Annotated in this window: 48 protein-coding genes and 3 pseudogenes (2 of these 51 only partly in view); 30 read left to right on the top strand and 21 right to left on the bottom strand. The window is 75.2% G+C overall.

Annotation, left to right across the window (positions count from 1 at the left end; translation table 11 throughout):
- From D7294_RS09575 to D7294_RS09590, 4 genes are all read left to right on the top strand, one after another.
- Positions 1-661: the 3' portion of an aldose 1-epimerase family protein gene (locus tag D7294_RS09575; protein ID WP_120677603.1), read on the top strand. Its footprint begins 404 nt before the window's first position; 661 of the gene's 1,065 nt are visible here — the last part of the coding sequence; the start codon falls outside the window, past its left edge; its stop codon occupies positions 659-661.
- A 280-nt stretch (positions 662-941) separates the two neighbouring features.
- Positions 942-2,105: a type 2 periplasmic-binding domain-containing protein gene (locus D7294_RS09580; RefSeq protein ID WP_120677605.1), complete on the top strand. Its 1,164-nt coding sequence runs from the start codon at positions 942-944 to the stop codon at positions 2,103-2,105.
- Positions 2,106-2,154: 49 nt separating this feature from the next.
- Positions 2,155-2,934: an enoyl-CoA hydratase/isomerase family protein gene (locus tag D7294_RS09585; protein WP_120677607.1), complete on the top strand. Its 780-nt coding sequence runs from the start codon at positions 2,155-2,157 to the stop codon at positions 2,932-2,934.
- Between the two features lie 59 nt (positions 2,935-2,993).
- Positions 2,994-4,220: a fumarylacetoacetate hydrolase family protein gene (locus tag D7294_RS09590; protein WP_120677609.1), complete on the top strand. Its 1,227-nt coding sequence runs from the start codon at positions 2,994-2,996 to the stop codon at positions 4,218-4,220.
- A 19-nt stretch (positions 4,221-4,239) separates the two neighbouring features.
- Here the strand turns inward: D7294_RS09590 and D7294_RS09595 are convergent, their stop codons facing one another.
- Positions 4,240-4,911 carry an NAD(P)-dependent oxidoreductase gene (locus D7294_RS09595; RefSeq protein WP_120677611.1) on the bottom strand — a complete coding sequence of 224 codons (672 nt, stop codon included), beginning with the start codon at positions 4,909-4,911 and terminating at the stop codon, positions 4,240-4,242.
- A 561-nt stretch (positions 4,912-5,472) separates the two neighbouring features.
- Between D7294_RS09595 and D7294_RS09600 the strand changes: the two genes are divergently transcribed.
- Positions 5,473-6,669 (top strand): IS110 family RNA-guided transposase, encoded by a 1,197-nt coding sequence (locus D7294_RS09600; RefSeq protein ID WP_120677613.1) that lies wholly within the window; start codon positions 5,473-5,475, stop codon positions 6,667-6,669.
- An 8-nt stretch (positions 6,670-6,677) separates the two neighbouring features.
- On the opposite strand, the gene D7294_RS09605 is transcribed toward D7294_RS09600, so the two are convergent.
- Positions 6,678-7,757, bottom strand: a complete 1,080-nt coding sequence (locus D7294_RS09605) for a patatin-like phospholipase family protein (protein WP_120677616.1) — start codon at positions 7,755-7,757, stop codon at positions 6,678-6,680.
- Between the two features lie 197 nt (positions 7,758-7,954).
- A complete protein-coding gene (locus D7294_RS09610; protein WP_120677618.1) occupies positions 7,955-9,016 on the bottom strand; it encodes a LacI family DNA-binding transcriptional regulator in 1,062 nt (353 codons plus the stop codon).
- Positions 9,017-9,334: 318 nt separating this feature from the next.
- Here D7294_RS09610 and D7294_RS09615 point away from each other — a divergent pair, with 318 nt between their 5' ends.
- From D7294_RS09615 to D7294_RS09645, 7 genes and pseudogenes are all read left to right on the top strand, one after another.
- Entirely contained in the window at positions 9,335-10,534 is a 1,200-nt protein-coding gene (locus D7294_RS09615) for a CaiB/BaiF CoA transferase family protein (protein WP_120677620.1), read from the top strand.
- A 118-nt stretch (positions 10,535-10,652) separates the two neighbouring features.
- Positions 10,653-10,985, top strand: a complete 333-nt coding sequence (locus tag D7294_RS09620) for an L-rhamnose mutarotase (protein ID WP_120677621.1) — start codon at positions 10,653-10,655, stop codon at positions 10,983-10,985.
- Positions 10,986-11,222: 237 nt separating this feature from the next.
- Positions 11,223-12,074: a fumarylacetoacetate hydrolase family protein gene (locus D7294_RS09625; RefSeq protein ID WP_120677623.1), complete on the top strand. Its 852-nt coding sequence runs from the start codon at positions 11,223-11,225 to the stop codon at positions 12,072-12,074.
- Between the two features lie 99 nt (positions 12,075-12,173).
- Positions 12,174-12,977: an SDR family NAD(P)-dependent oxidoreductase gene (locus D7294_RS09630; protein WP_120677625.1), complete on the top strand. Its 804-nt coding sequence runs from the start codon at positions 12,174-12,176 to the stop codon at positions 12,975-12,977.
- Positions 12,974-13,864 carry an amidohydrolase family protein gene (locus D7294_RS09635; protein WP_120677627.1) on the top strand — a complete coding sequence of 297 codons (891 nt, stop codon included), beginning with the start codon at positions 12,974-12,976 and terminating at the stop codon, positions 13,862-13,864. The genes D7294_RS09630 and D7294_RS09635 overlap by 4 nt, the downstream gene beginning before the upstream one ends.
- A 231-nt stretch (positions 13,865-14,095) precedes the next feature.
- Positions 14,096-14,701 (top strand): annotated as a pseudogene (locus tag D7294_RS09640) (alpha/beta fold hydrolase); the annotation flags it as partial.
- Between the two features lie 275 nt (positions 14,702-14,976).
- Entirely contained in the window at positions 14,977-15,831 is an 855-nt protein-coding gene (locus tag D7294_RS09645; protein WP_206619487.1) for a FadR/GntR family transcriptional regulator, read from the top strand.
- Positions 15,832-15,885: 54 nt separating this feature from the next.
- Here D7294_RS09645 and D7294_RS09650 read toward each other — a convergent pair whose 3' ends face one another.
- The 13 genes from D7294_RS09650 to D7294_RS09705 form a co-directional block, all read right to left on the bottom strand.
- Positions 15,886-16,581, bottom strand: coding sequence for a hypothetical protein (locus D7294_RS09650; RefSeq protein ID WP_241562228.1), 696 nt, complete (start codon positions 16,579-16,581; stop codon positions 15,886-15,888).
- Positions 16,582-16,711: 130 nt separating this feature from the next.
- Positions 16,712-21,280, bottom strand: coding sequence for a DUF6531 domain-containing protein (locus tag D7294_RS09655; protein ID WP_147450800.1), 4,569 nt, complete (start codon positions 21,278-21,280; stop codon positions 16,712-16,714).
- Between the two features lie 266 nt (positions 21,281-21,546).
- Positions 21,547-24,636 carry an adenylate/guanylate cyclase domain-containing protein gene (locus D7294_RS09660; RefSeq protein WP_147450801.1) on the bottom strand — a complete coding sequence of 1,030 codons (3,090 nt, stop codon included), beginning with the start codon at positions 24,634-24,636 and terminating at the stop codon, positions 21,547-21,549.
- Entirely contained in the window at positions 24,633-24,827 is a 195-nt protein-coding gene (locus D7294_RS09665; RefSeq protein WP_120677635.1) for an aroma-sacti cluster domain-containing protein, read from the bottom strand. The genes D7294_RS09660 and D7294_RS09665 overlap by 4 nt, the downstream gene beginning before the upstream one ends.
- Entirely contained in the window at positions 24,824-25,471 is a 648-nt protein-coding gene (locus tag D7294_RS09670; protein ID WP_147450802.1) for an iron-containing redox enzyme family protein, read from the bottom strand. Before D7294_RS09670 ends, D7294_RS09665 begins: the two co-directional genes overlap by 4 nt.
- Positions 25,468-26,463 (bottom strand): radical SAM protein, encoded by a 996-nt coding sequence (locus tag D7294_RS33680; RefSeq protein ID WP_158674593.1) that lies wholly within the window; start codon positions 26,461-26,463, stop codon positions 25,468-25,470. The genes D7294_RS09670 and D7294_RS33680 overlap by 4 nt, the downstream gene beginning before the upstream one ends.
- On the bottom strand, positions 26,460-27,602 hold the full coding sequence (locus D7294_RS31860) for a radical SAM family protein (protein WP_158674594.1): 1,143 nt from the start codon (positions 27,600-27,602) through the stop codon (positions 26,460-26,462). The genes D7294_RS33680 and D7294_RS31860 overlap by 4 nt, the downstream gene beginning before the upstream one ends.
- The gene (locus D7294_RS09680) at positions 27,599-28,183 is read right to left on the bottom strand and encodes a GAF domain-containing protein (RefSeq protein ID WP_120677641.1); all 585 of its coding nucleotides are present in this window, start codon (positions 28,181-28,183) and stop codon (positions 27,599-27,601) included. The genes D7294_RS31860 and D7294_RS09680 overlap by 4 nt, the downstream gene beginning before the upstream one ends.
- Positions 28,180-29,010, bottom strand: coding sequence for a S8 family serine peptidase (locus D7294_RS09685; RefSeq protein WP_120677643.1), 831 nt, complete (start codon positions 29,008-29,010; stop codon positions 28,180-28,182). The genes D7294_RS09680 and D7294_RS09685 overlap by 4 nt, the downstream gene beginning before the upstream one ends.
- 3 nt (positions 29,011-29,013) lie before the next feature.
- A complete protein-coding gene (locus D7294_RS09690; RefSeq protein ID WP_120677645.1) occupies positions 29,014-30,366 on the bottom strand; it encodes a radical SAM/SPASM domain-containing protein in 1,353 nt (450 codons plus the stop codon).
- Positions 30,363-31,217, bottom strand: a complete 855-nt coding sequence (locus tag D7294_RS09695) for a hypothetical protein (protein WP_120677647.1) — start codon at positions 31,215-31,217, stop codon at positions 30,363-30,365. The genes D7294_RS09690 and D7294_RS09695 overlap by 4 nt, the downstream gene beginning before the upstream one ends.
- A complete protein-coding gene (locus D7294_RS09700; protein WP_158674595.1) occupies positions 31,214-32,623 on the bottom strand; it encodes an MFS transporter in 1,410 nt (469 codons plus the stop codon). Before D7294_RS09700 ends, D7294_RS09695 begins: the two co-directional genes overlap by 4 nt.
- On the bottom strand, positions 32,620-33,606 hold the full coding sequence (locus D7294_RS09705; RefSeq protein ID WP_120677651.1) for a JmjC domain-containing protein: 987 nt from the start codon (positions 33,604-33,606) through the stop codon (positions 32,620-32,622). Before D7294_RS09705 ends, D7294_RS09700 begins: the two co-directional genes overlap by 4 nt.
- 464 nt (positions 33,607-34,070) lie before the next feature.
- Between D7294_RS09705 and D7294_RS31865 the strand changes: the two genes are divergently transcribed.
- The 6 genes from D7294_RS31865 to D7294_RS09730 all read left to right on the top strand — a co-directional run bounded on the left by D7294_RS31865 (position 34,071) and on the right by D7294_RS09730 (position 40,620).
- On the top strand, positions 34,071-34,217 hold the full coding sequence (locus D7294_RS31865) for a hypothetical protein (protein ID WP_158674596.1): 147 nt from the start codon (positions 34,071-34,073) through the stop codon (positions 34,215-34,217).
- A gap of 275 nt (positions 34,218-34,492) precedes the next feature.
- Positions 34,493-35,584, top strand: coding sequence for a hypothetical protein (locus tag D7294_RS09710; RefSeq protein ID WP_147450803.1), 1,092 nt, complete (start codon positions 34,493-34,495; stop codon positions 35,582-35,584).
- Positions 35,585-35,698: 114 nt separating this feature from the next.
- A complete protein-coding gene (locus D7294_RS09715; protein WP_120677657.1) occupies positions 35,699-37,093 on the top strand; it encodes a SagB/ThcOx family dehydrogenase in 1,395 nt (464 codons plus the stop codon).
- Positions 37,094-37,259: 166 nt separating this feature from the next.
- Complete coding sequence (locus tag D7294_RS09720; RefSeq protein ID WP_120677659.1) at positions 37,260-39,086, top strand: PIG-L family deacetylase; 1,827 nt, start codon at positions 37,260-37,262, stop codon at positions 39,084-39,086.
- 136 nt (positions 39,087-39,222) lie between these two features.
- Positions 39,223-39,489, top strand: a complete 267-nt coding sequence (locus D7294_RS09725) for a hypothetical protein (protein WP_120677661.1) — start codon at positions 39,223-39,225, stop codon at positions 39,487-39,489.
- A gap of 168 nt (positions 39,490-39,657) precedes the next feature.
- A complete protein-coding gene (locus tag D7294_RS09730; protein WP_120677663.1) occupies positions 39,658-40,620 on the top strand; it encodes a WGR domain-containing protein in 963 nt (320 codons plus the stop codon).
- Positions 40,621-40,709: 89 nt separating this feature from the next.
- Here D7294_RS09730 and D7294_RS09735 read toward each other — a convergent pair whose 3' ends face one another.
- Entirely contained in the window at positions 40,710-41,555 is an 846-nt protein-coding gene (locus D7294_RS09735) for a GNAT family N-acetyltransferase (RefSeq protein ID WP_120677665.1), read from the bottom strand.
- Positions 41,556-42,029: 474 nt separating this feature from the next.
- Between D7294_RS09735 and D7294_RS09740 the strand changes: the two genes are divergently transcribed.
- Positions 42,030-43,406, top strand: coding sequence for a cellulose binding domain-containing protein (locus D7294_RS09740; protein ID WP_120677667.1), 1,377 nt, complete (start codon positions 42,030-42,032; stop codon positions 43,404-43,406).
- 252 nt (positions 43,407-43,658) lie between these two features.
- On the opposite strand, the gene D7294_RS09745 is transcribed toward D7294_RS09740, so the two are convergent.
- A complete protein-coding gene (locus D7294_RS09745) occupies positions 43,659-44,846 on the bottom strand; it encodes a cellulose-binding domain-containing protein (protein WP_120677669.1) in 1,188 nt (395 codons plus the stop codon).
- Positions 44,847-45,139: 293 nt separating this feature from the next.
- Here D7294_RS09745 and D7294_RS09750 point away from each other — a divergent pair, with 293 nt between their 5' ends.
- Positions 45,140-45,559 (top strand): tautomerase family protein, encoded by a 420-nt coding sequence (locus D7294_RS09750; RefSeq protein ID WP_120677671.1) that lies wholly within the window; start codon positions 45,140-45,142, stop codon positions 45,557-45,559.
- Positions 45,560-45,624: 65 nt separating this feature from the next.
- Positions 45,625-46,056 (top strand): cupin domain-containing protein, encoded by a 432-nt coding sequence (locus tag D7294_RS09755; RefSeq protein ID WP_120677673.1) that lies wholly within the window; start codon positions 45,625-45,627, stop codon positions 46,054-46,056.
- A 125-nt stretch (positions 46,057-46,181) separates the two neighbouring features.
- Here the strand turns inward: D7294_RS09755 and D7294_RS09760 are convergent, their stop codons facing one another.
- Positions 46,182-46,376, bottom strand: coding sequence for a DUF2795 domain-containing protein (locus D7294_RS09760; RefSeq protein WP_120677675.1), 195 nt, complete (start codon positions 46,374-46,376; stop codon positions 46,182-46,184).
- Between the two features lie 585 nt (positions 46,377-46,961).
- Between D7294_RS09760 and D7294_RS09765 the strand changes: the two genes are divergently transcribed.
- The 4 genes and pseudogenes from D7294_RS09765 (at position 46,962) to D7294_RS09780 (ending at position 50,305) form a co-directional block, all read left to right on the top strand.
- Positions 46,962-47,420: a MarR family winged helix-turn-helix transcriptional regulator gene (locus tag D7294_RS09765; protein ID WP_120677677.1), complete on the top strand. Its 459-nt coding sequence runs from the start codon at positions 46,962-46,964 to the stop codon at positions 47,418-47,420.
- Between the two features lie 198 nt (positions 47,421-47,618).
- Positions 47,619-48,581: a quinone oxidoreductase family protein gene (locus D7294_RS09770; protein ID WP_120677678.1), complete on the top strand. Its 963-nt coding sequence runs from the start codon at positions 47,619-47,621 to the stop codon at positions 48,579-48,581.
- A gap of 147 nt (positions 48,582-48,728) precedes the next feature.
- Positions 48,729-49,499 (top strand): annotated as a pseudogene (locus D7294_RS09775) (IS481 family transposase); the annotation flags it as partial.
- A gap of 62 nt (positions 49,500-49,561) precedes the next feature.
- Positions 49,562-50,305 carry a VOC family protein gene (locus tag D7294_RS09780; RefSeq protein ID WP_120677680.1) on the top strand — a complete coding sequence of 248 codons (744 nt, stop codon included), beginning with the start codon at positions 49,562-49,564 and terminating at the stop codon, positions 50,303-50,305.
- Positions 50,306-50,501: 196 nt separating this feature from the next.
- Here D7294_RS09780 and D7294_RS33065 read toward each other — a convergent pair.
- Together D7294_RS33065 and D7294_RS09790 are read right to left on the bottom strand one after the other, a co-directional pair.
- Positions 50,502-50,720, bottom strand: a pseudogene (locus D7294_RS33065) (alpha/beta fold hydrolase); the annotation flags it as partial.
- Positions 50,721-50,922: 202 nt separating this feature from the next.
- The gene (locus D7294_RS09790; protein ID WP_158674597.1) at positions 50,923-51,387 is read right to left on the bottom strand and encodes a MarR family winged helix-turn-helix transcriptional regulator; all 465 of its coding nucleotides are present in this window, start codon (positions 51,385-51,387) and stop codon (positions 50,923-50,925) included.
- Positions 51,388-51,981: 594 nt separating this feature from the next.
- Between D7294_RS09790 and D7294_RS09795 the strand changes: the two genes are divergently transcribed.
- From D7294_RS09795 to D7294_RS09815, 5 genes are all read left to right on the top strand, one after another.
- Positions 51,982-52,251: a ferredoxin gene (locus D7294_RS09795; RefSeq protein ID WP_338325632.1), complete on the top strand. Its 270-nt coding sequence runs from the start codon at positions 51,982-51,984 to the stop codon at positions 52,249-52,251.
- 73 nt (positions 52,252-52,324) lie between these two features.
- A complete protein-coding gene (locus tag D7294_RS09800; protein WP_120677684.1) occupies positions 52,325-53,536 on the top strand; it encodes a cytochrome P450 in 1,212 nt (403 codons plus the stop codon).
- 235 nt (positions 53,537-53,771) lie between these two features.
- Positions 53,772-54,332, top strand: coding sequence for a 2Fe-2S iron-sulfur cluster-binding protein (locus tag D7294_RS09805; protein WP_120677686.1), 561 nt, complete (start codon positions 53,772-53,774; stop codon positions 54,330-54,332).
- Complete coding sequence (locus tag D7294_RS09810) at positions 54,329-55,315, top strand: FAD binding domain-containing protein (protein ID WP_120677688.1); 987 nt, start codon at positions 54,329-54,331, stop codon at positions 55,313-55,315. Before D7294_RS09805 ends, D7294_RS09810 begins: the two co-directional genes overlap by 4 nt.
- On the top strand, positions 55,312-56,979 hold the 5' portion of the coding sequence (locus D7294_RS09815) for a xanthine dehydrogenase family protein molybdopterin-binding subunit (protein WP_241562229.1). 453 nt of this gene lie beyond the right edge of the window; 1,668 of the gene's 2,121 nt are visible here — the first part of the coding sequence; the start codon lies at positions 55,312-55,314; its stop codon lies beyond the right edge, outside the window. Before D7294_RS09810 ends, D7294_RS09815 begins: the two co-directional genes overlap by 4 nt.

The following is a 56,979-nucleotide window of genomic DNA, read 5'->3' on the forward strand; positions in this document are numbered from 1 at the left end:
GCACGGCCGGGTGGCCAACATCCCCGCCAGGCTGCTGGGTTACGGCGAGCGGTGGACGGAGGACGGCGGCTGCGTGCTGTGGGCCGAGGGCGAGGTGCGGCAGGCGGCGATCTTCGGCGAGCACCTGCGGCTCACCCGCAGGATCGAGGCCGACCTGGGCGGCGCCGAGATCCGTCTCACGGACACGGTGCGCAACGCGGGCTTCGACCCCACGCCGCACATGTACCTGTACCACATCAACGTCGGCTGGCCCTTCCTCGACGAGGGCGCCCGCTACGAACTGCCCGTGGAACGCACGCTGTGGCAGTCGGACAGCGTCGCCGAACAGGGCGTCTCCCACGTGGAGATGCCGGCGCCGCAGCCCGGCTTCGTGGAGCAGGTCTACGAGCACGTGCCGGTCGCCGACGCGGCGGGCCTGGTGCGGCCACGGCTGGTCAACGAGCGGCTCGGCGTCTACTTCGAGCTGGAGTACGACACCGCGGAGTTCCCCGCGTTCTTCCAGTGGCTGCACCTGCGGGAGGGCGCGTACGCGGTGGGCTTCGAGCCGTCAACCCACCACGTGGCGGGGGAACTCGCGGCCCGCGAGGACGGCTCGATGACCTTCCTGGAGCCGGGGGAGGAACGCAGCTACCACACGGCCTTCCGGGTCGGCACGCTGTGAGCCGCGGGCCGGCCGCCCCGGCGGGGGGACCGGGCGCCGCCACGGCGCCCCGCCCGGCCCGCCGGGGCCGCCGGCCCCGCGGAACCCCGGGGAGCCGGCCCGCCCCCGGCGGCGCCTGGACCCTGGCGCGCGGCGCGGGGCCGCGCTAATGTTAGCGCTAACGGCAGCGCTAACGAATCGGGACCGGCCTGCCGTCACCCCGGCCGCCCTACCCCCGTCCCCCGGCTCTCCCGACCCCTTGACTGCCCCCTTGAACCCCCTCCATCGGAACGGTGCATCGATGACGGCCTACCGCGGACTCACCTGGGACCACCCGAGAGGAACCGAGGCGCTGCGCCGGGCCGCCGCCGAGTTCTCCACGGGGCGCGGGGACCCCGGCGGACCCGGCCGGCACGGCGACACCCTCGTCTGGGACGCCCAGCCCCTGGAGGACTTCGAGGCGCGCCCCATCGGCGAACTCTGCGCCCGCTGGGACCTGGTCGTCCTGGACCACCCGCACCTCGGCGACGCCCTCGCCGAGGACTGCCTCCAGCCCCTCGGCCCCCTCTTCGGGGCGGCACCGCTCGCCGAGTGGCGGGCCTCGGCCGTCGGCGCCTCGGCCGAGTCCTACACCGCCGAGGGCGAACTGTGGGCCCTCCCGATCGACGCCGCCACCCAGGTCGCCGCCGCGAACCGGGCCCGCGTGCCCCACCTGCCCACCACCTGGCGCGAGGTCGAGGCCCTGGCCGCCGCCGAGCCGGTGGCGCTCTCGCTGGCCGGACCCCACGCCCTGCTCACCTTCTTCTCGCTGTGCAACGGCCTGGGCGAGGCCCCCGACCCGGCGCCGGGCTCCGGCCTCGTCTCCCGCGAGACCGGCCTCGCCGCCCTGGACCTGATGCGCGGCCTGGCCGCGCGCGCCGCCCCCCGCACCCACCGGCTCAACCCGATCGCCCTGCTCGAAGGGCTCGCCAGGGGCGAGATCGCCTACTGCCCCCTGGTGTACGGCTACTCCGGCTACGCCGCCCGGAGCGCGGGCTCGCCCGTCAGGTTCGGCGACGTGCCACGCCTGAGCCCGGGCGGCCCGCTCGGCTCCACGCTCGGCGGCACCGGGCTCGCCGTCTCCCGCCGTGCCGCCGTGTCCCCGGCGCTCGCCGCCCACCTGCGCCGGCTGATGTCCGCCGAGACGCAACGCGCCTTCCTGCCCCGCCACCAGGGGCAGCCCGGCCGCCGCGAGGCCTGGCTCGACCCGCTGGTCGACGAGGCCTACGGCGGCTTCTACTCCGGCACGCTGGCCACGACCGAACAGGCGTGGGTGCGCCCGCGCCACCCCGGATACCCGGCCTTCCAGGCCGCCGCCTCCGCGGTGCTGCGGGAGGCCGTCACCGGGGGGCGGCCCGCGGCGGAGGCGCTCGCCGAGACCGTCCGGCTGCACCACGCGGCCACCCGCGAACTGCCCCGCGCCTGAGCCCGGTTCGCGGCCACCCACGTCCCACCCACCCGAGGAGTCGCCCGCCATGGAGAGCACCCTGGAAGAGCTGCGCTGGTCGCTGCGCGACCACGTCGCGCTGATCACGCTGAACCGGCCGGAGAAGCTGAACGCCGTCACCTCCGCCATGTCGGCCGAGCTGACCAGGATGGCCGACTGGTGCAACGAGGCGGACGAGGTCAGGGCCGTGGTGCTCACCGGCAGCGGGGACCGGGCGTTCTGCGCCGGCTCCGACATCCGCGAACTCGACACCTACGCCACCCCCTGGGACTTCCGCAACCGCTCCGACTACTGCGACTCGCTGCGCCGCCTGCGCAAGCCCGTCATCGCCGCCGTCAACGGCCTGGCGCTCGGCGGCGGCCTGGAGACGGCCCTGGCCTGCGACATCAGGATCGCCTCGCGCACCGCCCGGTTCGGCGCGCCCGAGATCAAGCTCGGCTGGATCGGCGGCGGCGGCGTCTCCGCCCTGCTGCGGGCTTCCGTCGGCGCGAGCAACGCCGCCCTGATGCTGCTCACCGGCGACCCGGTGGACGCGGCCACCGCGGAACGCCGGCTGCTGGTCAGCGAGGTGACCGAGCCGGAGGACCTCCTCGACCGGGCGATGGAGATCGCCACCACCATCGCCGCCCGGGCCCCCATCGCCGCGGAGACCGCGAAGACCAACCTCAAGGCGGCGGCGAGCGTGCCGCTCGACCAGGCCCTGGCCTACGAGCGGGACCTGCAGACCGTCTGCTTCGCCACCGAGGACGCCGCCGAGGGGCGCGCGGCCTTCCGCGAGAAGCGCACGCCCACCTTCCACCGCAGGTGAGCCGGCGCCCCGCCGCCGCGCCCCGCCGCCCACCGCACGCCGACGAGGAGACAGCAGCCATGCCCGCCACCACCCCCGCAGCCGCCCTTGCCCCCCACCCGGGCACGGACCGACTGCGCCTGACCGCCCGTGAGACGCTCCCCGAGGACGGCACCGCCGGCACCCTGCTGGCCCGCGTCTGGAACCCGGCCGTGGGCGGCCCCTCCCCGGCCGCCGTCCGGGCCGAAGGCGTCTTCGACGTCTCCGCCTCCTTCCCGACGGTCGCGGAGCTGTGCGAGCAGGAGGACCCGGCCGCCGCGCTGGCCGCCGCGCCCGGCGTCCTGGTGGGCGAGGTCGAGGAACTGCTCGCGACGACCACCCGGCGGCCCGGCGACCCCTCGCGCGCCCACTTCCTGGCCCCCACCGACCTGCAGCCCGTCAAGGCCGCCGGCGTCACCTTCGCGGTCTCCATGGTGGAGCGGCTGATCGAGGAGCGGGCCCTGGGCAACCCGGAGGCCGCCGCCGAGATCAGGGCGAGGATCGGCGAGGCGCTCGGCGGCGACCTGCGCACCCTGCGCCCGGGCTCGCCGCAGGCCGCCGCGGTCAAGCGGCTGCTGGTGGAGCGCGGCGAGTGGAGCCAGTACCTGGAGGTCGGCATAGGCCCCGACGCGGAGATCTTCACCAAGGCGATGCCGCTGTCCGCGGTCGGCACCGGCAGCCGGGCCGGGGTGCTGCGCGAGTCGGAGTGGAACAACCCCGAGCCCGAGGTCGGCCTCGTCGTCTCCTCCCGCGGCACCGCGGTGGGCGCGACGCTCGCCAACGACATCAACCTGCGCGACATCGAGGGCCGTTCCGCGCTGCTGCTGCCCAAGGCGAAGGACAACAACGCCTCCTGCGTGCTGGGCCCCTTCGTCCGGCTCTTCGACGCGACCTTCGGCCTGGACGACGTGCGCTCCACCACCGTGCGGCTTGAGGTCACCGGAACCGAGGGCTACCGCCTCGCCGGGGAGTCCGCCCACAGCGAGATCAGCCGGGACCCGGCCGAGCTCGTGGCCCAGCTGATGGGGGAGCACCACCAGTACCCGGACGGGGTGGTGCTGCTGCTGGGCACGATGTTCGCCCCGGTCGACGACCGCGACGTGCCCGGCGGCGGCTTCACCCACCGCGTGGGCGACATCGTGCGCATCTCCGCCCCCCGGCTCGGCACCCTCGCCCACGAGATCCACCACAGCCAGGACTGCGCCCCCTGGACCTTCGGCACCCGCGCCCTGATGGCCAACCTGGCCCGCCGCGGACTGCTGTCCTGAGCGGCCGCCGCCGGGGGCCTCAGCCGCGTGCGCCCGTCGCCGCGGGCACGTCCCCGGCGGCGACGGTGAACCGGCGGCGGCGGTGCCGCGGCCGCTCCACCTCGTCGAGCAGGGCGACGGCGAAGTCCTCCATCGATATCGCCGAGGTCCCGTCCGGGCCGGTCAGCAACTCCTCGCCGCCCAGGCGGTATCCGCCGGTCCTGGTGCCGGGGTGCAGCAGCGCGGGCGGGCTGAGATACGTCCAGTCGGCGGCCTCCTCCTTGAGGCAGGCCCGCAGCTGCTCGGCGCAGGCCCGGGCGATGGGCCGCAACCCCGCGGGGAAGGAAGGGTCCTCCCACAGCGTCAGCCCGCCCCGGCCCGGGAGGGCCAGGGTGGCGGCCCCGCCGACGAGCACCAGCCGGACGCCGGCCCGCGCGGCCCCGGCGAGGAGGCCGCGGGTGGTGCCGGCCAGCTCGTGCTCCGCCCCGGCGGCCGGCCGCGTGGCCCCGACCAGCACGTCCTGACCCACCGCGAGCAGCGCGACCGCCGCGGGGTCGGCGGCGTCGGCCCGGCGGAAGGTCACGCCCGGCGGGTGCGCGCCGGGCGGGGCGGGGGAGCGGCCCGCCGCGGTGACCCGGTGGCCGCGGGCCGCGGCCTCGGCGACGATCCGGCGGCCGACCTCCCCGGCCGCGCCGATGACGGTGATGCGCATGGTCCCCTCCTGAACGACGGCGGGCGGCGGACCGCCCGGTGCGACGCGAGCCACGCGACAGGACATCGCGCGAGCGCCGCAGCTCTCTCCATCCGGCTCTCTCGGCCTGGCTCTCTCAGCGTTGATTCTCTCAACACCGATTCTCTCAGTGCTGACTTTCTCAAAGCTGAGCTAACTCAGTGCTGAGAACACTAGCGGACGTCATCACGCAGCGTCAAACGGTTCAGCGTTGAGAGACCTCGCGTGCGCCCCTGTTCGCGCCCCACGCTCCCGCCCGCCCGGCGGCTCGCGCGCCCCCGCGCCCCGGCCCCGGGGTGCGCGGGCTCAGGCCGCTCTACCTTCTTGAGCGGGTTGATCGAGCCATTCGTAAGGTTGGGTCGCCCAGGGGTGCTGGGTGTGGCTATCAGGCCGCTGCCGTCTCGTGGCTGCCCTCGCTTCGCCGCCCAGCGCCCCACGACGACTCGGCCGCCGATGAGGAAGTGCGAACAAGTCGCTGTGTAGAGCAATGCCGGCGAGGTCGTCCGTGGCACGAACAGCACGAACAAGCACGTCAGGAGCATGATGAGCCGGATATGGGCGGGGATCGACAGCGGCAAGGGCCACCATCACGGCCTTGTGCTGGACGCCGACGGCAAGACGCTGCTGTCGCGGCGGGTCGCCAACGACGAGCCCGAGCTGCTGAAGCTGATCGGCGATGTCCTCGACCTGGCCGACGGCCGTCAGGTCACCTGGGCCATCGACATGACCGGCGGGGAGCCGGCACTGCTGCTGGCCCTGCTGGTCAACCACGGGCAAGAGGTTCTCTACATGCCCGGACGGCTGGTGAATCGGGCCTCCGACGGCTACCGCGGCGAGGGCAAGACCGACGCCCGCGACGCCTACGTCATCGCCGACCAGGCCAGGATGCGCCGTGACCTGCGGCCCGTCCGCCCCGGCGACGAAGCCGCCGTTGAGCTGAAGCTGCTGACCGGACGCCGGGCCGACCTGGTCGAGGACCGCACCCGCGTGGTGAACCGGCTGCGCGGCACCCTGCTGAGCATGTTCCCCGCACTGGAGAGGGCTTTGGACGTGACCAACGCCGGCCCGCTCAAGCTCCTGACCGGCTACCAGATCCCGGCCGCGATCCGCCGGGCCGGCGTCGCTCGGCTGACCAAGTGGCTGGCCAACCGCAAGGTCCGCAACGCCAGAGCTCTGGCCGAAGCGGCGGTCGACGCCGCCGAGCGCCAGCACACCGCCGTCCCTGGGGAGAAGAACATCGCGAAGCTGGTACACACGCTGGCCGAGGAGGTGATGGCCCTCAACGAGCAGGTCCGCGGGATGGACAAGCTCATTGAGGGCCGGTTTCGCGAGCACGAGCTCGCCGACATCGTCCTGAGCGTCCCCGGCATCGGCACGACTCTGGGCGCCGAGTTCCTGGCCGCCGTCGGCGGCAGCCTGGACGGCTTCGACTCGCCGGACACCCTGGCGGCCTTCGCTGGCGTCGCCCCCGCACCACGTGACTCGGGCAAGGTCAGCGGCAACCTCCACCGGCCGGCCGTCTACCACCGCAGACTCCAGCGCGTCTTCTACACGTCCGCCTTGGTCAGCGTCCAATTCGACCCGAACTCGCGGAAGTTTTATGACCGTGAACGCGCTGAGGGGAAGAAACACGTCCAGGCCGTGCTCGCCCTCGCCCGCCGACGCGTCAACGTTCTGTGGGCGTTGATCCGTGACCGACGGTGCTACCAAGTTGCACCTCCAGTGACTGCGACTGCTTGACAACAGCATTAGGAAGCGGGGGACGCCGGGGACGCGGGGGACGCGGGGGCCGTGCCGCGCAGGGCGGGCGCGTTCTCGTTCACGATGGTGAGGCGGGGCACCGCGCGCAGGCGACCGGCCCGGATGAGGGCCGGGTCGAGCCCCTCGACGGCGCAGTGCATCACCTCGTAGGCGCCGCGCGCGCCGGCCAGGATGCGCCCCGAGTCGATCTCGTGCCGCTTCACCTCGGGCATCCACGGCAGCGGCGCCAGGTCCAGGACGAAGGGCGCCTCGCCCGGCTCCGTCATCCGCCGCTGGAGCACTCTGCGCTCCTGCCGGTAGCGGAGCACGGCCCGCTCGTAGGCCGCTCCCAGGCCGGGGCGGATGCGGTCGAGGTGGCGGACGACGTAGCGCCTGGTGGGCAGCAGCCGCTCGGCCGGCGGGCGGATCGGGCGGGTGCTCAGCGACAGCACGTGGGTGCAGCCGTCCTCCAGCGCCAGCCGGTAGGGGTGCGGGGTGAGCACGCCCCCGTCGAGCGCCCGGCGGCCGCGGAAGTCGGCGGTCCCGCGCAGCGCGATCGGCAGCCAGGCCCCGGCGAGCAGCGCGGCCCGCAGGTCCTCCCGCGAGGAGAAGCCCGAGGCCACCTCGGTGCGCAGCTCGTCCACCAGGGTGACGGCCACGTGCAGCGCGGTGGGGGAGGAGATGACCTTCTCGTAGCCGAGGGGCTTGCCGTTGTCGATGATGTCGAAGACGTAGTCGAGGTCGAGTATGTGCCCGCGCAGGGCCCGCCGGAAGTCCACGAACCTGCGGGTGGTCAGGTCGTCGTAGTAGATGGACAGGGGATACCAGGAGCCGCCGTCCAGGAAGTAGGCGCTGTTGATCGCGCCGGCCGAGGTCGCGTAGACGGCGTCGAACGCCTGGCTGAGCCCCAGGTCCTCCAGGGCGCAGAGCATCGCGGCCGAGACCACCCCGCGTATGCCGCCGCCCTCGACGGCGAGCCCGATCCGCAGGTCGTCCGCCGGGCGCGCCGCCGTGTGCCCCCGGTCGCGGCGGCGCCGCAGCGCCTCCAGGACGGGGTGGCCGGCTGTCCACAGCTGATCGACGGTCATACCGCCATTTTAGGAAGTCCCAGGAAAATCGGGAGCTTTAATCGGACTTCCCCGAACCGGCCCCCGGGCCGCGCGGCCCCGGCCGGGCGGCCCCCCGGCCCCGGCCTGGCCGCCCCGGGAGCGGCCGGTCCGCGAGGCGGCGCGGGCGGCCGTTCGGGCGTTTCCCCGGGCCGGGCCGGGACCCGGCCGGGTGAGCCTCAGGCGCTCTCCCGGCGGCGGATCTCGAAGCCCAGGTCCACCGACCTGGCGGCCGGCTCCTCCCCCCGCATCCGCTGCAGCAGCAGGGTCGCGGCGGCGCGCCCGATCTCCGCGTTCGGCAGGGCCACGGTGGTCAGCCCGGGACGGAGCATGCCGGAGAGCTCGAAGTCGCCGAAGCCGGTCAGCGCCAGCTCCTCCGGCACCCGCAGCCCGCGTTGCGCGGCCGTCAGGAGGGCGCCGCCCGCGTAGACGTCGGTGGAGAAGACCAGCACGTCGGCCTCCGGGTGCGCCGCGCGGGCCAGGTCGAGCAGGCGGGCGCCCGACTCCAGCGTCAGCGGCAGCTCCGGCTCGTCGACCACCCGCGGCGTCCGGCCGGGCCAGAACCGCTCCGCCGCGCGCCGGAAGCCCGCGAGCCGCCGCAGCGCCCGGTGGTCGCCCGCGCGCAGCGAGCCGACGAAACACGGGCTGCGGTAGCCCTTCTCGCGCAGGAAGGACACCATCGCGAACATGGCCTCCTCGTTGGAGAAGCCGACGAGGGTGTCCACCGGGGTCGTCGTCCAGTCCCAGGTCTCGACCACGGGAACGCGCGAGGCCCGCAGCATCGCCACGATGCTCTCCCGGTGCACGGCGCCGGTCAGGCAGATGCCGTCGGGGCGCCTGCCGAGCAGCGAGCGGATCAGCTCCTCCTCGCGCGCGTCGTCGTAGTCGGTGTAGCCGAGCAGCAGTTGGTAGCCCTCGGGGGCGAGGACCGCCGAGAGGCCGGTCAGCGTCTCGGAGAAGATCGAGGCCGAGAGCGAGGGGATCACCGTGGCGACGATCTTGCTCCGGTTGGAGGCCAGGTTGCGGGCGGCCAGGTTCGGCACGTAGCCGCTCTCCCTGATCACCGCCTCGACCCGCGCCCTGGTGTGCGGGGCCACCTCGTCGGGGATGCGCAGCACCCGCGAGACGGTCTGCGAGGACACCCCCGCGAGGGCGGCGACGTCCCGCAGGGTCACCGTCCGCGTCGAGGCGCGCCGCGGCGCCCGCTCCTCCGGCTGCTGTGGCCCAGGACCGCCGACCATCGCGCTCCGCTCTCCCGTGTTCCGCCCCGTTCCCCGCCGATCGGCTCACTCTACGCACCCGCAGGGGACCGCCGTGCCCCCGGCCGCGCGGCCCCGCGGAGGCCCCTTCTGTTAGCGCTGCCGATAGCGCTAACATTCTACCCGTCCCGCCGCCGGAACCCGGCCGTGCGGCCCGAGTGGCCGCCTCGGCCGGGCGGCCGGCGGGGCGCGGGGCGCCGCGAGCCGTCGAGGCGCGTCCCGGCAGCCGGGGGAGTCCGGCTCGTCCGGCCGGTCCAGTGGCCCGGCCGCGTTCAGCCCATCGCAGCAGTCGAGGTGACGATGAAGGTTCTCGAAGGCATCCGGGTCCTCGACCTGTCGATCGCCATGTCCGGCCCGTTCGCGGCGATGAAGCTCGCGGACCTGGGCGCCGACGTCATCAAGGTGGAGCCGCCCGCGGGGGAGTGGCAGCGGCACGCCTCGGCCGGCGGCGCCCGCGGCAAGGAGGTCAACGCCTCCTTCCTGTCGCTGAACCGCAACAAGCGCAGCCTGTCGATCGACCTCAAGTCCGAGGCGGGGCTCGCCGCGCTGCACCGGCTGGTCGGCACCGCCGACGTGTTCCTGCAGAACTACCGCCCCGGCGTGGCCGCCAGGCTCGGCGTCGACTACGAGACGCTCCGGGCGCTCAGGCCCGACCTGGTGTACGTGTCGATCTCCGGTTACGGCGAGAGCGGCCCCTACGCCACCCGCCCGGGGCAGGACCTGCTGCTGCAGGCCATGAGCGGCGCGCTGTTCAGCGCGGGCGCCCCCGGCCGGCCCCCCGCCGCGGCCCCGTACTTCCTCGTGGACGCGTTCGCCGCCTACTCGGCCTTCGAGGGCGCCCTGGCCGCGCTCTTCCACCGGCAGCGCACCGGCGAGGGGCAGCTGGTGCGGGTCAACATGCTGGACGCGATCATCAGCGCCCAGATGCAGGAGATCACGGTGCACACCGTCGGGGGCGTGCCGCAGTCGCGCGCCGCGGGCATCCACGCGCACAGCTACATCCGCGCCCCCTACGGCATCTACCCGACGAGCGACGGCTACCTGGCCCTCTCCTTCGCGGAACCCGCCGTCCTGGCCCGGGTGTTCGAGGAGCCGGGACTCGCCCCCTTCGACGCCGAGCGCGACGGGTTCCGGGCGCGGGAGGAGATCTCCGCCCTGGTCGAGAAGCACCTGCGGCGGCGCCCGACCGGCCACTGGCTCGAGGCGCTCGGCGCGGCCGGGGTGTGGTGCGGCCCCGTCTACTCCTACGAGGACCTCCTCACCGACCCCCAGGTGGCGCACAACGGCTCGTTCGTCACCTACGAGCACCCCACCGAGGGAAGGGTGACCACGCCGGGCTTCCCCTTCGCGCTCAGCGCCGCGCCGCAGACGGTGGAGCGGCCCGCCCCGGTCAACGGCCAGCACAGCAGGGAGATTCTGCGCGAACTGGGCATGACCGAGGAGGCCGTGGCGCGGCTGGAGAAGGACGGGGTGGTGGTCTCCGCCCCGCCGCGGTCCTGAGGAGGCGCGCGCGAACCCCCGTCCGCACCCGCCGCACCACCCCCGCCCGTCCGCACGTCCGGCCCACAGGTCCCGGCCCGCATCCGCGTCCCGCCCGGGCCGCCAGAGGAGGAGAAGCATGTCCAAGCCCCGCCGCGTCGCCTCGGTGATCCACCTCAGGCCGGAGAAGGAGGAGGAGTACCGCCGCCTGCACCGCGAGGTGTGGCCCGAGGTGCTGGCCACCCTCAGCCGGGCCCACATCACGAACTACTCGATCTTCCTGCACGGCGACACGCTGTTCGCCTACTACGAGTACACCGGCACCGACTACGAGGCGGACATGGCCACCATCGCCGCCGACGAGCCGACCCGCCGCTGGTGGGAGCTCACCGACCCGTGCCAGCGTCCGGTCGAGGGCGCGGCCGAGGGCGAGCGCTGGGTCGAGATCGAGGAGGTGTTCCACCTCGACTGAGGCGGCGCCTGACGGCCCCGCGCACAACACCGCGCACAACACCGCGCACGACGCCGTACGCGAGACCGCGAAGCGCCCGCCGCCCCCGCCGGGGCCGCGCCGGACGGGCCGGGAGACCCGGACGTTCGGCCGGAAACCGACCGGGGCGCGAAACGCCCCAACCGCCCCCACGCGCCCCGGCGCACCCACATCGCACACCCGCGCGCTCCGCCGCGCCCCTGCCAGAAAGGCCCGCCCATGAAGTTCCTCCGCATCGGCCCCGCCGGAGCCGAGCGCCCCGTGCTCGCGGACGGCGCCGGAGGTTACGTCGACCTCGGCCCCGTCACCGCCGACATCGACGGCGCGTTCCTCGCCTCGGAAGGACCCGCCAGGGCCGCCGCGGCCCTCGCCGGGGGAAGGCTGCCCCGCATCGACGTCGCCGGCCTGCGCGTCGGCGCCCCGATCGCCCGCCCGGGCAAGATCGTCTGCATCGGGCTCAACTACTCCGACCACGCCGAGGAGACCGGCTCGCCCCACCCCGAGGAGCCCGTGGTCTTCATGAAGGCGCCCGGCACCGTGGTCGGCCCCGACGACACCGTGCTGATCCCGCGCGGCAGCGAGAAGACGGACTACGAGGCGGAACTCGGCGTCGTCATCGGCGCACCGGCCCGTTACCTGGACTCCCCGCGGGAGGCGGCGGCCGTCATCGCCGGCTACGCGCTGTCCAACGACGTCTCCGAGCGCGCCTGGCAGCACGAGCGGGGCGGCACCTGGGACAAGGGCAAGTCCGGCGAGACGTTCAACCCGCTCGGCCCCTGGCTGGTCACCCCGGACGAGCTGGGCGACCCGCAGGCGATCGGCCTGCGCACCCGGGTCAACGGGGAGCCCCGGCAGGACGGGAACACCGCGCGCATGCTCTTCGGCGTCCACCATCTCGTCTGGTACCTCAGCCAGTTCATGGTGCTGGAGCCGGGCGACCTGGTGAACACCGGCACCCCGGCGGGCGTGGCCTTCGGCGCCAACGACTTCCCCTACCTCGCCGAGGGCGACGTCGTCGAGATCGAGGGCGACCGGCTGGGCCGCCAGCGCCAGGTGATCGGGCGCGCCTGAGGAGCCACCGGCGCGGCACCCCTCCGTCCCGGCCGGGGCACCCTCCGGCACATCCGACACAATCGCCTTCGGCCGCAACCGCCTCCGGAAGGAAGCACCATGAACAGCGAAGTTCCCAGCCCAGGCCGCGACCTGGCGGGCCTGACCGCCCTCGTCACCGGCGGCGCCTCCGGGATCGGCCTCGCCACCGCCCGCCTGCTCGCCGCGCGCGGCGCCCGCCTCGCCGTACTCGACCGCGACCCCCGGGTGCTGCCCGAGGCGGAGCGCGCCGAACTCGGGGCGCTGGCCTGCGACGTCACCGACGACGAGGCCGTGCGCGCCTCGGTCGCCGCCGCGGCGGAGCGCCTGGGCGGCCTGGACATCCTCGTGAACAACGCCGGCATCGGCGCCCAGGGCACCGTCGCGGACAACGACGACGAGGAGTGGCGGCGCGTCCTGGACGTGAACGTCCTCGGGATGGTCCGCGTCACCCGGGCCGCCCTGCCGCACCTGCGCCGCTCGAAGGCCGCGGCCGTCGTCAACACCTGCTCGATCGCGGCCACCGCGGGACTGCCGCAGCGCGCCCTGTACTCCGCCTCGAAGGGGGCGGTCCTCGCGCTGACCCTGGCCATGGCCGCCGACCACATCCGCGAGGGCATCCGCGTCAACTGCGTCAACCCGGGCACCGCGGCCACGCCCTGGGTGGACCGGCTGCTCCAGGCGGCCGAGGACCCCGAGGCGGAGCGGGCCGCGCTGAACGCCAGGCAGCCCCTGGGACGGCTGGTCACGGCGCAGGAGGTCGCCGCCGCGATCGTCTACCTCGCCTCGCCCGCCTCCGGCTCCACCACCGGCACCGCGCTGCCGGTGGACGGCGGCATGGCGGGCCTCAGGCTCCGGCCGCCCGCCCCCGAGGCGGCGGGGTGAGCGCCGGGGCCTGGCGGGTGGACGCCCACCACCACCTGTGGGACCTGGCCCTCAGGCCGCAGGAGTGGATCGACCCCGAGGCCATGGCGCCCCTCGCCCGCACGTTCACCATGGCGGACCTGCGCCCCGAACTCGCCGCCGCGGGCGTCGGGGCGACGGTGTGGGTGCAGGCCTCGGCCTCGCAGGAGGAGACGGCCGAGTACCTGGCCCTGGCCGCGGAGGAGCCCCTGATCGCGGGGGTGGTCGGCTGGGTCGACCTCACCGCCCCCGACGTGGCCGACCGGATCGCCGCGCTCCGCGCCGGGAAGGGCGGCGAGCGCCTGGTGGGCATCAGGCACCTGGTGCAGAGCGAGCCCGACCCCGGCTGGCTCGACCGGCCCGAGGTGCGGCGGGGCCTGCGGGCGGTGGCTGCGGCCGGGCTGGCCTACGACCTGCTGACCAGGCCGCCCCAGCTCCCGGCCGCGGTGCGGGCCGCCAGGGAGCTGCCGCAGCTGCGGTTCGTCCTCGACCACCTCTCCAAGCCGCCGGTGGCCACCGGCGACGCGGGGGAGTGGGAGGCCGCCCTCCGCGGGCTTGCCGCCTCGCCCAACACCTTCTGCAAGCTCTCGGGACTGGTCACCGAGGCGGGCGAGGGCCCCTGGCGGGAGGCGGACTTCGCCCGGTACGCGGACGCCGCGCTCGACGCCTTCGGGCCGGGACGGGTGATGTTCGGCTCCGACTGGCCGGTGTGCCTGCTCGCCGCCTCCTACGCCGAGGTCGCCGGGCTGGCCGGCCGGCTGACCGGGCACCTCGCGCCGGCGGAGCGGGAGGCGGTGTGGGCCGGGACGGCCCGCCGCGCCTACGGCCTCCACCTCCCCGCCGGGGCGGGCGAGTTCCCCGCCTCGTGAACCGGGCGCGGCCCGGGACAGGCGGCGCGCGCCGCCTGTCCCGGGCCGCGCCCCGGCGCCATGACCCGTGACGTCATCGACGCCCGCACCTTCCCGCGCCAGTCTGGTGCCACCACGCAAGGGAGGGAACGGATGTTCTTCGAGACGCACGACGGCACGCGCCTGGCCTACGAGGACTACGGCGAGGGCGAGCCGATCGTCTTCGTCGCCAGCGCGATGCTCAATGCGGACATGTGGGAATACCAGATTCCCTCCTTCGCCGAGCGCGGCCACCGCTGCATCGCCTTCGACCGCAGGGGCCACGGCAGGTCGGACCGCCCGTCCACCGGCTACGACATGGATTCCACCGCCGACGACCTGGCCGCGCTGCTCGACCACCTCGACCTGACCGGGGTCACCCTCGTCGGGCACTCGCTCGGCGGCGCGGAGATCGTCCGCTGCCTCGCCCGCCACGGCTCGCGGCGGGTGGCGAGGGCCGTGCTGATCTCCGCGATGCTGCCCTTCCTCAAGCAGACCGAGGACAATCCGCTCGGCGTGCCCGAGGCCGCCTTCGAGGCGCAGCAGGCGGCGATCCGGGCGGACCGGCCCCGGTGGATGCGCCGGCAGGCGCAGGCGTTCTTCGCCACGCACCTGGGCACCCCGGTCGGCGAGGGGCAGATCGCGCTCACGGTCGCCCAGTGCCTGAGCACCTCGATCTGGGCGACCCTCGCCTGCCAGCGCGCCGTGTTCCACACCGACAACCGGGAGGCCGTGCGCGGCGTGGACGTGCCGGCGCTCGTGGTGCACGGGGCCGCGGACTTCTCGGCGCCCGTGGCGGCGACCGGGCGGCGGACGGCCGAACTGCTGCCGGGCTGCGTGTACAAGGAGTACCCGACGGGCGGGCACGGCATCTACGCCAGCCACACGAGGAGCTCAACGCGGACATCCTCGCGTTCCTCAAGGGCTGAGCCCGGCCCGGCGGCGGGCAGCCCCCGCGCCCGCCAGCATACGTATGTCATCATACGAATGCTGTCAGTTCCTCCGACTGGCTACAGTTCTCGCACAGGGGAACGCTCAGCGGAGGCCCCCGCGGGCACGCCGAGGGCCACACAGCCGACGCCGGAGGGGATGCGATGGGACGGTCAGACACCGGGGCCGCAGGAGAGGCACAGGACGCGCCGGCCACGGGCGCCGCCGGGATGCCGGGGGCCGCCGGCGGGAAGCGGCCCGCGGCGGCGCTGCCCACCTTTCCCAGGCGACCGGCGCGGCTGGCCCACGCCGTGGTCGAGGTGCTGGTGGACCGCATCGCCGGCGGCGATTTCCCGCCCGGCTCCTCGCTCCCCACCGAGCCGGAGCTGTGCGAGCGCTTCGGCGTCAGCCGCACCACCATCCGCGAGGCGGTCAAGAGCCTGGAGGCCAAGGGGCTGGCCAGGGCGCGCCAGGGCTCCGGCACCACGGTGACCGCCACGGACAGCTGGAACCTGCTCGATCCCGTGGTGCTCGCCGCCGCCGTCCGGCACGACGACGAGCTGGTCATCCTCGACCAGCTCGTCGGGGTCCGCTCCGCCCTGGAGTCGCAGATGGCCGGCCAGGCCGCGGCCCACGCCACCGAGGAGGAGCTGCGCGGCTTCGAGGAGACCCTGGCGCTGCTGGAGCGGCAGACCGCGACGCCGGAGCTGTTCACCGAGACCGACGTGGAACTGCACGAGCGGATCATGACCGCCTCGGGCAACACCCTGGGCCGTTCCATCGTCAGGATCGTGCACGCCCAGGCGCGCAAGACGACCCTCTACACCGGGATGCCGGACGAGGCGGGCTGCCGGGCCGCCAACGAGGAGCACCGGCGCGTGGTGGAACTCCTGCGCGCCCGCGACGCCGAGGGCGCCGCCCGGGCGATGACCTCGCACATCGAGGAGGCGTGGGGCCGCCGTCGCGCCCCGGCCGCCGCCGGCCGCGGAACGCCGAAGCCCCCGCCGCCCGGCGCCTGAACCCACGGGCCCCGGCGGGCGATCGGGCCCGCGCGCCACCCGGCCGTGGCGCCCTCACACGCCCCAGAGGTTCGGGTGCGGCCGGGCGGCCGGGTCCTGCGACCAGGCCAGCCGGGCCTCCACCTGCGGGCCGAGCAGGGCGCGCAACCGGTCCACGGCCCAGGCGTTCCAGTAGACCGCGACCGGGAACTGGGGCAGCCGGAAGGCCGGCAGCTCCACGGGAAGGGCGTCGGGGCGGAACACCGCGCGCTCGATCTCGCCCGTGGGCGGCCGGGGCGCGGAGGAACGCGCCGGGTCCAGGCAGTCGACGACCTTCTCGACCACGTACACCACGTGATCGAGCTCCGCGGCGTCCCCGGGCTTCCGTGGGCCCGCGCCCCGCACCCGGCGCACGGGAACGAGGCGGCCGGCCGAGAGCAGCTCCTCCCGCAGCAGCCCGGCGACGCGGGCGCTGAGCACGGGGGCGTCGGGGTAGCTGCTGGCGAACTCGGAGGCGGGCCAGTGCTCTTCCCCCACCCACTCGGCGCCGAAGACCTCGGGGATCTCGCCGGCGCCGGTGAACTCCCAGCGTTTGAGCCGGACGAGCGAGTCGTCCAGGCGCAGGGTCCTGAAGTCGCCGAGCGAGGCCAGCAGCCGGTAGGTGGCGAGCGGGGCGCGCGGTGCGCCTGGCGGCGGGGCGGCGGCCCCATCGGTGCCGGTACGGGTGACGGTGGGGGCGTGTGGGCTGTCGCCGTGGGGGTCGCGGGTCATGTCCTTCTGGTCCGTGTTCCTGTCGGTCGGTGCGGGCGCTGCCGCCCGGCGGTTCGGGTGGGTGGCCGGCGCGGTGCATTCCGGGGGGTGGCGGGGGAGCGGGCCCGTGGCGGGCCAGGACCCGCCGGGGTCAGGGCCCGGTCCAGAACGCGTTCGCCCGGGGGCGGCCGGTACGCAATTCTTGCTGGATCTGGCGCCCGATGCGGCGCAGTTCGCTCCGCAGGTCCTGCCGGATGGCGGCGTTGGTGTAGTTGAGGGCGACCCGGTTGGCGACGAAGTTCTGCAGATGCTGGTCCAGGCGGTTGAGGTAGGCGGTGCGGTGGGTGAAGTTGTGCGGGCGCGGGTGGCGCAGCACGATGCCGTTGGCCGCCTCGTTGATGTCGACCCCGTACCGCCGCAGCAGGTTCCTGGTGCTGGCGGCGTTCCCCAGCCTGAGGTTGCCGGGCACGATGTGGGCCGCGGCGTGGCCCGGGCGCACCGGGCGGCCGTCCCTGCGCAGGGCCGACCGCAGCCGCCTGGCGTTCTGCGCGCAGGTCAGCAGGCCGAGGTAGTCGATCCACCGCAGCGGGTTCAGCACGTAGCGCAGCGGGTTGGGCCCCGCGTCGATCCCCACCGGGTCCGGGCTGAGGTAGGCGGCGGTGGCGGGGTCGTAGTGCCGCAGGCAGTTGTAGTGCAGCCCGGTCTCCCGGTCCTCGTACTGCCCGGGGAAGCGCAGCGGGGTGTACGCCGTGGCGCCCGCGGCGCGGCCGGTCAGCCCCCACAGCGTGGCCTCGGCGCGCCAGGCGACCTCCCCGTCCTCGCCGACCAGCTCCGTCGGCGTGCCGACGAGGTCGCCGACGATGGCGAAGAACCGCTCGTCCACGACCTCCTGCGGCGCGTCGGCCAGGGTCGTGCGTTCGAGCTGGGCCAGCGGCCTGGTGTCCTCCCGCTCCCAGGTGACGGTGACCTGCTCGCGGCCGCCGGGGGCCGTGGTCGTCTGCTCCACGAGGTGCGGCCCGTCCCAGGCGAACCTGGTCTCCTCGGCGACGCCCTGCCCGCCGGGGCCGAGGCGCTGCTTGGCCACCCGCCGCCCCAGCGGGTCGTAGCGGTAGCGCCAGCGGGTGCCGTCGGGCGTGGTGACCGCGGTCAGCCGGTCCTCGCCGTCCCACTCGAAGCGCCAGACGTCGGGCTTCCGCGACAGCCGCTTCCTGCGGCGCACCACCACCCGGCCCGCCGCGTCGTACTCGTAGGTCACGGCCCCGGCCCGGGTGACGCGGTTGCCGCTGAGGGCCCGGTCGCCCCTGGCCTCGGGCAGCGGGTGCCGGTCGGGCCAGTCGGCCCGGGTCTGGTTGCCCGCCGCGTCGTAGGCGTAGCTCTCCCGCCACCCCTCGGCGCGCACCGCGGTGACCCGGCCCTCTTGGTCGAGGCCGAAGCTGCGGCGGCCGCCGGCCAGGTCCTCGACCGCGGTGGGGCTGCCGTCGGCGCGGTAGGTCCAGGAGCGGCGGGCCAGGGTCCGCCCCCGCGCGGTCAGCGTCTGGGCGGTGAGGCGGTGTTCGCCGTCCCAGGAGTGGCTGAGGACCGGCCCTTCCCGGCCGATCCCGGTGGTGGTCTCGCGGCCCGCGGCGTCGTGGGCGAAGGTGAGGCGGTGCCCTTCCGCGGTGAGCAGGGTGCGGTTCCCCGCCGCGTCCCAGGCGTAGGAGGAGGCGACCCGCCCGGGGGTGGTGCGCCGGGTCGGCCGCCCCAGCGCGTCGTAGGCGAAGCTCACGGTCCGGCCGTCCACGGCCTCGGCCAGGACCCGGCCCAGCGGGTCGTAGCGGCAGGTCAGCGTGGCGTCGGGGCCGGCCGCGCGCAGCAGGCGACCCGCCGCGTCCACCTCGTACGTGGTGCTGCGGCCGTCCACGGTCTTCCCGATCTGGTTGCCCACGCTGTCGTAGCGGAAGGACACCGTCTGGCCGGCCGCGTTCGTCCGGGAGACCAGGCGCCCGGCCGCGTCGTGGGCGTAGCGGTGGGCGTGGCCGTCGAAGTCGGACTCGAAGACCAGGCGGCCGGCGGCGTCGTAGGCGTAGTCCCAGCTCCGGCCGCCGGGGCCGGTGACCCGGGTCAGGCGCAGCTCGGTGTCGTGGGTGAAGGTGTAGCCGGACTCGCCCGGGCCGGTGCGCCCGGCGAGCATCCCGAAGGGGGAGTAGGCGAAGCGGGTCACCCGGCCGAGGGGATCGGTGTGGGAGAGGCAGTTGTCCTCGCCGTCCCAGGTCCACTCCTCGGTGGCGCCCTCGGGGGTCGTCCTGCTCGCCGGGTGGCCCTCGGGCGTCCAGGTGTAGCGGGTGGTGCCGCCGAGCGGGTCGGTGACGGCGGTGGTCCTGCCGTGGGCGTCGTAGCAGAAGCGGGTGACGCCGCCCAGCGGGTCGGTGGCCGAGGTGGGCCGTCCCGCCGCGTCGTTGGTGAAGACGAACCTCCCGCCCTCGGCGTCCACCAGCGTGCGCAGGGCGCCGGTCGCCTCGCGGGTGAAGGTGGTCGTGGTCCCGTCGGGGGCCGTCACCGACAGGCAGTTGCCCCGCTCGTCCCACTCCTGCCGCCACACCGCCCCGTCGTGCGCGGTCAGTTCCACGGGGAGGCCGAGCGCGTTGTGCCTGGCCAGGGACGCGGTGCCGTCGGGGAGCCGGACGGCGGCGAGGCAGCCCGCGGCGTCCCACTCCATGCGGACGGTGTGGCCCAGGGCGTCGGTGAGGGACAGCAGCCGGTCGTAGCGGTCCCAGGTGCGGTGCACCCGGTGGCCGAGCGGGTCGGTCTCGGTCACCAGCCGGTAGCAGTCGTCGAACTCGTAGACCGTGGTGTGGCCGAGCGAGTCGGTGAACCGGGTGCGGCGCATCCCGGCCGCGCCGCCCTCGCCCGCCCGCCCCGCTGCCCTGCCGCCCTCCTCGTAGGCGACCCGGCTGTTCAGGAAGCCGCCGGTGCCCTCGGTGGCCACGCACCGGCCCTCCGCGTCGTAGACGTACCGGTACCGGTCGCCGTTGCGGTCCTCCCAGCCGGTGAGGCGGTGGGCGGCGTCGTACTCCAGCAGCTGCGGGCGGTCCGCGGAGTCGTACAGCGCCGCCAGGTTGCCCTGCGCGTCGTAGCCGTAGCGCAGCAGGACGGGTTGCTCCGGGTCGCTCAGCAGGCGCAGTTCGGTGATCCGGCCGCCCTCGGTGGCCAGGCCCAGCACGTAACCCCCGTCGTGCGCCAGCGCGGTGGGCTCGCCGCCCGGGCCGTACTCGACGCGGATGCGGTTGCCGTTGCGGTCGGTGAGCGCCGCCAGGGGGAGTTCGCCGCCGCGGCGTCCCGGCACCGGCGCGAAGTGCAGCGTGTGGCCGGTTTCCGGCTGGTGCACGGTCAGCGGGGAGCCCGGCTCGCCGTCCCAGGACAGGCCCCAGCGCGGGCCCTCCACGGGCAGCACCGGCTCCCCGGCCTGCGGGCGCGGATAGTCGAGCACCATCCCGTCCTCGGTGACGAAGCGCAGCCCCGCCTCGTCGAGCACCAGCCGCTGGTCGAGCGTGGAGGCCCAGGAGGGGCCGAACCAGGTGCCTTCCCGCAGGCTCGACCGGTGGTGGCGCCTGAGCACGAGGGGCAGCACGCCCGGCAGTTCGACGTCGACGGCGTCCAGCACGACCTCGCCGGTGGCCATGTCGATCGGGTCGGTGCGGCACACCAGGGTGTCGCCGCCGCGGCCGAGGCGGCGGATGCTCTGGCCGAGCCCGCGGATGCCGCCGCGCAGGCCGCGCAGCCCGGTGGCGGCCGCCGCCCGGATGCCGCGGGCCAGGCCGCCGAGGGTCGTGAGGCCCCTCATGCCGGGGATGCAGCCGAGCGCGGCGAAGGCGACGTCGAGCAGCGAGGCGTCGCCGCGGGCGAACTTCACCAGGGTGTCGGCCAGCACGACGACGGCGGCGGCGAGCACGACCAGCGCCAGCGGCCCGCCGATGATCAGGGCGATCACGCCGAGCACGGCCACCACGACCTTGCAGACGGCCACCAGGGTGTCCCAGGCGTCGGACAGCCAGCGGCCCAGGTTTTCCCAGAAGGAGCGGTTGTGGATGCCGGCGTCGGAGGCGGCGTCGATGTCGCGGGCGCAGATCCGGGCCGCCTCCTCGCGCATCTCCAGTGCGTCCTGCGCGAGTTGCCGCGCGGCGGCGAGCCGGTCCTCGGCGGCGTGGACCTGGGACTGTGCGGCGGCCGCGGCCTCCTGGGCGGCGGCGTGGTCCCGGGTGGCCGCCCTGACCTGTGCCTCGTCCGGGGGCGGGGCGTCCTGCCCGCCGCCCTCACTCAGGCGCGAGGCGGCCTCGGCGGCCCGGCCGACCCAGTCCTCCGCCTCGCCCAGCCTGCCGCGGGCGCTCGTGAGCTCGCCCTGCGCGGCGATGGCGCGTTCCAGCGCCCGGTCGGCCATGCCCTGGGCGGTGAGGAGCTTCGGCCAGTAGGTGTGCAGCGCCTGGGCGCACAGGTCGTAGGAGACCTGCAGCTTCGTCAGGTTGCCCGGCACGGTGTCGAACTCGGCGCGGAACGTCTCCGCCGCCAGGCCGGCCCAGTCGAGGACCGCGCGGTCGGAGGCCATGCCGCGGATCTTCCCCAGGGCCTCGCCGACGTCGTCCGCGAAGGACTGCAGCGACTCCGCGAGCTCCCTGACGCGCTCGGGGTCGCCGGGCGCCGGATCGGAGTCCATGTCCACCGGGCTCCAGTCGGACGCGCGCACCACCGCGGCCACCCCCCCTGCCTCGCGCGCGCCCTCGTGGCGCGCCTACGCCCCTGCACACTCGGTATTCGTGGGGCTACCCAGGGAGGCGGGTGCGGCAGGCTCCGCGGAGAGGGCGCACGGCCGCGCCTGGGGGGCGCACGATAACTGCCATGCGCCCCCCAGGGCGCTGGGGCCGCCCGGGGCACTCGCAGCGCTCGGGCCGCTCGGGCCGCGTGGGCCACGGGGGTGCGCGCCGGGCGCCCCGGCCCCGCCGCCGGGGCGCGCCCTCACCGTCCGGGACGCTCGCGGAGCCGCCGCGCCTCCGCGACGGCCTCCCGGGCGCGGGCCGCGCGGCCGGTGTCGCCCAGCCGCCTGGCCACGCGCAGGCAGCCCAGCAGCGGCAGCAGCCGCACCCCGCTGCCGCGCAGCCGGGAGATCTCGCCGAACGCCGCGTCCAGCCGCGCCGCGGCCCGACCGGGATCGGCCGCGGTCAGCGCGGCCACCTGCGCCGTGAGCACCCGCGTCTCCCAGCTCTCCGGCCCCCCGGGCGCCGGGGGCGGCGGCCCCAGGGGGCGCAGGACGTAGGCGCGCAGCGCGCAGTGGGCGGCGGTGCGCCGCTCGCCGACCGCCTCGTAGACCTCCGCCGCCCGGCGGGCCAGGCTCGCCGCCTCCGCGGCGTCGCCCGCGAGTTCGGCCGCGTGGGCGGCGAATTCCAGCGCCCCGGCCCGCCCCCGCTCGTGGCCCATCTCCTCGAACACCTCGCGGGCGGCGCCCAGCATGGCGCGCGCCGCCGCCGGCTCGCCCGCGAGCTGGTGCAGCACGGCGGCCGAGCAGCTGACCACCGCGTGCAGCAGGGGCGCGTCGGCCACCTCCGCGCGCAGGGCGAGGCAGCGGGCGAGCGCGGCCGGCACCGGGGTGTCGCCGTACAGCAGGAAGAGCGAGAGGTTGCCGTAGATCTCCGCGGTGCCCAGGCCCGCGCCGAAGCGCCGCATGCGCCGGTAGGCGGATTCGAGGAGCGCCTCGGCCCGCGGGTAGTCGCCCGCCCTGGCCGCCCGCAGCCCGTCCCAGGTCTCCAGCCTGGCCACCGCCGTCGGGTCGCCGCCCTGCTGCCGCGCCAGCTCCCGCAGCCGCGGGTCCTCCCGCCCGGCGAGCACGGCCCCGGTCACCAGCAGGTGCAGCCGCGCCGAGGCGTTGCCCGGCAGCTCCGAGACCTCGGCCACCCGCGCCAGCGCCTCCGCGGTCCTGCCGACGGCGGCCAAGGCGTACGCGTGCGGCGCGGCCACCTCCAGGCCCAGCGCCCCCTCGGCGCCGCCCCCCTGCGCGGCCAGCTCCCCGGCCCGTTCGCACAGGTCGACGGCGCGGCCCACCTCCGAGCGCGCGAGGGCCTGGCGGGCGGCCGCGGCCAGGGTGCGCACCGCGAGCCTGGTCGCCGACGCGTCCCGTTCCGAACCCGGGTCGAACTCCCGCCAGTACCGCTGCCCCTTCACCGCGTGCAGCACGGCCAGGTCGAGCACCTCGGGCTCCTCGCCGACCGCACGCCGCAGGCGCTCGGCGAGCGCGACGTGGACGGCGGCCCGGTCGCCCAGCACCATCTGTGCGTAGGCCACCTCGGCGGCCACCCGGTTGCCGAGCAGCCCCGCCGCCTCCAGCTCCTCGAGGGCGGCGTGGAACTCCTGCTCCGGCAGGTCGCACACCGCGTCCAGGTCCCCGGGGGCCAGCGCCTGGCCCGCCGCCCCCACGCAGGCAAGGACGTGCCGGGCCGGGGCGCTCAGCGGCTCGATGCGCGCGCCGAGCGCCGCCTCGGCCGAGGGCGCCACCTCGTCCACGATGCCCTCGCCCGCGAGGGCCGCAAGCTGTTCGAGGAACAGGGGGTTGCCCCGGCCGCGGCGCACCAGATGGTCGGTGTGGTCGGTGTGGTCGGTGTGGTCGGCACGGCCGGTGCGGTCGGTGTGGTCGGTGTGGCCGGCGGGCCCGTCGGCCGAGTGCAGCGCCAGGTCCCCGCCGAGGGCGTCGAGCAGCGCCCGCGCGTCCGCCTCCCCGAGCGGCGGCACCCGGAAGTCCCGGGCCGCCGCGAAGCCGGGCGGCTCCGGCCAGCCGGCGTCCCGCCCGGCGAGCACGAACACGACCGGCCCGGTGCCGCCCCTGGCGGGTTCGAGCAGCAGGCGGAACGCGGGCGAGGCGTAGGGGAAGTCGTCGACCAGCACCACCACGGGCCCCTGGGTGCGGCTGGTCTCGGCCAGGCCGCGCCTGACGCCCCACGCCAGCTCCCCGACCGAGGGAATCGTGGGAATCGAGGCAACCGGGGGGTGCGGGGAAGCGGGACTCCCGCCGCGCCGCGGCCCGCGCGCCCCCGCCAGTTCCCTGCGCAGCCGCTCCAGCCGCAGCGCCTCGTGCTCCCGGTCGCCCGGGCCGCAGGCCACGCGCAGCACCCGCGCCGCCGTGCCGTCCGCCGCGAGCCGGTCCGCCAGCCGGTCCAGCACGCGCGACTTCCCGCTGCCCAGCTCCCCGCGCACGGTCAGGACGGTGACCTCGGGGCGCCGCAGGGCGGCGGCCACCTCCTCGCCCAGGCCCGCGAGCAGCCAGGACTGGTTGACGAACGTGCCCCCGCGGTCCCCGGGCGCCCGCCCCGGCGCGGCCCGCCAGGCACGCAGCGGCCGGTCGAAGCCCTTGGCCGCCACCGGGGGCACCGCCTGGCAGGCCACCCGGTCGCGCACCAGCAGCCAGGTGCGGACGTCGAGCAGCACCCCGTCGGGCGGGGCCGCGGCCTGCAGCCTGGCCGCCCGGTTCATCACCGCCCCGATGGCGAAGGAGGAGTCGCGGTCCGTGGTGACCGCGCGGCCCGAGGCCAGCCCGAACCTGACGGACAGCCGCACCCCGTACCGGCCCGGGTCCCCCGCCGGGTGCCTGGCCCGGCCGCCCTGCGGCAGGCCGGCGTCCCCCGCCGCACGCCCGTCATACCGGCCGCCCGCGCCGCCCCCGCCGCCCGTTCCGTCCGGGGCGCCCGCGCCGCCCTGCCGTGCCAGCCGGGCCAGCGCCGCGAAGGCGCCCTCGACCGCGGAGACGGCGTCCTCCTCGCCGGCCGAGTCGGCGCCGAACACCCCGACGACGGCATCCCCGATGAACTTCTCCAGACGGCCGCCCGCCGCGCTCAGCGCCGCGGAGACCTCGGCGAAGTAGCCGGCGAGTATGCCGTGCCACACCTGCGGGTCCAGCCGGTCCGCCAGCCGCGTGGAGCCCGCGATGTCGCAGAACGCGACGGTGACCAGGCGCAGCCTCGACGGCTCGGGCGGCTGCGTCAGACTGCCGCCGCAGCGCATGCAGAACATCGCCACCGCGGGGTTCGCCGCGTGGCACGAGCCGCACTCCAGCTCGGTCACCACACGACGCCACCCCCCTCCAGGCTGTGTCCCTCCACGTCGCCCGCGGCGTCGTCGAGCTTCCGCCTGATCCGGGCGAGCACCCGGATCTCCTCGTCGGTCAGCGAGTCGAGCGCAGCCAGCTGGTCGTCGCCGAGTGCCTCAAGATCGAGATCGAGGCCGAGGCGCGCCAGACGGGACCGGTCGGTCACGGTGATGCCTCCAGTTCCGTTCGCAGTGCGGAGAACAGCTCCACCAGCCCCTCGGCGGTCGCCAGGGCGCCGGCGGTCAGCACGCGCCGCCCGCGCTCCCCCGCGGGCGGCCGCGCCAGCAGCGCCTCCAGGGCGGCCCTGCGGCCGGCCGGCGGCGCGACGTGCCCGGTCAGGGTGCGGAACGCGCCCGGCGGCAGGCCCGTCTGCCGCGCGAGCGCCGCGGCCAGGGTGCGTCCCGGCCGGTGCCGTTCGAGCAGCGCGATGTGCCCGAGCAGCGCCACGGGGTGGGCGTGCCGCAGGTAGTAGTGCTGCGCGCCCACCAGCCTGGCCGTGGCCGGGCACGGGACCCGTTCGGCCAGCGTCCCGGGGTCGCCGCCGGCCGCCGCGTAGTCCGCGGCCACCCAGGAGCCGTGGCCCCGTTCCTCGTCGAGCTGCCCGGCGAACCAGGCGGCGAGCCCCGCCTCGCCGAGGCAGGCGCTGCGTTCCGCGGCCTCCTCGAGCAGCCCCGTGGTGGCCCGGGTCAGGTCGTGGGTGGTGGCCAGCCAGAGACGGTAGGCGGCGGGCGTGACCACCGCGCGCCACATCGGGCCCGCCGCCCGCGCCAGGCCGGGGGCGAGCAGGTCGAGGAGCGCCGGCACGCTCATGGACGCGCCGCCGGGGTGCCGAGCGTGGCCAGGCGGCGCAGGGAGGCCAGCGCCTCCGGGTCCCGCGCCGCCCGCCGCTGCGCCAGCCAGCACGGTTCGCACACCGAGCCGTACCGGCCCTCGACCACCGTGGAGAGCCCCACCGGGCCCGCGGCGCCCATCAGCCGCAGCACCGGGTCGGCGCGGAAGGCGCGCAGCGCCTCGCGCAGCCCGGCCGCGTCGGACACGCGGCGGCGCAGCGCGGCGGGCCCCCCGCCGGTGAGCACCGTCTCGTTGCAGCAGGCGGTCACCAGGCCGTCGTAGCGCACGGTGGGGGCGTGCAGCAGGGCGCAGGGCGCGAATGCGCCGAGTGGGCGGCGTGGTGGGCGCCGCGGGAACAGCCGCGCCCCCCGCCCCGCGGGCAGCGGTGGCACGAGGCTGTGCTCGGCCGCGGGGTGGGGCAGCGGCGGCGGGGCCCCCTCGGGGCCGGCGAGGGTCTGCACCACCAGGTGGCACCCGGCCGCGACGACGGCCCGCGCCGCCCGCGCCGCCGTGTCCCCCTCCGCCTCGCCCCCCGGTCCCACCCCGGCCGCCGCCCGCCCGCCGTCGAGCGCGGCGGCGTGGAAGGCGTCGGTGCTCAGGTAGACGGTCCCGGTCAGCTCCAGCACCCCGCGCACCCAGGCGGGCACCGCGGAGCGCGCCCAGAAGCCGCTGGTGAAGACGAGGACCGCGGTGCCCGCGGCGTGCAGGCGCCGCACCGCGTACGTCAGCCCGCGCCGTTCCGCGAACGGCTCGCCGCCGGTGATCGCGACCGCCTGGAGCCCGGGCAGTTCGGCGAGGGCGTCCACCAGCCTCGTGAAGAGGTCCCAGTCGCGGATCGTGGGCCCGCCGGGCAGCGAGTCCACCGAGCAGTGCGCGCAGCCGACCGGGCAGCGGTCCGTCAGGAAGAGCGCCACGGTGGCGCCGGGCGTGCGCCGCAGCCGCGTCGCCTCGGCGTGGGTCAGCCGCCTCACGGGCCCTCCCAGCCGAGTTCGACCGCGTCCCGGAAATGCCCCGCGCCCCAGCGGGCCGCCAGGTCGCGGGGCCTGGTCCGGCCGAGCAGCGTCTCGACGGCCGTGGCGAAGGCGGGGGAGACGCCGGGGGCCCCGGTGAGCGCGACGCAGGTGCCGCAGTAGTCCGCGCAGCCCGCGGCGCCCGCGCGCCGCGCGGCCTCCAGGGGGCCCAGCGCGCGCACCGCCCGCAGCACCGGGTCGCCGAGCGCCCGCCGCCGCAGCTCGCCCCAGCCGTCGCGGGCGGCGTGCCCGAGCACCAGGTGCGGCGGGCGGTGGCGGCGCGCCAGGCTCTGCCGGGAGCAGGCGAACACGGTGCCGTCCGTGTCCACCAGCGGCCACAGCGCGAACTCGCACGGGTCGGCCCCGCCCGCCCCTGCCGCGCCACCGGCCAGGGCAACGGCCCCGGCCGCCCCCGCGGCGCTTCCCGGGGCGACTCCGCCGCCGTTTCCCCGGTCGTCTCCCGCGGTGGGCGCCGCGGCGGCGTGGCCGGTGGCCCCGGCGAGGGCCGCGGCCCGGCCGGTGGGCTGGAGGCGGGTGACCAGCGCGGGCACCCGCCGCCCGAACCGCCGCCGCAACTCGGCGAGCACCGCCGCCGGATAGCCGTCCTCCGCCGCGGTGAGGTGCACGCTCACCGCGGGCACCAGGTCGAGCAGGCGGCCGAGCGCGTCCAGCACGTCCGCCCGCGGCACCTGCCGCTCGTGGAAGGCGTCCATGCTCGCCGAGAAGTGGTCCAGGCCGGCGCACGCCTGCCGCACGCGCGCCGGCAGCCGCCCGCCGCGGGCGAAGTACATGCCGCTGAGCACCGCGGAGGTGGCCCCCACCGCCCGGGCGCGCGCGGCCAGTTCGGCGACCAGCGCGGGCCGCAGCAGCGGCTCCCCGCCCGACATCCACAGCAGCTCGGGCCGCTCGTCGCGGCGGAAGGTGCCCGCCAGCCGCAGGAAGGGCGCCGCGTCCCCCTGCGGGGCGCCGGGCCAGGAGCCGGTCGCGCAGTGGGCGCAGCTCAGCGGGCAGCGGTCGGTGAGCGCCAGCAGCAGCCCGGCCGCGGGGCGGGTCCGCAGTCGCAGCACGTCGGCCAGATGCACCTGCCTCGCCCCCCTCACGCCAGCAGCTTGACCATGGCGTTCACCAGGTCCTGCGCGGCGGCCTCCTTCTCCGGGCCCAACTGGTCGAGCAGCGCGGCCAGCTGGGACACCGCGCCGCGCGGCGCCGCGCGGCGCGCCCTGGCCCTGCGGTCGGCGAGCAGCAGCGCCAGCGCGGCGCAGCTCTGGTTGGCCAGCTCGGTCAGCAGGTCGATCGCGGAGATCTCCCCGACGCCCTCGAGCCGCGGATCGAGCACTTCGAGCACCCCGAGGACGTCCCCCTGGTGCTCGATCGGCGCGGCCAGGATCGTGTCGGGGACCAGCCCGGTCCCGGCCGCGAACTCCCGGTTGAACCGCTCGTCCGTGGCGACCCCCCGCACCACCAGCGGCTCCCCGGTGTTGGCGACCCAGCCGGCGATGCCGGAATCGGACGGAATGGCGACGCCGAGCAGCCGGTCCTCGCCCGGGCCCGAGGAGGCCTCGAAGACCAGGGCCTGCCGCTCGTGGTCGTACAGGCACACGGAGGCCGCGGCGGCGGCGAAGGACAGCCGCGCCAGCCGCACCGTCGACCGCAGAATCTCGTCGTGCGTGCTCAGGTTCATCCTCGGCTCCTCACCTGTCGGCCCTCGACGTTGTCCGCGACGGCGGCGAGCACCTGCCGCAACTGGGGCGTGCGGAACCGGGGATGGCGCTCCAGAATCCGCGCGCACAGGCCCGCCACGTGCGGGGTCGCGAAGCTGTTCCCCGACACGACCTTGGTGCCCCCGGCGGGCCAGGGCACCTCCACGTTGACGCCGGGGCCGAAGACGTCCACCGGGGGACTCGGGTTCAGCTCGACGTACTCCGGGTCGGCCACGGCGTGCGAGCCGACGGAGATCACCGAGGGAAAGCGCCAGGGATAGCTGATCACCGGGCTGTTGTGGGCCGCGGAGACCAGGGTCACGCCCGCGAAGTACGCCCGGTCGGCCAGGTCGTGCAGCCGCTCCTTCAGCGGCTGCTTGCGGGTGGACAGGCTCATGTTGACCAGGGGAAAGCCCCGGTCGACCGCCCATTCGAGGGCCGCGAGCATCGCCTCCCCGCTGCCCCTGAGGTTCCTGGTGAGCACCCGCACGCTGGTGATCTCGCAGCCGGGCGCCACCCGGTGGAGTATCCCGGCGCAGGCCGTGCCGTGCCCGGCGACGTCCCCGGCCGTGTCGGGCACCACGGACCACGGCCCCTCCGGCTCCGCCTGGGCGGCGGCGAACAGCGCCACCCCCCTGCCGACCAGCGGATGGGTGGCGTCCACCCCGCTGTCGATGACGCACACCCGCACGCCGCGCCCGGTCGCCTCCCCCCACGCCCAGGCCCGGTCCACCGCCTGCGGCAGCGGCACGACCCCGGGCGGGACGGTGGCGCCCGTCGAGGTGTGGGCGAACCGCACGGTGCGCACGGCTCACCCCGCGCCCACGGGCACCAGGCCCAGGTCCGCGGCGGCCGCGTCCATCCGCTCCGCCCAGTTGAACCTGACGCTGGGACAGGGCATGTGCCCGGCGCGCCACAGCTTCGGGCAGCCCCCGCCGCACACCGGCAGCAGCGGGCAGCGCCCGCACTGCTGGCTGCCGTCCCCCACCTGCTCGTACCAGTCGTCGAACTCCCCCCGCGGGCGCGGCGCGGCGCCCGTCAGCTGGTCCACCGTGGCCACCACGCCCTCGCGCGCCGCCCCCGGCACCAGCGGGTGCTCGGAGCAGGAGTACACCCGCCCGGCCGGGTCCAGGATCTCCCGCCGCGTCGAGGTGGCCACACACGTCGTCCGCTTCACCACGTTCGGCATCGTGGGGAAGCCGAGCCCCAGCGCCCTGGCCAGCCGCAGCCACCCGGCCTCGCGCTCCGCGTACCGCCGCGCCCCGATCTCCACCGCGGACACGTCGTTGCCCCAGGAGTGCACGGGCATGGGGTGGACCTCGACCTGCGGGCTCGCCAGGCCGAAGCAGGCCAGGTCGGCCAGCAGGTCGGGGACGTGCTCCTCGTTCTCCTCGTCGACGTTGATCCTGATGCCCACGCGCAGCCCGGGCACGGTGCCCTCGCGCACGGCCCTGGCCAGCACGCCCACGGTGCGGTGGAAGCTGCCGCGGCCGTTGCGCTTCAGGCGCCGCCTGTCGTGCACCTCCTGCGGCCCGTCGAGCGTCACCTCGAGCGCCTCCACCCGCAGCTCGTGGTGCAGTTCGCGCAGGGTGCGGTCGGTCAGCAGGCTGCCGTTGGTGACCAGCCTGGCCCGGTAGCGCGTGCCGTGCTGTGCGGCGGCGGCGAGGAAGCGGCCGGTCATCTCCCGCACGACGCGCAGCGCCAGCAGCGGCTCCCCGCCGAACCAGGTGACGACGACCTCCTCGGTGGCCGGGTCGGCGAGCAGCGCCTCGACCCGGGCGGCCACCCGGTCCACCCGCGCGCGGTCCACCGGCGCCTTGAAGTGCTCCTGGCCGCAGTAGCCGCAGGCCATGTTGCAGTAGCTGGTCGGCATCACGGTGACCGCCCGCGAGCCCGCGGCGTCCGAACCCTCCCGGTAGGCGCCGAGCACCGCCGCCAGTTCGTCCTCCGCCTCGTCCACCACGGCCTGCCGGGCGGCGAGTTCGCGCAGCCGCTCCTCGCCGAGGCCGCCGAGTTCGCCGCCCGCCAGGCGGGCGGCGGTCTCCGCGTCGAGCGCGAACAGCCGCGCCTGCCGCGTCGAGTACGCCATCCGCACCCGGCGGCCCGCCCCGTCCCGGTACTCCCGCTCGCCGAGCAGGAGATACCGGCTGCGCACCCAGCTCATGACCACTCTCCAGACGCCGATATCAGGTCGATGCACAGGTCGGCCGCGGCCTCGCCTGGGGCCTGCCCGCGCGGAACGGTCAGCCGCAGCGCCACGCCCCGCCGCACCTCGTTGACCGGCCCGGGGGCGGCCGAGTAGCCGCCGCCGAGCCGGCGCGCGCCGAACCTGAGGGCGCTGGCGGCGTGCGCCAGGTGCGTGTGCACCGCCCGGCGCAGGAAGTGGCGCAGCACGGGGTCGGGGCACTCGACCGCGGTGGCCCTGCCCGCCTCGACGGTGACGGCGACCGGCCGGCCGGCCAGGCGCGCGTCCCAGGCCGTGGGGCGGTTCACGGCGAGCGCCCCGTCGGCGAGGAACACCCCCTCGGCGTGGGCGAGCGGGGCCTCGGCGGCGCCGGCCGGGCTGGTGGGCGCGGCCGGGGCGGTCGCGCACCGCAGTTCGTGCCCGCCGCCGCGGACCAGCAGTTCCGGCCGCAGTCCCGCGATCAGCCCGGCGACCTCGGCCGCGGTGTCCTCCTCCGGCTGCCACAGGTCGAGCGGGGAGAGCTCCTCGGTGCCGGCCAGCTGCGTCGCTCCCTCGGGCAGCCGCAGCGTCGCGTCGTGCAGCACCAGCACCGCGGTGCCCGGCTCCGCGGCGGCCCGGGCGGCGCGCTCCACGGCCCAGGGGCGGGCCGGGCCGAGGGCGCGCACCCGGGAGGGCAGGCCGTATGCCCTGGCGTACGCGCTCAGCCAGGCGGCCTCGGCCGGCCGGTGCGGCGCGAAGAGGATCGTCAGGCGGCCGGCTCCCCGGCCCAGGGCCGCCCGCAGCAGGCCGTGCGCCGCCGCCCGCCGGCGCTCGCCGGCCGCGGCGCTCACGAGGCGCCCTCCGCGGCGGCCACCTTCTCCGCGGCCGGTTCCCCGGCCGCGGTGCGCGACAGGGGCCGGATCGCCAGCAGGCCCGCGGCCGCCATCAGCAGTGCGCTGAATCCGAAGACGGTGTCGATCCGCCCGAAGTGCACCCCGAGGAATGTTCCGTCCAGGTCCCGCAGCGCGGTACTCGCGAGAAAGCCCGTGACGGACATCGACAGAATGGACGCGAGATACGTGGCGGGGTTCAGAACGGCGTTGACCCGGCCCAGCAGGTGCCGCGGAGTCGCGTGCAGAACGAGGGGGCCGACGACCACGTTCACCACCGCGACGGAAATGCTCGCGAGCGCGAGGAAGGCGAGTGCGGCCCACAGCGCGGACTGCCGCGAATAGAACAGGACGGCCACTCCGGTGAGAAGGATTCCGAGTGCGAAGACGCGGGTCTCGCCGAATTTTCTGGCGAGGGTCGCGGCGAGCAGTGAACCGAGAATGCTGCCCACCCCGAAGGCGGCGTTCAGGGTGCCGAGCCAGCTCGCCTCCGTGTGCAGATTGTCGGTGACGAAGAAGACGTTCAGCACGTTCAGCGCTCCCACGCCGAACGTGTAAACGAAGACCGTGCCGACGACGACAAGAAGTGTTCGGTTCCGAACGAAAAAGCGCAGTCCTTCGACGAATTCGGGCCAGAACGCGGACTCCCCGCCCGCGCCGTCCCCCTCGCCGTCCCCCTCGCCGACCCGCTCGCCGTCCCCCGCACCGCCCGCCGTGCCCTCCGCCGCGCCCTCCGTCCCGGTGCCCGGCATGCGGATCATGCGGATCGCCGCGTAGGACACCAGGAAGGAGGCGACGTTGATCAGCAGCGCCCACTCCTCGCCCGTGGAGAAGAGCAGCGGCGCGGCCAGCGGCGGCCCGACGATGGCCGCGGTGCCCGAGGTCGCCGTGAGCAGCCCGAACGCCCGGGTGTGGTGCCCGGCCGGCACGACCTGCGCGATCAGCGAGAACCTGGCCGGGTTGAAGAAGCGGGAGGCCGAGCTGGACAGCGCGACCATCGCGTAGATCAGGGCGATCTGCACCCACACCGGCCAGTCGCCGCCGGCCAGCGGGATCACCAGCAGCACCGCGACGAAGGCGGCCCGCAGCAGGTCGGTGACCATCATGACCCGCCGGTGGTCCCACCGGTCCACGTACACCCCGGCCACCGGCCCGACCAGCAGCACCGGCACGGCCGCCGCGATCAGCACCCCGCTCACCGCCGCCGGCGCCCAGGACTCGCCCGCCGCCACCGTCGTGCCGATCCACAGCAGAACGGTGGTGTTGAACACGTAGTCGCCGACGACCGAGACGGCCTGGCTGAACCACAGCCGCTGCCATTCCCGGCTGCGCCACAGCGACGCCCCGGTCTCCACGGCGGCGCTCACCGGGGGCCTCCCGCGCCGCTCACCACGCCGTTTGCCCGGCCCTTCGCCGCGTCCTTCGCCGGGCCGTTCGCCTGCGCCGCCTGGCCGTTCACCGCGTCGAGCAGGGCGCCGGGCGTGCCGGCCGCCGGCCGCAGCGCCCCGGCCAGCGCGGCGAACCCGCCCGAGGCGGCCAGCTCCTCCAGGCAGGCCGCGAAGGCGGCGCCGCGCTCGGGCAGCAGCCGGGCCGCGTCCACGCCCGCGAAGGCCGGCGGCAGGGCCTCGCGCAGCTCCTCGCGCCGCTCGGCCGCCAGGTCGAGCGCCTTGCGCAGCACATACGCCCAGGTCACCGGGCGTAGCGCGAGCGACAGATGCAGCGAGGGCGCGTCCTGGGCCGTGGCGGCGTGCACGAAGCCACGCGGCAGGTACAGGCAGTCCCCCACCCGCAGCGTGGCCTCAAGCACCGTCCCCTCCTCCGCCACGCCGGGGCCCGACTCACGCAGCGGCCAGCGCCGCGACGGCCGGCTCACCCGCCAGTGCTTCGCCCCGGAAAGCTGCCGCACGAACACGCTGGCCGTGTCGTGGTGCGGCGCCACGCCCGGATGCCCGGCCGGGGTGAGGAAGGCCGAGCAGTAGGTGTCGTAACCGGTGGCCGCGGACACGGAGTCGGCGAAGGCCGCCACCTGCGGCAGGTGCGACTTGAGGTCCTCGAGGATCAGCGTCGCCCCCTCCCGCACCCGCCTGGCCACCTTCGCCCCGTCCGCCACGCGCGCGGTGGAGGAGCGTCCGTAGCGGCCGGGCGCGGCGAGCGCCACCGGCGGAACCGGCCGGCCGTCCACGACCAGCCGCACGGACGGCAGCGGAAAACCCCGGGCCAGCAACGCGTCGACGCTTTCCAGGGAGAGCACGTCGCGTAAGTCGTCGAGGCCGGTGCTGAGAACGGGATTTCGCTCCCACGCGGATTCAAGGATCTTGATGTCCTCGACGAGGCGGAGCATGCAGTCCATAGCCCTCCCTTGAGGGTCCGACCACGATCTCGCGGGTATCGCGGGTAGAGTACGCCCGCCCCCGGGGGCCAGCAAGCATTGACAGTGTCGATCGGCTGTGCAACCCGTGTGTGCGCCACGCGCGCGCGGAAAACCGGAACCCGAAACCCCAACCGTCCCCGGGAATCGGGGAATCGGGGAGAGCAGGGGAAGCAGGGGAATACGGGAAAGCCGGGATTGCGCCGCCCCGTCGACGCCGCGGAGCGGGCCGGAATCATGAGCCGCGGCAGGCTTGACAGCCCCCCGGGGAGGCGGGAATCTGTGCTGTGCCGCGTCTCTGGAAGCGGCGCTCTTCATGTGACGCGCGTACATCGTGAATTCTGACCCGGATATCGGGATCGCGTCGCAGGCACTCATTGCGATCAACGCAATTGCAACCGTTTCAAAAGACACCGAGTTCGTCTGTGCGAAGAAAGGGGAGCCCCATGAGCGAAAGCGAAGCGCCCGAGCCCACCCAGGAGGAGCTCGACGCCGGCCAGGCCGAGGTCGAGGAGGCCGACGTCGAGGGCCACTCCATCAGCGAGGAGCTTGAGGTCGACGCTCCGGTCCTGGACGTCAACTTCGGCTGCTGACCCGGGACTTCGCGGGGGCTCCGAGGGGGGCCCACGAGCCCGGGGAGGCCGGGGAGCCCGGTGAACGCCGGCCGGCGCGCGGGCGCACCACCCGCGCACGCGCCCAACTCCGCGGCGCGGCGGCCCGCGAGCGCAGGCGCCGGTCCCGGACACCCCGGAACAGCACGAGAGATCCAGCGCGACAGACGGTCATGCGGCGGCACCTCGGCCGCCGCATGATCCAGGGCCGGGCGGCACGGGCCCGGCGGCCCGCCGACGAGGGAAGGGACGCGCTCTTGACCGGCACGATGACCAGGCGCGAGGCGCCACTCGGCTTCCTCTCCGACGTCCAGCGCCCGCCCGCCATGGGCGCCGCCGCGCTGCGCGAGGCCGCCGCCCTCCTCGCCGGGAGCCGGCCGCAGGACCTGTTCCGCGCCTGCAACCTGCTCGCCCTCGTCCACTTCAGGACCGGGTCGGCCCACCGCGCCCGCCGGCTGTGCCTCGACCAGATCGCCTGCGCCCTCGCCCACCGCGGCCGCCCCCGATGGCCGCGCCTGGCCGCCCTCGCATTGCAGCCGCAGATCAACCTGATCCGCCTCAAGGGCTACGCCCCCGACCGCGTCGACGAGGCCCTGCGCGACCTGGCCGCCCTGGAACCCCTGACCTTCGGGCGCGGCGTCCGGCTGCCCGACCTGTCCTTCGGCGAGGACACCGCCCGGCAACTGACCGAGTCCGCCGGCCTCGACCTCGACCTCGTGCGCAACGTCCTGGTCCACGACACCTGCGGCATCCTGTGGCGCCACCGCCTGGACGACCGGCTGCTCGCCGAGGCCGCGCGCCTGGCCGCCCTGTGGCCGGAGAGCCCCGCGCACACGCGGGTGCAGCACGCCGCCGAGGCCCCCTGGCTGGTCGACGCCCTGGCCCGGCCCGAGGTTCCCGCAACCGCCCTGGACGGGGCGCGGAACGCGGCCGGCCGGCTGGCGTACGTGCGGCTGCTGCACGTGGCCGACCACGCCGCCCAGGCGGGCCAACGGGACCGCGCCACGCGGCTGGTGGAGACGCTGTCGGCCAACCGCGCGGCGCTGGCCGGCCCCTTCGCCTCCCCGCTCACCCCGCTGCGCTGGCTCGGCTCCCTCGCCCGCACCGCCGAGCGCCTGCAGCGGCCCGACCTGGCCCACGGCCTGCTGCGCGAACTCGCCGGCCGACCGGAACTCCCCGCCGACCGCGCCCTCCACCGGCTGGTGCGCCAGGGCCTCGGCGACCGCGAGCCCCCACGGACCCCGGACGGCGCGGCGGCCCCGCCCGGGGGCGCGGCGGCCCCGCCCACCGTCGAGGAGCTGACCGAGGAGGCGGAAGACCGGCTCGCGGCCCTCGCCGCCGCCCGCTGAACCCCCCCTTCCCCACGGGGCGGGTGAACGGGTTCCCCACGGGGCGCGTGAACGGGCGCGGGCACGGACCGGCGCAGGTGCCGGCGGGCCAGGAGACGGCGGAAAGGGAGGGACATGGCGGAGATCGCCGGCAAGGGCACCACGCACGACCAGCCGAACGAGCCGCGGAACGACCGGGGGAACGACCGGGGGAACGACCGGGTGGACGGCCCGGGAGACGCGCTCCGGAACGGCCGGGTGGACCAGCCGCCGGACGAACTGCCGGACGAACTGCCGGACGAGCGGACCGGCTACGGGGCCGGCGCCGGGTCCTGGGGCGCGGCGGCCGGAGGCGCCGACGCACCGGCGCCGCAGACGCCCGCCCAAGCACCGGAAGGAGAGCCGCTGTTCGCGGTGGACCCGCTGGTCGTCGAGTCCTGGGGCGGCGCCCTCGTCGTGTCGAGTCCGCGGCTGCGCAGGCGGCTGCGGGTCCAGCCCTGGGTCGCCCAGCTGCTGCTCGCCGCCAGGACCGGGCTTCTTCCCGGCGAGTGGGAGGGCGAGGCGGGGCGCCGCGAGGCGGTGCGCACCCTGGCCGAGGCCGGGTTCCTGGTGCGGGAGAAGGAACCGGCCGGCGAGGCGGAACCGCCCTGGGACGACTGGGGCGTGACGGCCTGGAGCCTGCACAACCGCACCCGCGACACGCCGTTCGTCGGCGCCCGCGGGGACGATCCCGAGCGGCTGCGCAGGACCCGCGAGGCCATCACCTCGCGCCCGCGGCCCTCCAGCGTGCGGCGGGCCGCCACCGACCGCATCCTGCTCCTGCCCCGGGTGCGGACGCCGCTGAGCACGCCCTACCGCGAGGTGCTCGAGGCGCGGCGCACCCACCGGGACTTCGAGGAGCGGGAGATCGGCCTCGACCTCTTCTCCGACATGCTGCACTACTGCTTCGCCCCGCTGCGCTTCGCGGACGCGGGGGAGATGGGCGTGCTCCAGCTGCGGGCCCCCGCCTCGGGCGGCGCGCGGCACGAGACCGAGGCCTTCGTCTTCCCGCTCGCCGTCCGCGGGGTGCGGCCCGGCCTCTACCACTACGACAACATCAGGCACGGCCTCGTGCCCCTCGCCGCCCCGGGCCCGGACTCGCCGGGCGACGCGGCGGATCCGGAGACGCTGCGGGCCCGGCTCGAACGCCTCACCCACGGCCAGGGCTTCTTCCGGCACGCGGCCTTCGGCGTGCTCACGGCGGCGGTGGCGCGCCGCATGTCGTGGAAATACCGGCACCCGCGCACCTACAAGCTGCTGCTGCAGAACGTCGGCCACGTCGCCCAGGTCTTCTCCATGACCGCGACCGCCCTCGGCCTCGGCGCCGCGATCACCGGCGCCATCCGCGACAGCGAGGCCGACGCGCTGCTCGGCCTCGACCAGCCGGGGGAGTTCACCACCTTCGCCCTGGCCTGCGGGGTGCCGCGGCTCGGCGCCGACGGGCTCCCGCTGTCGATCCGCACCCCGCGCGAGGCGCCGGAACGCTGGTGAGCCGGCACGACGGGCCGTTCGCACGACTTCGGGATGACGGCGTGTCACCGAGCGGGGGACGGGAGGTTCACACGGGAGAGGGATGGCGAGACGAGTGCGCGCCTGACGACTCTGTGTAGTCGAAGGGGGGCTTCGGGCCCGCGGACACACGGAGGGGGAAGCGCACATGGACAAGCACACGCCGACGAGGCCGGGCCCGCCGCGGGCCCGTGGCCGGCGCCGGGCCGCGCTCGCCGCGGCGGCCCTCGCAGGGCTGCTGTGCACCGGCCCCGCCGCACCCCAGGGCCTGGCCGAGGGCCCGCCCGACCTGGACGTGCTGTTCGTCGGCGCCCACCCGGACGACGAGTACCAGAGCCTGGCCACCTTCGGGCAGTGGGGGGACCAGGGCCTGGCCACCGGCGTGGTGACGATCACGCGGGGTGAGGGCGGCGGGAGCGCCACCGGCGCCGAGGAGGGGGCGCGGCTCGGCGCCGTCCGCGAGGCAGAGGAGCGGCTGGCCGTCGCGCACGCCGGCATCGACGCCGTCTTCCCGCTGGGCCGCCCCGACTTCTGGTACACGCTGTCCGCGCCCCTGACCGCCGCGGTCTGGGACGAGCGCGCCACCCTCTTCCGCCTGGTCCGGCTGATCCGCGCCACCACCCCGGACACCCTGGTCACGATGGACCCGCGGCCCTTCGCCCAGCACGGCGGCCACCAGGAGGCGGCCAGGCTGGCGATCGCCGCCTTCCGGCTGGCCGCCGACCCCGCCGCCTTCGGCGGACGGCTCGCCGCCGAGGGCCACCGCCCCTGGCGCGTCTCCCGGCTCCTTACGCAGCACTGGACCTTCGAGGGGCCGCGCGGGCCCGGCTGCGCCGCCCACCACGGCAAGGACCCGCACACCGGGCTGCCCGTCACCGGCTTCTGGACCGGCGCCCCGGCCCCCCGCCACGGCACCACCTGGGCGCAGGCGGAGCGCGAGGCGGCCCGCGAGTACGCCACGCAGGGCTTCGCCTCCCTCCCGCCGACCGTCACCACCGACCCCGGGCACCTGCCCTGCGAGTGGTTCACCGTGCTCGCCGAGGGCGGAGAGCCGATCCGCGCGCCGGTGCGCGAGCAGCCCCACCTCCTGCCCGCCTACGCGGAGTTCCGGGACTGGGCGGTCCGCGCCGGCCTGCCCTGGCTGGCCAACGAGGCGCAGCCCGCGTACCCGGCAGGCCCCTCCGCCCCGGTGCCCGAGTCCACCGCACCGCCCCTGACCGACGGGGCCGAGTCACCCGGCGAGTACCCGGGCCCGGCCCTGCCGCTCGCCCACTGGGAGGGCGAGCGCTGCGCCACGGCGGCCGACTGCGCCGCCACCGCCCGGCTCGCCTGGCACGGCGACGCCCTCCACGCCCTGGTCCGCGTCGCCGACGAGGCGCGCGGCGCCGCCCTCGACGCCGCCACGGACTGCAAGCGGCACTGGCGCACCGACGCCGTCGAGCTCGCCCTCGACCCGCGGGGCACCGCCCGGGACACCTCCACCACCTTCAAACTGGGCGTCCTGCCCTTCACCGCACGGGGCGCGCCCTGCGCGGCCCGCGACGCCGACCAGTGGCAGGGCCCCGCCGCCCTCACGGCCCCCGGCACCCGCGTCGCCGCCCGGTTCGGCCCGCACGCCGGGCCGAGCGGCCTCCCCGGCTACGCGGTCGAGATCCGCGTCCCCTTCGCCAACCTTCCGGCCGCCGCCGACCCCGCCCACTTCCGGCTCAACATCCTCGTCTACGACTCCGACACCGCCGACAGGACCGGTCAGACCCGGCTGGCCTGGTCGCCCTTCGGCAGCGCCCAGGCCGACCCCCTGGCCTGGGGACACGCCCCCCTCACCGGCTACCTCCCACCACCCGGCCGCCCGGAGACGCCGGCACCCCCGCGGATTCCCGCCGCGGCCACAGGCAGCCGGGACTCACCGGCCTCCGCGGGCCAGGGGCGGCGCACGGCCGCGCCCCCGGCCGGCGGCCCCCGCCTGCCCCGGTAGCGGGAGCGGCCCGGGGCGAGGGCAGGCGCCCGGCCGGAAGCCCGGCCGGGCGCCGCGCCCCGGCCCCGGAAACGACTGGCTGCGGCAGGGGATGCTGTGAAAGACGGGCCGGCTGAAGCTGAGGAATTTCTCGCTGATGCGCGCCGTGCCGGAGTGGGTCCGGCAACACGACCCGCAGACCGGCCAGTCGACCGACCGGAAGACCCGCCTGCGGGATCACTGCTACAAGGAAGCCCGGGTGACGGGCCTGAAGCTCCTGTCCTGGCTGACCGCGAAGCCGGAAGACCAGGCCGGGGCCGGAAGGGCGGCCGGGACCGCCCCCGTCTTGTCCTGCGGGCGGTTCGGCCAGGACGAGGACGGGTTCGTCGACCGCTGGGGGCCGAACGAGGAGGCGTGTTCCTAGTGCTGTGACCGCATGGGTGCGCCGGTAACACCTGGCCGCGCTGAGGTCGATCCGCGCGGGCGTCCTGACCGGCGGCGAAGGCGAGAGCTGCCTCCTGGCGATCGAGCGATAGGGTCACCCGCATGCGGTCCTGGCGCAGGCAGAGGGCCAGACGGTCGGGGAGGCCGAGTGACCGGATGGCGGCGGTTCGAGCGGCAAGAGGCCACGCTCGAATACTGGGAGATCCGCCAGGAAGGAATCCGCTGCTTCCTCAGGTGGGGCTCCGACCGAACACCGGGCAAGGCGAGCACGTCGATTCTCGACGACGAGGAGCAGGCGCAACGCCACGCAGCACGCAAGATCAACGACCGCCTCCGCAAGGGCTTCACCGAGGTCGACCCGCCCCGCGACCCGGCGGAAACCGAGGCAGAGACACCGGTCCTGGACGTCCTCACCAGGGCCACCGGCCCCCACGCCCCACGACCCCGGTACCTGCCGGTCGACGACTTCGACGAGGTCTACAGCCGTGCCCACACGCCCGGTCATCCGAGGGGCTTCCACGAGTACTACGTACTGCGCGACCACGGGCGCAGCGCGATCCGCTTCACCGTCCGAGCCGGCAGCCACCAGGCCGGCGTCGTCGCTCCCTTCCTGGAGTTCCTCTGTTCCAGGCGTGATCTGGCCTTCGACGGCCGGTCCCACCACAAGGTGACCCTGCCGGGCCCGGTGGGGTCTTTCGGCCACGCGCTGCTCTGTTCGCCGGCACTGGGACGGGCGTGCGCCGCCTACCCGGCCGTGGCGGCTCGTGTGGCAACGGCCTTTCCCATTTACCACTGCGAGATCGGGGACGAGGACCCGGAGGTGCTGGTCGACGCCCGTATCCACGGTCACGCCGCGCTGCCCTACGGCGACTGGGACCGATCGCCGCAGCCCGTGGTGGACCTGCGCTTCGACGTCCAGCCGTCGCCCTACCGACGCACGCAGGCGTTCAAGGCCTACCGGTCCGCCGACCTCAAGAAGCTCATGGACGTGCTGCCGCAGGCATCGCCGCAGAGTTGGGTGGAAGTGCGGTCCTTCCGAGGCGAAACCACACGTCTTGAACCCGGCAGGATCCCGCCCTTCGCCGACTTGCTGTCCTTCCTGGTCAACTGAGACACAGGGGCCCGGTCCACCCCGTCTGCCTCGGCCCCCGATGCCTGCCGAAGGTCGGTCCACGCCGGTGAACCTTCCAGGTCACGGCACTAGCCGAGTTCGAGGGTGGTCGTGGCGAAGATCCCGTACACGTCGATCTCGGGCACCTGGCCGGTGTACATCCGGGCACACTCGAAGGTCGGCACCAGGCCGAGGCGTTCGACGAGGCCCACGGCCGCCGGGTTGACGTCCGGCACGTCCAGGACCACGGCCGTGCCGGGCGCCCGGGCGGCGATCCCGTTCAGCAGGGCGAGCCCCACCTCGGGCGAGGCCGCGTACAGCGGCCCCACCCGCACCCCCGCCGCGGCCGGGCGGGAGACGGCGAGGCCCGCGAGTTCGCCGTTCCTGATCGCCACGAGCGACACATGCGCGGACAGCCCGAGCCACAGGGAGAGGAAGGCGTTCCGCTCCGCGGGGAAGAAGCGGCGGTCGTAGGCGGCCAGCCGGCCGAAGGGCACCGAGCGGCCGTCGGCCAGCGCGATGTCGGCCGGGGCGGGCTCGCCCGAGGGCACACCCTCGTACCGCACGTGGTTCCAGGCGCGGCGAAATCCGGACCTGCGGTAGTTCTCCTGCTGGGCCACCACCCCATCCAGGCCGATGTTCCGCTCGCCCAGGCGCCGCACCGCGGCCTGCCAGATCCGCAGCCCATAGCCCCGGCCGCGCAGGGCGGGCCGGACCAGGTAGAAGCCGAGGAAGCCGTAGTCCTCGCCGTAGCGCACCGCCGAGAGGGAGGCCACCGGTTCCCCGCCCAGCCGGCCGAGCAGGAAGCCGCCCGGGTCGGCGGCGTGAAAGGGAAGGAGGTCGCTGCCGCCGGGGTTCCAGCCCTCGGCCCGCGCCCATTCGCGGAACCTCGGCAGCTCCCCGATGCCCGCCTCGCCGATCGTGTACTCCTCCATGGCCCCTCCGCACCGTGAGAACCGCCTCGCCGCCTCCGGCCGTTCGGCGGGCGCGTGCGAGCCACCGAGGCCACAGGCTAGGGCGGCCCGGCACCCCGGCCGTGCCCCCGGAGCCCCCCGCCCGTGCCCCCGGAGCCCGGGCCGACGGCGGGCCGGGCCCGGCCCGCGGCCCGGGCCCCTTCCCGCGCCGGTCCCGGGCGGGCCGCCCCGGCTCCGGCGCACCGCGGAGCGCCGCTGGGGAACGCCGGAACGAGGGGGAGTGGTCCGCCGCAGAGGTTGACGCGGGAGACCGCAGTGGGACGATGGGAGCGCTCCCACTGCTCACCGGCTGCCGGCCACCGCCGCGCACCCGCCCCTGTCCCGCCGCCTCGCGACCCTCCCGGGCCGCCACAGGCCGCCCCGGCGCCCGCCCGCCGTCGGGCCCCTTCCCCGCTCCTTCCTTTCCTTCTTCCCTCCCTCCCATGGAGCCGCCTCATGAGACACCTCGCTCAATCCCCGGGTCAGGCCCGGAGGTTCTGGGCGGTCGCGGCCGTGCTCTTCGCCGCCGCCCTGCTGTGCGTGGCCGCGTTGCCGCCCGCCTCCTCGGCCGCCCCCGCCTCGCCGGGCGGCGCGGCGGTCGCCGCCGCGCCCCAGGAGGAATTCGTCGGGAACGCCACCCACTTCGACGGCCTCGGCTCGCCCTACGGCGGTTGCGGCATCCCCCAGTCCGAGCTGGAGACGCAGGACTTCGTCGCCCTCAACGTCTTCGACACCCCCGGCGACTACACGATGTACTCCCGGCCCGTCCCGCCGGAGCAGGCCGGCATCATCGGCGCCTGGGACAACGGCCACAACTGCGGCCGGTGGGTGCAGGTCACCATCGGCGACTACTGCACCGGGGTCAACGACGGCGCGGCCGGGCAGGCGTTCTGCCGCAACGGTTCCTGGGTCGAGGACGCCTACAACGGCGCGACGCTCACCATGCTGGTCGCCGACAGTTGCGCCGATCCCAACGCCTGGTGCCGCGACGACCCCCACCACCTCGACCTGGCCACCGCCTCGCTCAGCCGCTTCACACGGAACGGCGCACCGGTCACCGGGCTGGCGGACCACTGGAACAACCGCCAGGTTTCCTGGAGTTACGTCCCCGCCCCGAACTACTCGGGCGACATCCGCATCGGCTTCGTCCAGGGCGCCCAGCGCTACTGGCCGGCCATCGCGGTCTCCCACCTGCCCAACGGGGTGCACGCCGTCGAGTACCTCGCGGACGGCGCCTGGCACGAGGCGTCCGCCAACAGCGACCTCGGCCAGACGGCCATTCTCGAACCCACCGAGGAGGGCGGCACCGACTACACCATCCGCGTGCGCGACGCCGACGACGCCTACCTCTTCGACGGGAGGACCTACCACTTCTCCCTCCCGGCCTCCTGCTCCGCCACCTGCTCGCAGGCCTACACTCCCGCCACCTACACCACGCAGGACGGCACCGAGCCTCCCACCGACCCCACCGACCCCCCGGCCGATCCCACGGACCCGCCCACCGATCCCACCGACCCGCCGGTCACCCCGGCCACCCAGTGCACCGCCGGCTGGGAGATCACCGGTTCCTGGTCCCAGGGCTTCCAGGTCGACGTGACCGTGCGGAACTCGGGCACCGAGCGGATCGCGGGCTGGGCCGTCGGCCTCGACCTGCCCGCGGGTACGCGCATCACCAACGTCTGGAACGCGGCCGTCGACTCCGGCGCCGCCGCCACCACCGTCCGCAACGTCTCCTACAACGGCTCCCTCGCGCCCGGCTCCTCCACCGGCTGGGGCATGACCCTGGAGGGCACGGACCAGGACCTGGGCACGCCGACCTGCACGGTCACCTGAGCCACCGGCCCCGCCCCGGCGGCACGTGTCCGGCCCACCGCACGGGCGGGCCGGACACGGCGGCTCCGGATTCCCGGATCACTCAGGACCGGGCCACCGGAGCCGAGTCCCTCGGGACCGGATCACCAGAACCGAGTTCCTCGGGACCGGATCACCAGAACCGAGTTCCTCGGGACCGGGTCACCAGAACCCAGTTCCTCGGGACCGGGTCACCGAAGCCGAGTCCCTCGGGACCGGATCGCTGAGGACGGCTCAGCAGCCGATCGGGGAGGAGCCGACGGCGACGTCGTCGAACCACAGCGTGTCGTCGCCGCTCGCGTAGCTCTCCCAGCCCAGGCGCAGGCCGGTCGGGCGGGGCGGCGTGGTGCGGCTCAGCCACTGCTGGTCGATGTCCATCGTCGGCACCCCGTCGGAGTGCAGCCCGGGCACCTGCTCGTCGTTCAGCCAGGTGTCCAGGTTGGGCGCGCTGGTGTCGATGGCGAACCGCAGGCACTGCCAACTGCCCGTCGGCAGCGGCTCGCTCTGCGCGACCCCCGCCGGGCTCTGGGCGGGGAGGGTGGCGTCGTCGGTCTCGCGGTTCCACTGCAGGGCGCCGTTCTGGCCGCCGATGCGCAGCGCCCGGCCGCCCTGCGAGGCGTCGGGCATGGACACGAAGGCCACGTGGGAGGTGGGCAGCGCGGTGGTGTGCCGCACCCACATCCGCAGGTACATGACGGGCCCGACGGAGGACAGGTCCTCGGTGGTGGCGACGAACATGTGGTTGCAGTAGCCCGCCTTGCCGTCCACGCGCAGCGACCTGCTGCCGCTGTGGGCGACGGCGGTGTCGACCGCCGCGGCCCCGGTGCCCTGGCAGTCGGGGGCGCTGATCTGCCAGTCACCCGAGGGGGTGCTGCCCGTCTGGTCCTCGAAGCCGGAGCAGAGGGCGGCGCTTCCGCAGTCGGCCGGAGGATCGGTGGGCGGGTCGGTGGGGTCGGTGGGCGGGTCCGTCGGATCGGTCGGCGGGTCGGTCGGGGTGCCGACCTGGCCGTCGCAGGTGACGCCGTTGAGCAGGAACTCGCCTGGCGTGGGGTTCGCGGACTGCCAGGTGCCCTGCATGCCGAAGTCCACCGAGGCGCCGGTGCCGAGGCTGCTGTTGTAGCTCTCGCCGACGGCCACGACCTCGGAGCCGGTCTGGGTGACCCGGGCGTTCCAGGCGGAGGTGACCCGCTGGTCGCCCGCGTAGGTCCACTCCAGCTGCCAGGAGGAAAGCGGATCACCGAGGTTGGTCACGTGCACGGCCGCGGTGTAGCCGCCCTGCCACTGGTTGACCGTGTACTCGACGGAACAGCCGGCCGTCGCGCCGCTGGCGGGCAGCGCCGCGAGCGCGGGCGCGATCAGGATGACGGCGAGGACGGCCCACAGCCAGGGCCGGGCTCTCAGACGGGGGAGGGCGATGCGCACGGAAGGCTCCTTCTGCGTGTACCGGATGTGAAGGTGGGAGCGCTCCCATGAAATATGGGTGTGTGACTGTGTACTGTCAATGCTTCCGGTGTGGGCCTCCGCGGCTCCCGGCCGGAACCCCGCCGCCGCTTCCCGGCGGACCCCCGGCCCGAACCGTCCGCCGGGTGCCCGCCGGGCGGGCGGCTCTGTACCTACTAGTATGTACGATCTCGGTGGGTGCGCCCTCGGCCGCGAGGGGCGGTGCCTGGGCGCGCCCGAACGAGGACGAGTTCGCGAGACGAGGAGTTCACCGCATGCCTTTTGTGCGTATCGACGCGTGGGGTACGGAAGCCGGCCGGCTGGATGCGCTCGGGCGGGCCGTGCAGGATGCCGTGGGGGAGACGCTCGGCTGCCCACCGGAGGACCGCTTCCAGGTGCTGACCGGCCACGACGGCAGCGCAAGCAGCCTGCGCTGGGGCGACTACTTCGGCATCCCGCGCGACGAGGGGATCGTCTACGTCGCGATCACCATGCGCTCCGGCCGCACGGACGACCGGAAACGGGCCCTGTACCGGCGCATCGCCGAACTCGCCGAGCGGTACGCGGGCACGGAGCCGCGGAACGTCTTCGTCACCGTGACGGAGAACGCGTCGATCGACTGGTCGCTCGGCTACGGCGAGGCCCAGTACGCCCCGTCTCCTGCGCCCGACTCCCCGTCGCCCGGCGCCTCTTGACAGGCCGTGGCGGGCCCGGTCGGATGCCTTGACGCTCCGTTCGCAGTTCACTTCGGGAGGTACTGATGCGCAACGTCCGCCGGGCCGCCGTGACAGGCGCGGCCGTCCTCGGCCTGTCGCTGTTCGCCGGAAACGCCGAGGCGACGCCGGGCAGCGGCGTCGAGGCCGTCACCCTCGCCGGCACGACGGTGGACGGGCGGGACTACGTGCTGCGGGAGATCACGGTCCAGCCGGGCGGGGGGACGGGGTGGCACTTCCACGACGGAACGCTGTACGCCTACGTCCGGCAGGGGAACCTCAGCCACTTCGACGCCTCCTGCGCCTCGGACGGCGAGTACGCCGCGGGCGCCACCTTCGTCGAGCCGAGCGGTGCCGACCACGTGCACATCGGCCGCAACCTCGGGGACCGGCCGCTCGTGCTCGACGTCCTCTACGTGCTTCCCGCGGGCAGCCCGCTGTCGGAGGACGCCCCGAACCCCGGCTGCCCCTTCGAGTGACCCCCGGCCCGGCGCCTTCCGGGTGCCGCGCACGGCGGCGGCCCGCGACCGTGGGTCGCGGGCCGCCGCCACGACGCTCCTCGCGCGCCTCCCGTCTCCGGGGGCGCGCGCGGCGCCCTTGTGCACTACCGCCCGCGGAAGATCGCCTTGCTCACCTTGTCCGGGCCGTCGAACCGCTGCTCCTTCAGGTGGGACAGCCGGTTGACGAGGGCGTCGTCCGCCTTGTTCGCACGGGCCTGCTCGACGAGGTCGTTCTTCTTGGCGGGGTAGTCCATCCCGCTCAGCGCCTTCTGCAGCGCGATGGGGTTGACCTCGGCCATGGGATGCTCCCTTCCCTTCGGGTACGCGGGCGCGCGCCCCGGGGTGCGGCCGGAACGCCACGCGCTCGGGCATGCATACGCGCCGCGGGTACCCGGCCGACCCACGGCAAAACAGCGCGCGGAACGCCTCGCGGCGGGTCCGGCCGGCACGGCGCGGGCGGGGGCGTGGTCCCGGCGGGGGCGTGGTCCGGGCGGCGGCGTGGCGCCCGGGTCCGGCCGGCGCGGCGCGGGCGCGGGGGGCCGGGGCGGGCGTGCCGCCGGGCGCTGCCGGAAGCGGCGTTGCCCTCGCCGGCCGCCTCGTTGCGCTGCCGTGGACGGGGGCCGCCCCTTCCCGGACCGTCACCCCCCGTGGGCACCGGTCCCCGGCTCGGAAACCCGGGTGTGGTCGCCGGACGGTCGGCCTAGGTGTTCTGTCCACGGAGGTTGGTGACACCTGGTCGATCGGGCGCCCCGACGAAACGGCTATGTCGCTCGGACCGTCGTGAGAGCTGGGCGGATGCGTCGATCCACCGACTTCACGACGAGAATCGCGCCGGTCTCACTGCAAGGTAGTTTGTGACGCGCACTAATCGGTACAGTGGTCGCATGACCAGCACGCGACCGGCGGCAGACGCGGTCGACATCCTTCCCGCGAACGCCCAAGTTGACGCCCTCGTTCAGCTGTCGTTCCGTGTGCACCAGATCCTCGGAAAGATCGGCGCTGAGCAGGACCTGTCCGTGGTGCAGATCCGGATGTTGGGTGTGCTGCGCGACCGCGAGCCGAGCATGCTCGCCCTGGCCGGCCACCTCGGGCTGGACAAGTCGTCGACCACCGGGCTCGTCTCCCGCGCGGAGAAGCGCGGCCTTGTCCAGCGAGCCCGGGACCCTCATGACAGGCGGTCCGTCACCGTCAGCCTCACCGCCCACGGCCGCGCCCTCGTCAATGCTTGCGCGCGCGACGTCGAGCGGGAGATCAACGGGCTCGTCGCCCCGCTGCCGGACCACGCCCGCCGGCAGCTCGTGCGTCACATTTCCGAGATCCTCGCCCCTCCCGGCGACGGCTGACCACCCCGCGACCTGCCGTGTGGGACGACCGCACGTTGGCCCGTTCGGCGTCCAGCGCATAACGCAAGGACCAGGCAAAACACCTATTTGACTTAGTGCGTGCCACAAACTATCTTCGGAATTAGTTTGCGGCACGTACCAAATGGCGTGCCGGGCCCGTTACCGGCTCACATGCCGGCCCTCAGAGGGGAGACGCGCATGCACGCGGCCGTTGTCCGATCCTTCGATGCTCCGCCCCGTTTCGAGACGTTCCCCACCCCCTCCCCACAGGGAGAGCACGAGATCCTCGTCGACGTCGTGGCCGCCGGACTGCACCCGCGTGTCCGGTCCGCAGCCAACGGCTCTCACTACACCTCCGGCGGCTCACTGCCCATGGTCCCCGGCATCGATGCCGTGGGCCGCACCAGCGACGGGGAGCTGCTGTACTTCGTCGCCTCCGACGGCGCCGTGGGCACCATGGCCGAGCAGGCCGTCGTCGACCGGCGGCGCGCCATCACCCTGCCCGCGGACACCGATCCCATCGCGGTCGCGGCGGCGATGAACCCCGGCATGTCCTCCTGGGTGGCCCTGCGCAGCCGACTGAACTTCCAGCCCGGAGCCAGCGTGCTCGTCCTGGGCGCCACCGGCAACGCCGGACGCCTCGCCGTGCAGATCGCCAAACTCCTGGGCGCCGAACGCGTCGTGGGGGCGGGCCGCTCGCCCGAGCGCCTGCAACTCCTCAAGGACCTCGGGGCCGACGCAGTGGTCCCCCTCAACGGCAGTGACCAGGAGATCGCGAACACGCTCGCCCGCGAAGCTGCAGACGTCGACGTCGTCATCGACTACCTGTGGGGCCAACCCACCGAACAGGCCATCCCGGCGATCCTCAAGGCCCGCACCGACCGATCAAAGGCGCTGCACTGGGTCCAGATCGGCTCCATGGCCGGCCAGGACATCAGCCTGCCCTCCGCGTTCCTGCGCGCAGGCAACCTCAACCTTCTCGGCAGCGGTCAGGGATCCGTCGGCACCCACGCCATCCTGGCCGAACTGCCCGCGCTCGCCCATGAAATCAGCACCGGCGCGCTAACCGGCGAGTCGGTGGCCATGCCACTGCGTCAGGTGCACGAAGCCTGGGGCATGCACATCTCGCCCAGCCAGCGCATCGTCCTGACCAACAACTGAGGCCCACCTCCATACACGCCCCCAAAGTTGCAAACCGCCGTCGCCCAAAGTCACGCAAACGCGGACGGCGCCCACCTCGCGGCCGGGTGCACGAGACACCACTCGTGACCCGGCCGTCGTCATCCCTCGATCCGGAAAGACCTACGCCGCCCACATCACAGCCCGCGTCGCACGCCGACCCGGACCGAGAGGCGCCTCATCAAAATCCGTGTACTGCGTCGCTGGGGCCCAGCTCGCATCGCCTACCTGCTTGGGCTCAGCCCTTCCACCGTGCACCGCATACTCAGCCGCTACCACATCGCCCGACCGTCGCATCTGGACCGAGCCACAGGCCGCGTCATACGACGCTACGAGCACGCCGCACCGGGCGGCTTGGTACATGTCGACATCAAGAAGCCCGGCAATATACCCAACGGAGGTGGTCACCAGGTACTGGGAGGTCAGGCCGGCCGCAAGAACCGGATCGGCGGGGGCTACAGCTACCTCCATAACGCCGTAGACGATCATTCCCGCCTGGCCTACAGCGAGATACTCGCCGACGAGAAGAAGGAAACCGCCGCCGCGTTCTGGAGCCGGGCTCAGAACTTCTTCGCCGAAGCCGGTATCACCGTCCAGCGCGTCCTTACCGACAACGGCTCCTGCTATCGCTCGCGAACCTGGGCCAACGCGCTGGCCGAGGCAGGGATCACCCACAAGCGCACTCGCCCATACCGCCCACAGACCAACGAGAAGGTCGAACGCTTCAATCGCACCCTCCTCAACGAATGGGCCTATGCCAGGCCCTGTCTCAGCGAGCAAGAACGCCGAGACGCATACCCCGCATGGCTACACCACTACAATCATCACCGGAGACACACCGCCCTCAAGGGGCTGCCACCCGCCAGCCGTGTCCCCAACCTCTCTGGTCAGTACACCTAGGCTGCCCTCGGGGGAAGACGTTGCGGCGTATCGGCCGCCCCCGGAGGGGAGACGCACCGGAGATGACCAGTCGGCTGTTTGCGATCTGCTTCCACGCGATCCGGCCCGCGGACCTGGCGCGGTTCTGGTCGGGACTGCTGGGCTGGGAGCCGGCCGAAGGCCCGGGGGGCGACCTCGCGATCCTGCCCCCGGACGCCACCGGGTTCCGCATCCGTTTCCTGCCGAGCCGGGAGCCGAAGAGCGGCCGCAACCGGGCGCACTTCGACCTGACGAGCGCCTCCCCCGAGGATCAGCGCCGGACGGTGGCCAGGGCCCTCGAACTCGGCGGGAAACACATCGACGTCGGCCAGCGACCGGAGGAGGGGCACGTGGTGCTCGCCGATCCGGAAGGCAACGAGTTCTGCGTCATCGAGGCGGGCAACGAGTTCCTCGCGGGCACGGGCCTCATCGGGGCGCTGGCCTGCGACGGTACGCAGGAGGTCGGTTACTTCTGGAGCAAGGCGCTGCGCTGGCCGCTGGTCTGGGACCAGGATCAGGAGACCGCGATCCAATCGCCGCACGGCGGCACGAAGATCACGTGGGGCGGCCCTCCGGTGGCGCCGAAGCAGGGCGTGAACAGGGTGTACCTCGAACTGGCGCTTCCCGCCGGCGCCGAGGCGGAGGCGGAGGCCGACCGCCTGGTCGCGCTCGGCGCGACGCGCCCCCGCACCGGCGGGGGCGAGGACGGCCGGATGCTGCTGCTCGATCCCGACGGCAACGAGTTCTCCGTACTTGGCCCCCCGCACCACCCGCCGCGGGACCGATAGCCAGGCGTTGCCGGGCCGACCGCCGGGCGCCCCGGCGCGCGCCCGCCCACCCGGAACGCACCGCCGAACCGCCTTGGTGGCCCGGCCGGTTCAGCCCCGGAGGGTGGCGAGTCAGCCGGTCAGCAGGCGGTTGACCTCCTCGGGCCGCTCCTGCTGGACCCAGTGGCCGCAGCCGGCCAGGAGGTGGGCGGCCGACAGGCCGGGCAGGGCGGCCGCCACCGCGCACGTCGATCGCCACCGCCCGGCGGCCGGCCGCGGCGGGGGCCGGGAGCCGGCGGCGCCAGGAGTACCAGGACTCGGGGAAGCCGTGCACGAGCAGGACCAGCGGGCCGGTGCCCTGCTCGACCAGGTGCAGGCGCCCGGCAGGGGCCTCGACGGTGCGGTGGCGGAACTCGGCGGTCGGCTCCGGCCGCATGGGCTGCTCCTCGGTGTGCGGCGGACGCGCGCTGCCCCTCGATCATCCGGCGCGGCGCCCACCCGACGCGATCAGCCTTGCCGGTCTGGCATAGGCGCAGGCCGGACGGGGGGAGCGTCCGTGGGGGGATGGCCGCCCGGGAAGGCACACTCGCAAGTCGCCACTCCGCCAGGGAGGTTGCCGTGTGGGACCCCGGCCTTGCTCAGGGCTCGCGGAAGGCGGCGACCACCCGGTCGATCACGGTCGCCGTCGTGTGCAGGTCCTCGGGGGCCACGCCCTCCACGGCGCGCGCCAGCCGTTCCCTGCCGATCGCCTCGAAGCGGGCCAGAGCTTCCCGGCCATCTTTCGTGGCCGAGGCCCGGCGGACCCTGCGGTCTCCCGCCTCCGCGCTGACCTCCACCAGTCCCCGCGCCTCCAGGTTGCGCACCTCACGCGTCACATGAGGCGCCTGCACGCGCAGCAGTTCCGCAAGCCGGCCTATGCGCACCGGCGCGGGCTCCCGCGCGAGGACGCGTAACAGGGCGAGGGAGGCGCGGTCCAGGGCGATGTCCACCTCGGCCCGCAACTGGAGGTGGGTGCGGTGCCCCGCCATCAGCCAGGAGAGGGCGGACAGGGATCGGTACAGCTCACCGAGCGCGGCGGGCTCGGGAGTCTCGGAGTGCTCCACAGGGGGATGATGCCGTACCCCGCCTTCCCCGGCCCCCGTTCCGGCGCCGTCGGGTACGCCGGCGGGCCCGGCGCCGGGCCGCGGCCCCCGCCGCGTGCCCGGCATGGCCGGAAAGGGGCGGAAGGCCGTGCCAAGGGCCCAAGGCCCCATGCCGGTTCGGGTAATCGCGGTGCTACCTTGCGTAGCGCGAGGTTACTTTCGTTAAGTAATCAAGCCGGGACTGCGCGCGGCCGGGCGGGAGCCCGTGCCGGGTTGCGGGCCGGCGAGGCCCGCGAGAGGCCGGCGGGCGCAACGGGGGTGACCCCCACGGCCGCCCACCGGCGCGAGGGAGGCCGCCGGCGCGCCCGAGGCGGCGGCGAGGCGGAAGGAACGGACACGAGAGGCGCACAGGCAGTGGAGATGCACGAGACGCAAGGGTTGCGAGAGACCCGGGAAACCCACGAGAGCCAGGCAGGCCCCGAGGCTCGGGAGGCACGGCACCGAGAGGCGGCAGCCGCGGTGGAACGGCCGGAAGGAGCGCACGAGCCACACGAGTTGCACGAGTTGCACGAGCCGCGAGTGCCCCGAGTGCCCCGAGTGCCCCGAGTGCCCCGAGTGCCGGGAGAGGCGCCGGAGCCGGGAAAGGAGCCGGGGCTGCCCGGCGCTCCGGGGGCGCGCGCGGAGGGAGCCGCGCTGCGGATCGTCGCGGACCGCGACCTGTGCTGCGGCTCGGGGCAGTGCGCGCTCGTCGCCCCCGGGGTGTTCGACCAGGACGACGCGGACGGCACCGTCCTCGTCCTGAAGCCTCGGCCCGGCCCAGAGCGCCGGGCCGAGGTCGAGGAGGCGGTGGAGATCTGCCCCTCGGGAGCCATCCGGCTGGCCTGACGGCCGCCCGGCCCTTGCCCATCCGGACGCCCGCGCCCCGGGCGTTCCCCACCGGAAGGACGGCAAGCACGAGATGACCGAGACCCCGACCGCCCCCCTCTACCCGCCGCGCCGGGCCCGAAGCTGCCCCTTCGACCCGCCGCCGGAGATCGCGCGCCAGGCCGCGACCGCGCGGCTGAGCCGCGTGCGCCTGTGGAACGGATCGACCGCCTGGCTGGTGACGCGGCACGCCGACCAGGTCGCCCTGCTGCGGGACCCGCGGATCAGCGCGGACAGCAGGCACCCCGGATTCCCCTACGTCAGCCCCGCCGGGGCGGTGACCCGGCGCGAGAACCGGACGTTCATCTCCATGGACGAGCCGGAACACCTCGACCAGCGGCGGCGGTTCACCGCCGACTTCTCCGTGCGCCGCACCCGCGAGCTGCGCCCGGCCATCGAGCGGCTCGTCGCGCGCCTGCTCGACGACATGGCCGAGGCCGGCCCGCCCGCCGACCTCGTCAGGGCGTTCGCGCTGCCGCTGCCCTCCCTGGTGATCTGCGAACTCCTCGGCGTCCCCTACGCCGACCACGCCTTCTTCCAGCGCCTCAGTTCCGTGCTGGTGGACACCACCTCGGGCGCCGAGGCCGCGGTCGCCGCCTCGCGGGAGCTCGGCGAGTACCTCGGCGACCTGGTCGAGGCCAAACTCGCCCGGCCCGGCGACGACCTGCTCAGCCACCTCGCCCGGGACTACCTGGCCACCGGCCGCAGCACCCGCCGGGAGTGCGTGAACCAGGCCAGGCTGCTGCTGGTGGCGGGGCACGAGACCACGGCCAACATGATCGCCCTGGGCACCTGCCTGCTGCTGCGGCACCCGGAGCAGCTGGCGGTGGTGCGCGAGGGCACCCCGGAGCAGGTGGAGAACGCCGTCGAGGAGCTGCTGCGCTACCTCAACGTCGTGCACCTGGGCAGGCGCCGCGTGGCCACCGCGGACATCGAGATCGCGGGCGAGGTCATCAGGGCGGGGGAGGCCGTGATCCTCCCCGGCGAGACGGCCAACCGCGATCCCGGGGTGTTCCCCGAGCCCGACCGGCTGGACCTCGGGCGCCGGGCCCGCCGCCACCTGGCGTTCGGCTCGGGCCCCCACCAGTGCCTCGGGCAGAACCTCGCCCGCCTGGAACTCCAGCTCGCCTACCCGGCCTTGCTGCGCCGCTTCCCCGGCCTGCGGCTGGAGCGGCCGCTGGAGGAGATGCGGTTCCGCGAGGACATGGTGATCTACGGGGTGCACGAACTGCCCGTCGCCTGGTGACGGCCTGGTGACGGCCGGGTGCCGGCCGCCCGGCCGGCCGCGGCGCGGCACTCGCGCCGGGAGGCGTTCACCCGGGCGGCCGGTGTCCCTGGCCGGCCCCGGCCGGACGGCGCACCGGCGGCCTGGCGCACCGGCCCACCGGCGGTTCGGCGTCCCGGCGGCCCGGCGTTCCCGCGCCGGCCCCGGGGCGCCGCTCCGGAATGCGGCTTTCCTGGGCGAATGGGACGATGCGCGTATGGCTACCGGCGCGTTCACCAGCGACCTCACGCTGCGCATCAACGGATCGGACCACGCCCTCACCCTGGACCACCGCGTCACCCTGCTCGACGCGCTGCGCGAGCACCTCGGGCTCACCGGCACCAAGAAGGGCTGCGACCACGGCCAGTGCGGCGCCTGCACGGTGCTGCTCGACGGCGAACGCGTCAACAGCTGCCTGCTGCTGGCCGCCTCGGCCGCCGGCGCCGAGATCACCACCATCGAGGGCGTGGCCGCGCTCGGCGGCGAGGACGGGCTGCACCCCCTGCAACGCGCGTTCATCGAGCACGACGGCTTCCAGTGCGGCTACTGCACGCCGGGGCAGATCTGCTCGGCCCTCGGCGCCCTGGCCGAGGCCGCACGCGGCTGGCCCAGCCACGTCACCGCCGACGTCGCCGCGGGAACGGACGCGCCCGCCGCGCTCGACGCCGACGAGGTCCGCGAGCGGATGAGCGGCAACCTCTGCCGCTGCGGCGCCTACGCCGGCATCGTGGACGCCGTCCTGCAGGCGGCAGGCGAGACGGCGGGGAGCGGCCGATGAAGCCCTTCGGCTACGCCCGTCCCGCCACCCCGCACGAGGCCGCGACCCTGCTCGCCGAGCGGCCGGGGGCCACCGCGCTGGCCGGCGGCACCAACCTCGTCGACCTCATGAAGCTCGGCGTGGCCACCCCCGCGATGCTCGTCGACCTCAACGACCTGCCCTACGGCCGCATCGAACACCGGCCGAGCGGCGGGGCGTTCCTCGGCGCGACCGTCCGCAACAGCGCGCTGGCCGGAGACCAGGGCATCAGGCGACGCTTCCCCCTCCTCGCCCAGGCCGTGCTGGCCGGCGCCTCGGGCCAGCTGCGCGCCCGGGCCACCACCGCAGGCAACCTCCTCCAGCGCACCCGCTGCGTGTACTTCCAGGACGTCGGCAAGCCCTGCAACAAGCGCAGCCCGGGCAGCGGTTGCGCGGCGATCGAGGGCAGCCACCGCGACCTCGCGGTGCTCGGCACCTCGGACGCCTGCGTGGCCGGCCACCCCTCGGACATGGCGGTGGCGCTGGCCGCCCTGGACGCGACGGTGCGGCTGCACAGCGGCGTGCACCTGCCGCTCGACGACTTCTACGTGCTGCCGGGGGAGCGGCCCGACCGGGAGACGGTGCTGCGGCCGGGGGACCTCGTCGAGGGCGTGGAACTGCCCCCGCCGCCCAGGGGGGCGGTCATGCGCTATGAGAAGGTGCGCGACCGCAGGTCCTACGCGTTCGCCCTGGTCTCGGTGGCGGCGGTGGTGGCCACCGAGCCGGACGGCAGGCTGCGGGAGGTGCGCCTGGCCCTGGGACAGGTCGCCCCCAGGCCCTGGCGCGCGCGGCGGGCCGAGGACGCGCTGCGCGGGCGGCGGCCCACCGCGGAGTCGGTGCGCGCCGCCGCGCGGGAGGAGTTCGCGGCGGCCAGGCCGCTGCCGGGCAACGCCTTCAAGGTGGACCTGGCCGTCGACCTGCTCACCAGCGTCGTCCTCGGCCTCGCCGGAGCGGAGGAGACGTGACGCGGATCGAGCGGCCGGCGGGGGTGGCCGGGGCTGACCTGCCCCGCATCGAGGCCCGCGAGAAGGTGACGGGCGCCGCCCGCTACGCCGCCGAGTACCGGCTGCCGGGCATGACGTACGCCTGGGTGGTGCCCGCCGCCGTGCCGCGCGGCCTGGTGCGGGCCGTGGACGCCACCGCCGCCCTGGCCACGCCCGGGGTCCTGGCGGTGCTCTCCCACGACGGCGGCGGCCGCAACGCGGCCCCGCGGCTGCGGCCCCAGGCGCCCGAACTCGCCCTGTTGCAGGGCCCGGAGATCGCCTACCGCGGGCAGCCCGTCGCCATGGTGGTGGCCGAAACGCCCGAGGGCGCCCGCGAGGCCGCCGCCGCCGTCGAGGTGCGCTACCAGCCCGAGCCGCACCACGTCCTGCTGAGCCGGGACGAGCCGGACAGCTACGTGCCCGACACGGTCAACGCCGGCTACCCGGGCACCGTCGAGACCGGCGACGTGGACGCGGCCCTGGCCCAGTCACCCGTCGTCGTCGACGTCACCTACACCACGCCGCCCCAGCACGCCGCCCCGATGGAACCGCATTCGGCCACCGCCGCCTGGGAGGGCGGCACGCTCACCGTGTACCACAGCGACCAGGCGCCCTGGCGCACCGCGGTGACGCTGGCCGAACTCTTCGGCGTGCCCACCGAGGACGTCCACGTCATCGCCGACCACGTGGGCGGCGGCTTCGGCTCCAAGGCGATGGTCAGGCCGCCCACCGTGCTCGCCGCGCTCGCCGCGAGGGCGGTGGGGCGCCCGGTGCGGCTCGCGGTCACCAGGCAGCAGATGTTCACGCTCGTCTCCTACCGGACGCCGACGGTGCAGCGGCTGCGCCTGGGCGCAGGACGGGACGGCCGCCTGCGGGCGGTCTGGCACGAGGCGCTCCAGCAGAGCTCCCGGCTGACGGAGTACTGCGAGCAGACCGTCACCCCCACCCGCGTGATGTACGCGACGCCCAGCCTGCGCACCGTGCACCGGCTGGCGCGGCTGGATGTCCCCACGCCCTCCTGGATGCGCGCCCCCGGCAAGACGCCCGGCATGTTCGCCCTGGAGTGTGCGATGGACGAACTCGCCCACGCCCTGCGGATGGACCCGGTGGAACTGCGGCTGCGCAACGAGCCGGACCTGGAGCCGGGCAGCGGAACGCCGTTCAGCAGCCGGAACCTGACCGGCTGCCTGCGCGAGGGCGCCGCCAGGTTCGGCTGGGCGGACCGCGACCCGGCGCCGGGGCCGCACCGGGCGGGCCGGTGGCTGCGCGGCACCGGGGTCGCCGCCGCGATGTACCCCGGCTACCTGCGGCCCTGCACCGCCACGGCCAGGGCCGAGCCCGGCGGGCGGTTCACCGTCCGGGTGGCGGGCGTGGACATCGGCACGGGGGCCCGCACGGCGCTGACGCAGCTGGCCGCCGAGGCGCTGGGCGTGCCCCCGGACGGGGTCACGGTCGAGATCGGCCACAGCGCCTACGGGCCGGCCCCCGCCGCGGGCGGCTCCGCCGGGCTGGCCTCCTGGGGCACGGCGGTGCACAGGGCCTGCCGCGCCCTGCTCGGCCGGCTCGCCGCGGCGGGGGGCGAGGTGCCCGAGGGCGGGATCGAGGAGCGGGCCGGCACCGGCGAGGACATCGAGTCCAGGCCCGAG

The organism is Streptomyces hoynatensis (assembly GCF_003626535.1).
In the GTDB taxonomy this organism is placed as follows: Bacteria; Actinomycetota; Actinomycetes; order Streptomycetales; family Streptomycetaceae; genus Streptomyces; species Streptomyces hoynatensis.

What these genes read in the sequence shown, in the direction of transcription:
- D7294_RS09580 (WP_120677605.1), top strand. Translation starts at nt 942, where the DNA reads ATGACGGCCTACCGCGGACTCACCTGGGACCACCCGAGAGGAACCGAG.
- D7294_RS09585 (WP_120677607.1), top strand. Translation starts at nt 2,155, where the DNA reads ATGGAGAGCACCCTGGAAGAGCTGCGCTGGTCGCTGCGCGACCACGTC.
- D7294_RS09590 (WP_120677609.1), top strand. Translation starts at nt 2,994, where the DNA reads ATGCCCGCCACCACCCCCGCAGCCGCCCTTGCCCCCCACCCGGGCACG.
- D7294_RS09595 (WP_120677611.1), bottom strand. Translation starts at nt 4,911, where the DNA reads ATGCGCATCACCGTCATCGGCGCGGCCGGGGAGGTCGGCCGCCGGATC.
- D7294_RS09600 (WP_120677613.1), top strand. Translation starts at nt 5,473, where the DNA reads ATGAGCCGGATATGGGCGGGGATCGACAGCGGCAAGGGCCACCATCAC.
- D7294_RS09605 (WP_120677616.1), bottom strand. Translation starts at nt 7,757, where the DNA reads ATGACCGTCGATCAGCTGTGGACAGCCGGCCACCCCGTCCTGGAGGCG.
- D7294_RS09610 (WP_120677618.1), bottom strand. Translation starts at nt 9,016, where the DNA reads ATGGTCGGCGGTCCTGGGCCACAGCAGCCGGAGGAGCGGGCGCCGCGG.
- D7294_RS09615 (WP_120677620.1), top strand. Translation starts at nt 9,335, where the DNA reads ATGAAGGTTCTCGAAGGCATCCGGGTCCTCGACCTGTCGATCGCCATG.
- D7294_RS09620 (WP_120677621.1), top strand. Translation starts at nt 10,653, where the DNA reads ATGTCCAAGCCCCGCCGCGTCGCCTCGGTGATCCACCTCAGGCCGGAG.
- D7294_RS09625 (WP_120677623.1), top strand. Translation starts at nt 11,223, where the DNA reads ATGAAGTTCCTCCGCATCGGCCCCGCCGGAGCCGAGCGCCCCGTGCTC.
- D7294_RS09630 (WP_120677625.1), top strand. Translation starts at nt 12,174, where the DNA reads ATGAACAGCGAAGTTCCCAGCCCAGGCCGCGACCTGGCGGGCCTGACC.
- D7294_RS09645 (WP_206619487.1), top strand. Translation starts at nt 14,977, where the DNA reads ATGGGACGGTCAGACACCGGGGCCGCAGGAGAGGCACAGGACGCGCCG.
- D7294_RS09650 (WP_241562228.1), bottom strand. Translation starts at nt 16,581, where the DNA reads ATGACCCGCGACCCCCACGGCGACAGCCCACACGCCCCCACCGTCACC.
- D7294_RS09670 (WP_147450802.1), bottom strand. Translation starts at nt 25,471, where the DNA reads ATGAGCGTGCCGGCGCTCCTCGACCTGCTCGCCCCCGGCCTGGCGCGG.
- D7294_RS09680 (WP_120677641.1), bottom strand. Translation starts at nt 28,183, where the DNA reads ATGAACCTGAGCACGCACGACGAGATTCTGCGGTCGACGGTGCGGCTG.
- D7294_RS09690 (WP_120677645.1), bottom strand. Translation starts at nt 30,366, where the DNA reads ATGAGCTGGGTGCGCAGCCGGTATCTCCTGCTCGGCGAGCGGGAGTAC.
- D7294_RS09705 (WP_120677651.1), bottom strand. Translation starts at nt 33,606, where the DNA reads ATGGACTGCATGCTCCGCCTCGTCGAGGACATCAAGATCCTTGAATCC.
- D7294_RS31865 (WP_158674596.1), top strand. Translation starts at nt 34,071, where the DNA reads ATGAGCGAAAGCGAAGCGCCCGAGCCCACCCAGGAGGAGCTCGACGCC.
- D7294_RS09715 (WP_120677657.1), top strand. Translation starts at nt 35,699, where the DNA reads ATGGCGGAGATCGCCGGCAAGGGCACCACGCACGACCAGCCGAACGAG.
- D7294_RS09720 (WP_120677659.1), top strand. Translation starts at nt 37,260, where the DNA reads ATGGACAAGCACACGCCGACGAGGCCGGGCCCGCCGCGGGCCCGTGGC.
- D7294_RS09725 (WP_120677661.1), top strand. Translation starts at nt 39,223, where the DNA reads ATGCGCGCCGTGCCGGAGTGGGTCCGGCAACACGACCCGCAGACCGGC.
- D7294_RS09735 (WP_120677665.1), bottom strand. Translation starts at nt 41,555, where the DNA reads ATGGAGGAGTACACGATCGGCGAGGCGGGCATCGGGGAGCTGCCGAGG.
- D7294_RS09740 (WP_120677667.1), top strand. Translation starts at nt 42,030, where the DNA reads ATGAGACACCTCGCTCAATCCCCGGGTCAGGCCCGGAGGTTCTGGGCG.
- D7294_RS09750 (WP_120677671.1), top strand. Translation starts at nt 45,140, where the DNA reads ATGCCTTTTGTGCGTATCGACGCGTGGGGTACGGAAGCCGGCCGGCTG.
- D7294_RS09755 (WP_120677673.1), top strand. Translation starts at nt 45,625, where the DNA reads ATGCGCAACGTCCGCCGGGCCGCCGTGACAGGCGCGGCCGTCCTCGGC.
- D7294_RS09760 (WP_120677675.1), bottom strand. Translation starts at nt 46,376, where the DNA reads ATGGCCGAGGTCAACCCCATCGCGCTGCAGAAGGCGCTGAGCGGGATG.
- D7294_RS09765 (WP_120677677.1), top strand. Translation starts at nt 46,962, where the DNA reads ATGACCAGCACGCGACCGGCGGCAGACGCGGTCGACATCCTTCCCGCG.
- D7294_RS09770 (WP_120677678.1), top strand. Translation starts at nt 47,619, where the DNA reads ATGCACGCGGCCGTTGTCCGATCCTTCGATGCTCCGCCCCGTTTCGAG.
- D7294_RS09780 (WP_120677680.1), top strand. Translation starts at nt 49,562, where the DNA reads ATGACCAGTCGGCTGTTTGCGATCTGCTTCCACGCGATCCGGCCCGCG.
- D7294_RS09800 (WP_120677684.1), top strand. Translation starts at nt 52,325, where the DNA reads ATGACCGAGACCCCGACCGCCCCCCTCTACCCGCCGCGCCGGGCCCGA.
- D7294_RS09805 (WP_120677686.1), top strand. Translation starts at nt 53,772, where the DNA reads ATGGCTACCGGCGCGTTCACCAGCGACCTCACGCTGCGCATCAACGGA.
- D7294_RS09810 (WP_120677688.1), top strand. Translation starts at nt 54,329, where the DNA reads ATGAAGCCCTTCGGCTACGCCCGTCCCGCCACCCCGCACGAGGCCGCG.